Genomic DNA, 55,368 nt, shown 5'->3' with positions numbered 1-55,368 from the left:
ACGCCGACGGCAGTGCCTGGCAGATCCAGTCGGCGCAGCTGCGGCCCTCTTTGGACTGAACCGCTGCAACGGCATGCACGCTCGATTCAGCCTGCAAAGCTACTCTGTAGCCACCCCGCCCTTTCCGGTCACCGCCATGCGCCTGCGTCCCCTGATGACCCGCCTCGCCGCCGCCACCGTCCTGATCGCCGTTGCGATCGGCGCGCAGGCCGCACCTTCGATTTCCGGCCGCGAACTCTCGGTTGGCGCCAGCGACGTGCAGCAGTACCTGGATGGCAGTTTCCCGCGTACCCAGGACGCACTTGGCGGCCTGATCGCGCTGACGATGAGCCATCCGCAACTGAGCCTTCCGGCAGGCGAACGCCTGAACCTGGGCATGGACGTGGCGCTTGCCACCGCCGGCGGCAGTCCGGCCAAGCTCGGTACGGTCAAGCTCAGCAGCGGCCTGCGTTATGACGCCCAGACCCAGGGCTTCCACCTGCAGCAGCCGAGCGTGGACGATTTCACCCCGGCCAATCAGGGCGGCCGCCTCGATTCACGTACCCGGGGGCTGCTCAATGCCTGGCTGAGCGACTATGCGCAGCGTGAACCGATCTACAAGCTTGATCCGGCCGTGGCCGGCATGCTCGGTGCGCTGCAGGTGCAATCGGCACAGGTGAAGAACGGCAAGCTGGTCGTCACCTTCAACCAGAACCTCGGCAACTTGGTACCTGCGGGCCTGCTCGGCAACTGAGCCGAGCTGCAGCACCATGCCCGGCCTCCAGCGGCCGGGCACGGGTGTGACACTGCGGCAGATCGTCAGGCAGCCAGCGCGCGGACGACGGCCTCGCTGAAGGCGGGAATGTCGTCGGGCTTGCGGCTGGTGATCAGATTGCCGTCCACCACCACCTCGGCATCCTGCCAGCGCGCACCGGCGTTGAGCAGATCCTGCTGCAGTGACGGCCACGAGGTGACCTCGCGACCGTTGGCCAGATCACTGTTGATCAACAGCCAGGGGCCGTGGCAGATCGCCGCGACCGGCTTGCCGGCCGCCGCCACGTCGCGGATGAAGTCCACGGCGGCCTGATCCGTGCGAAGCGTGTCCGGATTGATCACGCCACCAGGCAACACCAGCGCGTCGAACCCTGCCGCGTCGGCTTCGCTCAGGGGGATGTCCACCGCCACCGCCTCGCCCCAGTCCTTCTCTTTCCAGCCTTTGATGGTGGCTTCCTTCGCCGGCGATATCACGCTGACCCGGGCGCCTTCCGCTTCAAGCAGGCGCTTGGGTTCAATCAGTTCGGACTGCTCGAAGCCGTGGGTGGCCAGGATGGCGATCTGTCTGCCTTTGAGGCGCTGGGCCATGAGTGCACTCCCGTTGGTGAGGATGAGCACCCAGCGTGCGGCAACGTGCATTGAAGCGGAGTGACCCGCGTGTCGATGGCAGGTGCATGTCCGCGATGCGGCCGGCGATCGGCCGGCCGTACCCGGTGCCGGTCAGCGCTTGGGCTGCAGCATGGTGCCGGTGCACTTGGGGGAACCGCAGCGGCACTCCCAGATCTTCTTCAGCTTGGCCGTATGGCGCTCGGCCAGAACGATGCCGTAGTTGTAGGTCAGCTCCTCACCGGCGGCGATATCGCGCAGCGCTTCGATGAACACCTTGTCACCACGGCTGTCGCCGTCCGCATCTTCCTCGATCACCGCCTCGCAGTTGGGGTCGCAGCTGTGGTTGATCCAGCGCGCATCGTTGCCCTTGTAATTGGCATCGATCACCCAGTCGTCGTTGAGGGTGAACAGGAAGGTGTGGCCGCTTTCGACGTCACCGCTGTCATCGGCATCGACGTCGCCATGGCTGCGCAGCAGGCCCTTGTACTGGATCACGCGCTCGCCCTGCTTGATCGGGGCCACGGCGAACACACCGTTGCCATGGATGGCGGACTTGCGGGCTTGGATCTTCTTCGGCATCGGCACGGGCTGTTTGCAGCGAAAGGAACCCGGATTCTCGCCCATTCCGGGCAATTGCGAAAATCGTCCCGATGCTCCAGCATGTCGCCCCGATCGTGACTGCGGGTGAACGGCCCCGGCCAGGGTCTCCCAGCGCCGGCTGAATGCCCGGGTTGGATGCCGGCGAAGAAAAGCGTACAATTTCAGTCCACTTTAAGAACCGCTCGCATCCCCCATGTTGCGCGTCACCAAACTCACCGATTACGCCACCGTCGTGCTGACCGTGCTCGCCGCCCGTCCGGGCGAAGTGCTCAGCGCCACCGAGCTGGCCGAATTCACCGGCCTGGAGCCGCCCACCGTCAGCAAGGTCCTCAAGCCGCTGGCACAGGCCGGCCTGGTCGAGGGCCTGCGCGGCGTCCGCGGCGGCTATCGGCTGACCCGCCCCGCCGTGGAGGTCTCGCTGTTCGAAGTGGTGGAAGCAATGGAAGGGCCGCTGGCCCTGACCGAGTGCAGCCACGACCACCACCAGTGCGGCATGGCGCCCAAGTGCGGCGCGCGCAGCAGCTGGCGGCTGATCAACGACGTGGTCTCCGAGGCCCTGCGCGATGTCAGCCTGGCGCAGATCCTGCCCCCTCTTCCCCTTGTCGATGACGAACAGCGCCGCACCATCGCTGTCGACGTCGTCTCCTGATCCGTAGGCAGCCCCCATGGCCACCGAAACCATCGAAACCGTCGCCCACGACGACACCCCCAACCGCGAGATCCATGAGCAGCTTGGCCGCAAGTACTCGGCCGGCTTCATCACGGACATCGAATCGGACTCGCTGCCCCCGGGCCTGGACGAGGACACCATCCGTGCGCTGTCCGCAAAGAAGGACGAGCCGGAATGGATGACGCAGTGGCGCCTGGACGCCTACCGCCACTTCCTGACGATGCCGATGCCGAACTGGGCCAAGCTGCAGATCGCCCCGATCGACCTGCAGGCGCTCAGCTATTACTCGGCACCGAAGGGCCCGAAGTACGCCTCGCTGGATGACGTGCCCAAGGAACTGCTCGATACCTACGACAAGCTGGGCGTGCCGCTGCACGAGCGCGCCAAGCTGGCCGGCGTGGCGGTGGACGCGGTGTTCGACTCGGTCTCGGTCGGCACCACGTTCCGCAAGGAACTGGCCGAGAAGGGCATCATCTTCTGTTCGATGTCCGAAGCCATCAAGGAACATCCGGAACTGGTGCGCCAGTACCTGGGCACCGTGGTGCCGGTCGGTGACAACTACTTCGCCGCGCTCAACTCGGCGGTGTTCTCCGATGGCAGCTTCGTGTTCATTCCCAGGGGCGTGCGCTGCCCGATGGAGCTGAGCACCTACTTCCGCATCAACGCCGGCCACACCGGCCAGTTCGAGCGCACCCTGATCGTGTGCGAGGACAAGGCCTACGTGTCCTACCTGGAAGGCTGCACCGCGCCGATGCGCGACGAGAACCAGCTGCACGCCGCAGTGGTCGAGCTGGTGGCGCTGGAAGATGCGGAGATCAAGTACTCCACGGTGCAGAACTGGTATCCGGGCGACGAGAACGGCGTCGGTGGCATCTACAACTTCGTCACCAAGCGCGCCGAGTGCCGCGGTGCACGCAGCAAGGTCACCTGGACCCAGGTCGAGACCGGCTCGGCGATCACCTGGAAGTATCCGTCCTGCGTGCTGCTGGGCGATGACTCGGTCGGCGAATTCCACTCCGTCGCGCTGACCCACCATCGCCAGCAGGCCGACACCGGCACCAAGATGATCCACGTCGGCAAGCGCACCAAGAGCAAGATCGTCAGCAAGGGCATCAGCGCCGGTCGCGGCCAGAACACCTACCGCGGTCTGGTCAAGGTCGACCGCAATGCCGAGGGCGCACGCAACTACACCCAGTGCGATTCGCTGCTGATCGGCAAGCAGTGCGGCGCCCACACCTTCCCCTACATCGAGGTGAAGAACCCGGGCGCCACCGTCGAGCACGAGGCCACCACCTCCAAGATTTCCGATGACCAGCTGTTCTACTGCCGCGCCCGTGGCATCAGCCAGGAAGACGCGGTGTCGATGATCGTCGACGGCTTCTGCAAGCAGGTGTTCCGCGAGCTGCCGATGGAATTCGCAGTGGAAGCCAAGAAGCTGCTGGAAGTCTCGCTGGAAGGTTCGGTGGGCTGAGCCCTGCCCTCGCAACGCATTCTTTTTATCGGCGGGCTGCGGTCCGCCTCACGGAAATCCCCACCATGCTGAAGATCGAAAACCTCCACGCCCGCATCGGCGACAAGGAAATCCTCAAGGGCCTCTCGCTGGACGTCCAGCCCGGCCAGGTGCACGCCATCATGGGCCCGAACGGCGCCGGCAAGTCCACCCTGGGCAACGTCCTGGCGGGCCGCGACGGCTATGAAGTGACCGAGGGCAGCGTCCGGTTCGACGGGGTCGATCTGCTCGACCAGGACCCGGAAGCGCGCGCCGCTGCCGGCCTGTTCCTGGCGTTCCAGTACCCGGTGGAAATCCCCGGCGTGAACAATACCTACTTCCTGCGCGCGGCACTGAACGCGCAGCGCAAGGCACGCGGCGAGGACGAACTCGATTCCATGCAGTTCCTCAAGCTGGTACGGCAGAAGCTGGCCGTGCTGCACCTGAAGGACGAACTGCTGCACCGTGGCGTCAACGAAGGCTTCTCCGGTGGCGAGAAGAAGCGCAACGAGATCTTCCAGCTGGCCGTGCTGGAACCGAAGCTGGCGATCCTCGACGAAACCGATTCGGGCCTGGACATCGATGCGCTGAAGAGCGTGGCCGACGGCGTCAATGCGCTGCGCGCCGCCGACCGTTCGTTCCTGGTCATCACCCACTACCAGCGCCTGCTGGACTACATCAAGCCGGACGTGGTGCATGTGCTGGCCGACGGCCGCATCGTCAAGAGCGGTGGCCCGGAACTGGCGCTGGAACTGGAAGCGCACGGTTATGACTTCCTGAAGGACCGGGTCGTGCCCGAGGCGGCGGTCTGATGAGCGCCCTGCTTGATTCCATGGCCCAGGCCTTCTGCGGCAGCGATGCGCGCCGCGAAGTGCTGGATGCGGCCCTGCGTGATGGCCTGCCGGCCGCCCGCAACGAAGCCTGGAAGTACACCTCGCTGCGCCAGCTGGAGCGCCGTGCCTTCGCCGCCGCGCCGCTGTCGCCGCCGGTGCTGGATGTGGCCGTGCTGGAAGACATCCCCGCGCCGCGCCTGGTGTTCGTCAACGGCCGCCTCAGCGACGCACTGAGCGACACCCACGGCCTGCCGGCCGGCGTGCAGCTGGAACCGCTGTCCTCGGCGCTGGCCGCCGGTGAGGATGCCGCGCGTTTCCTCGGCCGCCGCTACGAGCGCAGCGACGAAGTGTTCGCCCGCCTGAATGCCGCCCTGGCCGATGAAGGCGCGGTGCTGCGCGTGGACGACGGCGTGCAGGTCGAGGCACCGCTGCACCTGGTGTTCGCCAGCGTCGCCGGTGACACCGATCTGGCCTGGCACCACCGCCACCTGATCGAACTGCGTGCCGGCGCCAGCCTGGGCGTGGTCGAACACCGCTTCAGCGTCGGTGACTCCGCCCACCTGGACAACACCGTGCTGCACGTCCACGTTGCGCGCGATGCCGTGCTCAAGCATGCGCGCGTGCAGGCCGGCAGTGCACGCCAGACCAGCATCCTGCGCACCGACGCGGTGCTGGCCCGTGACGCGCAGTATCACCGCGTAGACCTGGAACTGGGCGCCGCGCTCAGCCGCCATGAACTGAACGTACGGCTGGAAGGCGACAACGCGCAGCTGACCGCCAATGGCGTGCTGCTCGGCAATGGCCGCCGCCACGTCGATACCCGCCTGGGCATCGACCACATCGCCCGCGATACCCGTAGCGAGCTGCTGTGGCGCGGCGTGGCCGCCAACCGCAGCCGCGTGGTGTTCCATGGTGGCATCCAGATCCGCGAAGGCGCCGACGGCACCGACGCGAACCTGTCCAACAAGAACCTGCTGCTGTCGGCCGACGCCGAGATCGACACCCAGCCGGTGCTGGTGATCGATGCCGACGAAGTGAAAGCTGCACACGGTGCGACCGTCGGCCAGCTCGACGCGAACGCGCTGTTCTACCTGCGCTCGCGTGGCCTGCCGCAGGCACAGGCGCAGGCACTGCTGAGTGCCGCGTTCTGCCATGAGCCGCTGAAGGTACTGCCGGACGCGCTGCGCGAGCAGCTGGCACGCCGCCTGGACAAGGCCCTGACCGAGGCGGGTGTGGCATGAATCTCTCCACCCCGCGCCCGATCGAAGAACGCGCCAGCGCCCCCGACTGGGATCGCGTGCGTCTCGACTTCCCGCTGCTGATGCGTGAAGTGCATGGCAAGCCGCTGGTCTATTTCGACAACGCCAACACCGGCCAGAAACCGGTGCAGGTGATCGGCGCGGTGGATGAGTTCTATCGCCGCTACAACGCCAACGTCAGCCGCGCGGTGCATGCCCTGGGCAGCGAAGCCACCGATGCCTACGAAGGTGCGCGCAACAAACTGGCGCGCTTCCTCAACGTGCGCCCCAGTGATCTGGTGCTGTGCAGCGGCACCACCTTCGCCATCAACCTGGTGGCGTACTCGTGGGCGCTGCCGCGATTGAAGTCCGGTGATGTGATCCTGGTCTCGCGCATGGAGCACCACGCCAACATCGTGCCGTGGCAGCTGGTCGCGCAGCGTACCGGCGCCACCCTCCGCGTGGCCGAGATCACCCCGGATGGCGCGCTCGACCTGGATGCGCTGCGTGCGGCCATGACCCCCGAGGTCAAGCTGCTGGCGGTCACCCACGTGTCCAATGTGCTCGGCACGGTCAACCCGGTGCGCGAGATCTGCCGTGAGGCGCGCAAGCGCGGCATCATCACTGTGGTGGATGGTTCGCAGGCCGCACCACACCGCAAGGTCGACGTCGCCGCGATCGGCTGCGACTTCTATGCCATCACCGGCCACAAGATGTGCGGACCGACCGGCACCGGCGCCCTGTGGGCACGCCGCGAGCATCTGGATGCGATGCCGCCGTTCCTCGGCGGTGGCGAGATGATCAAGGAAGTCAGCTTCGACGGCACCGTGTTCAACGATGCCCCGCACAAGTTCGAGGCCGGCACTCCGAACATCGCCGGCTTCATCGGCCTGGGCGTGGCCGCCGACTACCTGCAGGACATCGGCCAGGAGCACGTGGAGGCGCGGGAAGCCGAGCTGCTCGCCCACTTCACCGAAGAGCTGCGCCGCGTCGAGGGCCTGCGCATCATCGGTGAAGCGCCGGAGAAGGCGGCCGTGGTCTCGTTCCTGATCGACGGCGCGCATGCACACGACCTGGCCACCCTGCTCGACCTGGAAGGCGTGGCCGTGCGTTCCGGCCAGCACTGCGCACATCCGTTGCTGCAGTACTTCGGTGTCGCGGCCACCTGCCGTGCCTCGCTGGCGTTCTACAACACGCACGAAGAGATCGAGCGGTTCATGACCGCGCTGACCAAGGTACGTAAGCTGCTCGGCTGAGGATTCGCCAGAGCCAAGAAAATACGGGAGCGCCGCAGGGGACTGCGGCGTTTTTTATGCGCGTGGGACGCAAGCCAGCAGAGGTCAAGCTGGGAAATGCTGAGCGATGCCAGGAACGGGCAATCTCATCGTAATGCCGAACTATTGCACCATCAGCGGCCTTGAGACACCGTCTTCTACATGCCAACAAGCATGGATACCCCGGAAGCAATCAAGAAGACGTACATCATCACGACGCCACTCAACACCCACCGTTCACCCTGATGGAGCGCCTGCCCTTTGGAAGTGAGGGCAAGCACTGCGATACCACGCAAGCACCTAAGCCACCAATCAACCTTGATGATTCCGGCTGCAGCAAGTACTTCTGGCCGTTCGCGCTCGATCCTCAGCAACATCCTGTGAGCCACAAATGCGTTTATCCACATGGCACCTAGAATGATGGAAGCCCAAACCGGGTAACTCTCAACAAGGCTTTTCATCGCTCTTCACCTTGGCACTGCACTATAAAAATTCTCCAGACACGCTCCACCGCTCACATCAATCCGCAACTTCCGCTATACGGCAAACCCCTCCACCCACATCCGCCTCAACCTTGACATAGAGATTGTTCGTAAAATACACATCTCCACAGCAAACCACACGGGCATTATTCTCGTAGTACGTTACAACAAGCGAGGAATCAGCAGCGACCTCCGGTTTTGCAGCCCTGCTTTCGCCGACAGGAATTGCTCCCAGGTCAACCGCACCACCGCCGACCTCCAAGCTGATGCCATGGATCACGTCCCTTCCAACATTTTTTACAACAATCACAGGATCCGAAAACCAATCACAACCTTGCAGCCCAGTGAAATGACCACAGCTGCCAGGCATGAGCGGATTCGACGCACAGTGATGTACAGCCGTCGGTAGCAACATGACCCCAACCGTGCTGCAGCAGCAGTTGGAGTGAATCAGCGAGCTGCCGAAGGCCAAGCAGAAGATGGTGAGCGAGGTTCCGAACTCGCCGTCGGCGCATGCTGGGCGATAATCCACCCGATCTCCGCAATGACGACAAGGCCCGCAATGTGTGGCCTGGTATTCCATAGGCTGTCAAGGGCCAATCTTGGATCACTTTCCGACTTTCGATTTATGGAGCATCTCTCGACGGATAGTCAAACACCAATGCAAATTCTCCCTCAGAATCGCTTTGAGGCAACTCAAACCTGAACTTCTTCAATGTTTCTCTAGCAGCAACATCGATCGCCCTATTTCTAGAGCTCTTGTCAATGCTGACATTGATCGGCTCCCCACGCTTATCAATCTGGAATCGAATTCTGACACAGGCGGCTTCGTATTCAGACCCCACTGGATCTCTCGGCACCCTAAATGACTCCCTGTGCAAAACGAGCGCTTCAGTCTTCTGAACCACTTGCGCCCAGCCACCGGACCTGCAATCACATCCCACGCCGGTCGCAACAAGCATTAGGAAAGCCGTGGTAATAGGAAACATCTTACTGCCCTCCAAGCAATGGCTCTGGCACGGAAATTCCAGAGTAATGCGTTCTTAGCGGCAATCCCAAATGCCGCCTGTATGGATTCTCTAAAAATCGCACCGCATTGAACTCATCGGCATTGGCATCAGAGGTGGCTGGGCTATAGCCAAAGACCGCTCCAGCTATTGGCGTATGACCAATCTCATGTGCAAGAAGCACATCTAATCCAGCACCAGAGAACTCTCCTCCAAATCTATTGGACGCCAAAAATTGGCGCCACTCAAGACTATAAGTAACGATATTAGTACCCGCATACCCACCCGAGAATACTGGAGGGTATCCGGAGCTTGGGAGGATTTGCTCCATGTCAATCTTCTGACCACTCAGCACCGCATGCCTGCCAATCGCCCCTCCCACAGATGACCCCAGGAACTTACTCAAAGCAGAACGAGTTTCCTTTGGAAATTCGGACGGAGTTGCTTGCCCACCCAATGACGACACAGACGAATGTGTAAAGACCTTATCAACATTTCTCGCGTCCAAGCTTCTTGCAGATGAAGCCTTTGTTGTGAACTCACCTGTGCTCGCACATGTCCCATCACCATTTTTGATCCTCGATCCCGTGCATCGACCATCTGGATCATAGAAGCGATACGGATTGCTATTTGCGTACCGATAGCGGTTGAACATCGCAGCGGGGCTCTTGTAAACCGTGACCGGATCCACACTAAGAAATAGCCCAATCTGCGGATCGTAGTAGCGCTGCTGCATATAGCTCAGCCCCGTACCTGAGTCTGTCACATGCCCCGTATACCCCGGCCCATCCTTCAACGGCCGATTGACCACCGCCCCGTACGGCTCATACACCGTACGCTCGATGATATTTCCGCTGGCATCGGTGATCGCCACTGGTGAACCGAGCGCATCTGTGTGGATGTACTCGACTACTTCCTGAGCTGCCGCTGGCGCTGCGCCGACCACCAGTGCACCCGACACGAGCGCCACGCGGATCAACATCGCAGAGAATCCGTTCATGTCTTACTCCCAAAGTACGCCGCGGGTGACCGGGAAGCTTGCCGACCAATCTGAACAACCGCCGGCATTGCACGCCCGCACCCGGTAGCTGCTGGCGCAGTACGTACCATTCCTTGACTGCACATAGGTCTTGGGACCTGCATACAGAGTCTTGCCGCCGGACGCCGGCTCCAGCTGGTACTCCGTCGCGCCGGCCGAGGCGACCCAACCCACCGTGCATTGGATCTGATAAGGCGCCGTCTTGCTGCTCAGCCATTGAGCCTCAAAGAGATAGGTTGCCCCCGGTGGCAGCACCACGGACACGGTCGCCACTCCGGAGTTCAGGCTGCACCCTGCGAAGTTGCAGGCACGTACGCGATATGCGTAGCTGCCATTTCCGCGACTTGCACCAAAGCTGTTTCCGACGCCGTTATGCACCACCGTCCAGCCACCTCCGTTGGCGCTTTCCTCCAGTACGAAGCTCTCGCTGTTGGGGGGTACCGACCAGCTCAGGCTGTACTGCGGCACGTTCACCAGGCCCGGCGCACTGATTACCGGCTCGATCGCCGGCGCCCCGATCACCGCAACCGTCGCGGTGGCCGACCATGGCCCGCAGCCCGCGCCGTTGCAGGCAGCAACCCGATAGCCATAGCTGCCCACGCCGCGCGCAGCGGTGGCATAGGAGCTGGCGTTGCCGTCGAACAGCGTGACCCATCCCCCACCATTGCTGCTTTCCTGCAGGGTGTAGCGTGTGGCACCGGCCACTCCATTCCAGCCAATGCCGATACTGCCCGGTGCAGATCGCGCCGGCGCGGAGACGCTTGGCGCAGCGGCAGGTGGATACACCACTGCCACCGACGCCGTGGCGCTGTATCCGGTGCATCCCACCGGATTACATGCGCGGATCCGGTAGCTGTAACTTCCCGCGGCCTTACCACTGAATGCCTTGGACTGACCGGCTGCGTTATGAACCTGACCCCATGCACCTCCGTTGGCGCTTTCCTGCAACTCATAGCGCTCGGCGCCAGACGCTGCGGACCACCCCACGTTGTAAGTGCCATTGAAGGCTGTGGCGGGCACCGTCAGTGCGGGCACCGTGGACGGTGCCAGCGCCACAGCCACTGACGCGACGTTACTCCATCCGCCGCACACCGCACGGCAGCCGCGCACTCGGAACTGATAGGTGCCGGTAACCAGGCCAGTGCTGGTGAACGACTGCGCCGCGCCATCGAAGACCGTACTCCAGGTGCCGGTCAGCGCACGCTGCAGTTCGTAGCGGTTGGCCCCACCTGCCGGACTCCAAGTCAGGTTCACGCTGCCTTGGGTGATGTAGCCTGGTGCACTCAGCGCGGGCACGCCCGGCGCCGCCGCACCATGCACCTGCGCCACCAGGCTGCCTGACAGGTACAGGTAGTCGGTCTGTTTGCCTGTGCGTTCGTTGCGCTGGAAACGCAGCACGCCGCCGTTGTCGTAGAACGAGTAGATCGCGCCGGCCCCTTCCGCCGATGCTTTCACGCGTCGACCGTGGGCATCGTATTCGTAGCTTTCCGCCGTGCCGACCGCGCGCAGGCGGTTGCCGAAGTCGAAGGTGAACGGCTGGCCATTGCGGATGGAGAGGTTGCCCTGCACGTCGTAGCCCAGGCCGGTCACCGTGGCACCACTGCCGGTCTCGACCACATTCACCAGCCGGTTGGTCGGATCAAAGTAGTGCGTGCGATCCCTGCTGCCCACCTTGGCCCGGCGCAGATTGTCCAGCGCGTCGTACTCATACAGAGCATTGCCGAATCCCGGTGCCATCACGGTGCGCAGCCGGTCCAGGCCGTCATAGGTCATGTCACGGTTCCCCGGCGCCCCCGGCAGGCCGTCGGAGATGGCCATGACATTGCCGCCAGCATCATAGTCGTAGCTGTCGTCGAGCACGGCAGCGGCGGCCGTGGCGTCACGGCTGCGGTCGGGCAGGCCGCGCGCGTTCTGGGTCATCGTATGCACGACCCCGTTGCCGTAGACGAACCGTGCCAACGCACCATTGGCGAAATAGGTGGCTTCCTTCGCATAGCCACCCACTGTTGTCGCTCTGCCCAGGGCATCGGGTGCATAGCTGACGACCCGCCCGCCGGGATAGGTGTTGCTGGCCAGGGTGCCGTTGGCATCGTAGCCATAGGCGAGGTTCAGCGTGCCCAGGTCCGGGTGCTGCAGGGTTTCGCCAGTGAGCAGGCGGCGCCGGTTGTACTGGTATCGGTTGATGACGACCGGTCGTGCCGCATCGTTCTGGGTACTGATTTCCGCCGGCAGGCCATCGGGCGTGTAGGACCATGATTGACTGCCGCGTCCATCCGGGAAAGTCAGCATCGATAGGCGATTGGCGGCGTCATAGCTGCGCTTCACCGCGCGACCACTGGCCAGTGCTTCGCTCCGGTTGCAGCCAGCGGTGCTGGTCAGCCCGGTACCGGCCGCCGACCACAGGACATTGCCTGCCGCATCATAGTCCTGCACGGTGGCGCCGGTTTCCGGCTCGATCGTCTTGCACAGTTGCTGATAGGCGTCATAGACATAGCGGCGTGTCAGCGACTGGCTGCCGTCCGCGCCGCGTCGGGTAATGGCCAGCGGCTTGCCGAGGACGTCACGCTGGATCTCGGTCACCACGCCTTCCGGATGCTGCAGTGTCAGCGGCATCTCATAGGTTGGCTGGTCATACGCCAGGTGCCGCGTGGTCGTGGACTGGCCGCGCGGGTTGGTCGCCTTCACGGAAAGATTGCCCACGTACTCGGTACGGGTCGCCAGTGTGCCCAGCTCCGAGGATTGACTCACGAGCACCGGCCGGCCCAGCGCATCGTACTGCGTGGTGGTGCCGTCCAATGCCGCGCCGATGCTGGAAAACTGCCGGGTCGGATAGGAGGCGAACACCGTCCTGCCGCTGCTGTCGTAGCGGGTCACCACGGCACTGTCGCGCACGTTGTTGGCATTCTCGGTCACAAGCACCGGCCTGAACATGGCATCCAGGTAGGTATCGATACGCCTGCCGCCCTGTGTGCGCGAATGCTTCCAGGCACCGGCCGGCACGCCGAACTGCGCGCTTCCCAGGCGCTGCAGGTCCATCGTTACGCCATTCCAGTTCACCGTATCGCCGGTGGGGAACTGCTGGCTGCGCAGACGCCCCATGCTGTCGTAGCTGAAGCTGGTGGTTGCGCCGGTCTCGTCGGTCAGCGAGGTGATCCAACCGTTGTCGTCGACGGCAACAGTGCGCACCGCGCCATTTGGCGCCTCGGGTGTGGCCGGCATCCGCAGTTGCTGCGGAACACCGCGCTTCCACCCCGACAGATGGCTGGTATTGCCGCGGCCATCGGATACCGACGCCACGGTGCCGTCGGCCGCATAGGTCACCTGCTGTGCCAGACGACCGAATGCGTAGGCGCGCAAAGGCAACGCTTTGGCCGTGTCGAACTCGGTGCGGGACTGTTCAATGCCATTGAGGACACTACGCGCGGACTGACCGTTCACCCATAGCGCGGGATTGTCGTAGTAGGCCGTGGTGCTGGTGCGACTCTGTCCGGCGGAATTTGCTTCAACGACGGTGACTTCACGTGCAAATGCATCAAAGGTCTGCACGGTCCGGCTGAACTGCACACCGTCCTGCTCCACAACAGCGGACTGGACAGGGCGGTTGTAGTGCGCCTTGAGGTCATTCGCACCGTACTTGAAGTCCTTGCCGGCTTCCTTCGGGAAGGGCGCCGCGTCCAGCTGGGCATCCGGATAGTAGTTGTTGCGGTCAACGCGCACGACCGAACTACTCGATCGCGTCGTCGTCGACAGTAGAAGACCATCGTTATAGGCGACTTCCTTGCCGAATTCGTACACGCGTACGACGCCATCCGGCAGCGTCTCGGTGGTGATCTTCGGCTCTGCCTGGCCTGCAGGGATTACCGGACCGCCCAGATCCTGTGCATAAGCCCCGTTGAGATTGGTGTACTGATAGGTCCACTGCGCTGTGGGAATGCCCGGACCACTGATGGTCTTGGCCACCAGCGACATCGCATCACGGTAGATCGGTGTGTAGTTCCAGCCTTCTGCGATGAGATGATTGTCGCCAGAGGTCTGGCAATCCAGAGTGACGTTCTTGCGCCCATGGCGGAATGGGCGAAACAGGAACGTTCCCAGTGCACCCGACGGATGCTGGACGATCATGGTGATTTCGCTGGGCACGATCTTGTTCACACGCGAACAGGTCGCCGGGTATTCCATGTAGTCCCAGATGTTCTGCCCGGTGTACTCGGCGTACTTGTGCGTAACCGATAGCGGCGGCAGGCTGTAGATCCACTGGGTTCCATCGGGCAGCGTCACCGTCCGCAGGATGTCGGCATCCGTATAACCGTAAGTCCAGGTGCGCCCGGCGGCAGTCGCAGAGGCGATCAACCCGTTCGATTGGTACGCAAGGCTGATTTCGCGACCATCGCTTGCGGTGATGCGCTGGAGTCGGGTACCGGACCATTCATAGCGCACCCAGTTTCCGAAACGATCAACAATCTGCGATGGATACAGGTGAACTCGCTTGCGGCCCAACTGGGCGTTGCTTTCCGGTCCGAACGGCTGCAGGGTCGCAGAGCCGTTGGGGCGAGCCACCATCCAGTCAAAATAGTATTTGGTCCCATCCGGTGCATGTCCCAGGAATCCTTCGCCGGGCTGTCCGCTTTTCAATGCTGCCAAGCAGGTGAATACCCAACCGCCTTTTGTATTCCATGGCGCGGGCTGTCCAAGCTGCGGCTGGGGTTGCCGCGCATCGCCATTGCCGCCCAGCAGTGGTTCCCCACCACCTCCGGGCAGCGAAAGCCGCACGCCATCCCAGTAAGTGTGTGGATTGAAGTTGACCTTCTGAGTGTTCCGGCGATTCCAGACCTCCAGAGTTGGCGGAGCACCGACGGTGGTACAGCGCGCGGCCGGCATCCAGTGCCCTTGAGCTGCAGTCTCGGGGAGATCGCCATAGACACCTGACAGCGACGGAACATCCAGATCCCAGTCGCCAAGAGGACTTTCACTGCTGCCGTCGCTGGCTGATCGGCTGCGACTGAGAGCGACCGGGAGTCCGCTGTTGCCCGGCAGCGAGATATCGGTAGCCTTGAAGCTGATCGAGCCGTCATAGAGATTGACCTGCTCGCCGAAGATCTCGCCCTTCAGCGGCTCGACGAGATCACCGTACTTCAGGCGCTTGTCGTACTCCTGCCGCCAGGTCGGGACGATCTGCGCCAGGCCCACTGAAGGAAGCCCGATCGCGGCCAGCAGCAGAAGAAGCGTCGAAAGGCCGGCCGGGCCAGACTGGCGCGGGCGGAGCGTGGCACGAAACCGCATGGGATCCTCCTTGGATCGTCCGTTCCTTGAATGCGTGCACGTACGCGACGGTCGCAACGCTGGCCGTGCCACGCGTTATTCATGAACATGGAATGAAGGCGACGTCAAGACTCCGTTCACGACCGTGCTTCCCTCGGCGGTCGAGTCCCCGGCGCGCATCGCCAGTGCAGAAGGGCGTGCGGCCTGGCCCACACCCCACCTAGAATGGCGCCATGAGCACCCTGACCTTCCGCGCCGCCACGTCGGCCGATATCCCTGCCCTGATCTCGCTGGTGACTTCCGCCTACCGAGGTGACGCCAGCCGGGTCGGCTGGACCACCGAAGCCGACCTGCTGGACGGCGCCCGCATCGATGCCGAAGGCATCCAGACCGACCTCGACCGTCCCCGCTCGACCATTCTGCTGGCGGAGCGCGAGGGCCGCCTCGTGGCCTGCGCCCACGTCGCCGATGTAGACGGCAAAGGCTACTTCGGCATGTTTTCGGTCGACCCGGCCCAGCAGGGGGGCGGCGTCGGCAAGCAGCTGATGGATACGGCCGAAGCCCACGCCGCGCGCGAATGGGGCGTGCCGGTGATGCAGATGACCGTGATCGACGTGCGCGACGAACTGATCGCCTTCTACGAGCGCCGTGGCTACCGCCGCACCGGCATCAAGAAGCCGTTCCCCTACGGCGACGAGCGCTTCGGTATCCCGAAGCGCGACGATCTGCGCTTCGAGATCCTGGAAAAGCCGCTGGCGGGAGCCACCGCATGAGCGACGCGTGGACCTTCGTCTGCGCCGGCAGCGACCTGCTGCCGGGTGAAATGAAGAGCGTGTTCGACGAGGTTACCGGTACGCCGATCGTGGTGTTCAACCTCGACGGCGAGCTGTATGCCCTGGAAGACCAGTGCACGCACGAGGAATTCGAGTTGTCCTCCGGCGAGTTCAACACCACCGAAGGCAGCGTCGAGTGCGTGCTGCACGGTGCCCGCTTCGACGTGCGTGATGGCCGTGCCCTGTGTGCCCCCGCGTACAGCCCGGTCCCCAAGTTCCCGGTCAAGCGCGAGCACGACGCCATCTGGACTCGCGACGACCGGGACTGACCGGCAGCGATACCCGCCCCGCCCGGGAAGGCCCTGCAGGCGCCCGCAGGGCCGCGAGGGGCCAGGTACAGACCTCCCGCAACACCGAAGATGCGAATCATTATCGTTGATGTTATCCTACGTAACATCTTCGTAACGACTCCGCCCTACGCGCCATGGCTTCGTCCGCGCCCACCGCCACGCTGTGCCAGCTCGCCCGCCAAGGGTGGCCGCTGCTCGTAGCCGTGTTGCTGACGCTGGTGCTGGGCTGGTCTGCATTGCACGAAGGGCGCGGCGGCGATCCTGCCGCGCAGGGCTGGCAGGCACACGCGGATGATCTCCTGCAGGCCATCCCGCTGCCGGAAACGCCGGCCGACGAATGCCCGCAGCATGCCGCACCGGCACCGGAGCCGCCGCTGGACGGCGAAGGCACCACGCCCTGCACCGGCCTGGCGCCAATGCGCGCCGCGCTGGTCGCGCATATCCCGTTGTGGCGCTCCGACGCCCTGCGCTGGCAGCTGCACGATCCCGCACTGCGGTTGAATCCCGGCCACGCTCCGCCCGCACCGCACGCCAGCTGAGGCGCCCTGCGGCTCTTGCCGTGCGCCTGATTGCGTTTCCTGCCAGCCGAGCATCGGCTCGGCTCTACAGAAGAAGCCCTCCATGTGTCGTCGCGCTGCCTGCACTTCGGCCTTCACCCTTTCCTGATCCAAGCCACCGCCACCCAGACCATGACCCACATCACGTCCCGCAAACACGCCCCGCGCGTTTCCCTGCTCGCCACCGCCACCCTGGCCGCGGGCTTCGCGCCGCTGGCTGCGCAGGCTGCCGACAGCGCCGACGCCGGCTCCCGCAACGCCACCGAACTGGACAAGGTGCAGGTGCGCGGCAGCTGGTTCAATCCGTCCTCGCCGAAGTTCACCGCCGAACTGGTGGACACCCCGAAGTCGGTGTCGATCGTGTCGGAGAAGCTGATCGCCGAAACCGGTGCGACCAACCTGCAGGATGCGCTGCGCATGGTGCCGGGCATCACCTTCGGCGCCGGCGAAGGCGGCAACCCGACCGGCGACCGCCCCTTCATCCGCGGCTTCGATTCGCAGAGCAACGTCTTCGTCGACGGGCTGCGCGACGTTGGCTCGCAGACGCGCGAAATCTTCGACCTGGAACAGGTGGAAGTGGTCAAGGGCCCGAGCTCGGCCTACGGCGGCCGCGACTCCGGTGGTGGCAGCCTGAACCTGGTGAGCAAGACGCCGAAGCTGAAGAACGAGACCAATGCCAGCATGGGCATCGGTACCGACAGCTACGCGCGCGGCACCGTGGACGCCAACTACGTGCTGGGTGATGGCATCGCCGCCCGCCTGAACCTGATGAAGCACGAGTCGGACATCGCCGGCCGTGACACCGCCAACGTCAGCCGCTGGGGCATCGCGCCGTCGATCGCGTTCGGCCTGAACGGCCCGGCGCAGCTGATCGCCAGCCACTACCACATGCAGAGCGACGACCTGCCGGACGCCGGTGGTTTCCCGTACGGCAACCCGAGCGGTGCGCCGGCGTCGAAGTGGGTCGACGGCCGCCCGATGGTGCCGGACCGCAACAACTACTACGGCCTGGTTGATCGTGATTTCCAGCGCACCCGCGCCGACATCAGCACCATGGACGCCAGCTACGACTTCGGCGGCCACAAGCTGCGCAACATCGCGCGCCTGGGCAACACCAGCAACGACTACCTGTGGACCCAGCCGGACGACAGCCAGGGCAACCCGAACAATTACGGCACCTTGTGGCGCCGTACCAACAGCCGTGCCGTCGACGTCAAGAGCTTTGCCGACCAGCTGGGCCTGACCGGCGCCTTCCAGACCGGCGTACTCAAGCACAGCTACAGCGCCGGCGTGGAGTACAGCGACGAGAAGATGACCCGCGGCAGCTACCTGATGAGCCCGGGCACCAGCAACCCGCTCACCGGCAACAGCAAGTGCCCGACCACCGGCGCGGCCACCGGCTACAACTGCACCGATTTCGCCAATCCGAACCCGCGCGACCCGTGGGCGGCCACGCATTCGGTGTACCGCAGCGATAAGGCGCTGGACATCGAGCAGCGTACCAAGACCACCTCGGCCTACGTGTTCGACACCATCGAGCTCAATGAGCAGTGGATGGTCAACCTGGGCCTGCGCTACGACGATTTCCGCACCACCCTGACCACTCCGGTGGCCGGTGCGGCGCCGACCCGCGTGCGCAACAGCAACGACTTCCTGAACTACCAGGCCGGCGTGGTGTTCAAGCCGGCCACCAACGGCAGCATCTACCTGTCGTGGGGCACCTCCTCGACCCCGCCGGGCATGGACGGTGGTGACGGTTCGGACAGCCTGAGTGCCGCTGTGGCCGACCTCAAGCCGCAGGATACGAAGAACCTCGAACTGGGCACCAAGTGGGATCTGTTCGACCAGCGCCTGAACCTCACCGCGGCGATCTTCCACACCGTGATGGACAACGCGCGCGTGACCGTCGACAACGGCACCAGCCAGAACGCCGGCAAGAAGGAAATCAACGGCTTCGAGCTGGGCTTCACCGGCCAGCTGACCGATGCCTGGAGCCTGTATGGCGGCTACACCTACCTGGACTCGGAACTGAAGGACAACGGTTTCGTCTGTGGCGCACCGGTGGGCCGTACCTGCCCGTCCAACATCTACGTGCCCTCGCCGTACAACGGCAACGTGTTCCCGAACACCGCCAAGCACAGTGCCAACCTGTGGACCACCTACCGCTTCCCGATCGGCCTGACCGTCGGCGCCGGTGCGTTCTATTCGGACAAGCAGTACGGTGATGTTGCCAACACCAAGTGGATCGCCAGCTACACCCGCTTCGACGCGATGGCCAGCTACGCGCTCCAGGACAACGTCAGCCTGCAGCTCAACGTGCAGAACCTGACCGACAAGACCTACTTCACCAAGGCCTATGCCTCGCATTACGCGAGCATCGCCCCGGGTCGCTCGGCCACCCTGGCACTGAACGTGAAGTTCTGATGTAACTTCGTTCCCCCACGGCGGCAGGGTCTCCTGCCGCCGTTTTTGTTTCCAGCGATACTTCCCCCCCATGACGCCCCGTCCCCCCATCGACAGCGACGCTCTGGCCGACCTGCTGCAGCACGACCCGCAGGCTGCCTTCGCACGCGTGCGCGACGCCGCGCAGGCCGGACAGGTCGATGCACAACTGCTGCTCGCGCAGATGCACATGGAAGGCAAAGGCACCGCACAGGACGCTTCGGCCGGGCGGCTCTGGTACGAAACCGCCGCCAACAACGGCGCGCCGATGGCGATGAACATGCTTGGCCGCTGCCATGAACTGGGCCAGGGCACCGCGCCCGACCCGGTGCTGGCCGCGGTGTGGTACCGGCGCGCGGCCGACACCGGACTGGACTGGGGCCTGTACAACCTGGCCAACCTGCTGGCCACCGGCCGCGGTGTGCGGCAGGACCGCGTGCAGGCGCTGGCGCTGTATACCCGTGCCGCGCATCTGGGTCATGCCAAATCGATGAACCTGTTGGCCCGCCACCTCGAAGACGGCCTGGAGATCGAGCGCGATCCGCAGGCTGCGCTGGACTGGTACCGGCGCGCCGCTGAAGCCGGTGATTTCCGCGGCCAGGCCAACTATGCCTCGATCCTGCTGCAGGCCGGTCAGGTCGAGCAGGCCGTGCATTGGCTGCGGCTTGCACTGGCCCACGGCAGCCCGGCGTTCATGGCGCATATCCTGCCGGAGCTGGCCGCGTCGCCGCATCCGCAGGTGCGCGCTCTGGTCCCACCGCCACCCCTTTGAGGAGTTCCGCATGCTGCTGCACATCCCCGACATCCTCAGCGCCGACCAGGTGGCCGACTTCCGTCATCGCCTGGACGCCGCCGACTGGACCGATGGCCGCGAGACCGTCGGCCATCTGGGCGCGCAGGCCAAGCACAACCAGCAGCTTCCCGAGGCCTCGCCGCTGCGCCGCGAGCTGGGCGAGATCATCCTCGTCGCTCTGGCCCGGCACCCGCTGTTCTTCAGCGCCGCGCTGCCTCTGAAATACCTCCCCCCACGCTTCAACCGCTACCGCGGCGGCGGCACCTACGGCTTCCACGTCGATGGCGCAGTGATGAACCTGGGCAACGGCGAGCAGCTGCGCTCGGACATCTCCTGCACCCTGTTCCTGTCGGCGCCGGACGAGTACGACGGCGGCGAGCTGATCATCAGCGACACCTACGGCGAGCACGAGGTGAAGCTGCCAGCCGGCGACCTGATCGTCTATCCCTCCAGCAGCCTGCACCAGGTCAATCCTGTTACCCGGGGCGCGCGCGTGGCGTCGTTCTTCTGGGTGCAGAGCATGATCCGCGACGATGTACAGCGTCGCCTGCTGTGGGAAATGGACACGTCCATCGAGCGCCTGCGGCAGACCGGAGGCGACGATGATGCGGTGCTGCAGCTGACCGGCGTCTATCACAACCTGCTGCGACGCTGGAGCGAGGTCTGAGCCACTCCAGTCCGCGCCCCAACATTTTAGCAATCATTCTCATTTGCATTCGCTAACAGCTCTCATTACAATCACGCCCCGTTGATGCTGGCCGCTGCCGGCAAACCATCTGGGGACCCCCGCTTGCTGCGCCCGCTCCGCCCTCGCCCACTCATCCATCGCAAGATGGGCACCGCCATGCGCGGCCAGCGTCCCGCGCTGGCCAGCCTGCTGGCATGGGTGGCGATGCTGGCGTTGCTGCTGGGCACCCTGCCACTGCTGCCGCACCCGGCCACAGCGATGACCTTGCAGATGCCGCTGGAAGAACGTGGCGGCGAAGGCCCGTTGCAGGAAGAAGCCCCGGCCAAGCTGCGCCGCTGTGCCTCCGCCCCGGTAAAAGCGGCCGAGAAGGCGCCGCCGCTGCTGCTGGCCAGCCAGTGGCTGCGTACCGAACTTGAACTCGTACCCGCCACGCCGGCCATGCCCGGTGTGCGCCCGGACTGGCCGCTGGCCGCTCCGGACACGCCCTGGGCCGACGCGCCCGGGCGTCGCCAGCAACGCGGCCAGGCGCCGCCGCTCGCCTGATCCACGGCCCGACGTGACTGCCTGCGCGGTCGCGTCCACACGCCGCTGACTGCTTCTTCCCTGCCGCCCCTGACCGGGCTTTCCCTGCCTGCCGTGCGCGCTCCGCACCCGGCATCGCGCTGCCTTACATCCTTCGAGGTATCTGCCATGGCCCAGCGCCATCGTGTCCGTTCGTCCCTGTCCCGCCCCCTGCTGACCAGCGCCGTGCTGGCGGCGATGGCGGCCCCTGCTTTCGCCCATGCAGAGATCGCCGGAGCGCCGCAGACCCTGGACAAGGTGGTCGTCACCGCCTCCGGCTTCGAACAGAAGATCACCGATGCCCCGGCCAGCATCAGCGTGGTCAGCCGCGAGGAACTGAGCAAGCGCCCCTACACCAGCCTGGTCGATGCGCTGCGCGATGTGGAAGGCATCGACGTCGGCCTGGAAGCCACCGACAAGAATGGCCGCGCCACCGTCTCCATGCGTGGCCTGCCCTCGGAATACACCCTGGTACTGATCGACGGCCGCCGCCAGAGCAACGTCGGCCAGCTGTATCCCAACAACTTCGGTGGCGGACAGTTCTCCTACCTGCCGCCGCTGGATGCGATCGAGCGCATCGAAGTGGTGCGCGGCCCGATGTCCACGCTGTACGGCTCGGATGCGATGGGCGGTGTCATCAACATCATCACCCGCCGCAACCAGGACAGCTGGCACGGCGCGCTGACCCAGGGCTTCACCGTGCAGCAGGACGACCAGTTCGGCGATGCCCGCAGCACCGATGTGTACCTGAGTGGTCCGTTGCTGAAGGAGCGCCTGGGCCTGTCCGTGCGCGGCAGCTACTACGATGCGAAGGCGTCCAATCCGGAATGGGATGCGCTGCCGTTGCCCGATGGCACCCTGTGGGAACGCAGCATCGGCTTCGGAGGTGGCGGCAAATCGGTGGCCAACACCAACTGGAACACGGGCGTGCGCCTGAACGTCCACATCAATGACGACCACGAACTGTGGCTGGACTACGACGTGTCGCGGCAGAAGTACGACAACAGCGAGGGCCAGACCGGCACGCTCGACAGCCTGGCCAGCCTGTGGCGCGTCGGCAATGCGGTCATCCCCGATCCGGATGGCGGCGGCACCATCACCCGCCGCGGGGTGCAGCCGCGCGTGGGCTACACCGCCTACCAGCGCTATGAGCGTGACCAGGTATCGCTGACCCATCAGGGCCGCTACAGCTTCGGCACCTGGCAGACCTCGCTGACCCACAGCAAGAGCAGCAACCTCGGCCGTTCGCTGCCACTGACCCTGGACGAGCGCGCCAACCTGCAGACGCTGTGGAATGACGTCTGCCGCCGCACCGGCGCCGCCAACAACTGTGCGGCCGGTCGTGGCAATGCGCTGTCGGCCCTCGACCCGAGCGAGATGGCGCGCCTGCAGGCGTTCCTGCCACGTCCGCTGCGCACGATGGAGCTTGAGGGTTACGTGCTCGACACGATGCTCGACCTCGATTTCGGCGCACACAAACTGACCGTTGGCGGACAGTACAACGACACCGACATGGTCGACGGCGTGTTCGGCATGGATGGCGCCGGCTACCGCAGCAACACCCGGCAGAAGCACCGCATGTGGGCCCTGTTCGCGGAGGACAACTGGGCACTGACCGATACCCTCACGGCGACCTTCGGCCTGCGCTACGACGACCACAACGTGTTCGGCAGCCATGTCAGCCCGCGCGGCTACCTGGTGTGGAATGCGAGCGACGCATGGACCTTCAAGGGCGGTGTCAGCACCGGCTACAAGACACCGCGCCCGGACCAGCTGTTCCCGGGCATCACCGGCTTCGGTGGGCAGGGCGTGCTGCCGCTGGTGGGTTCGCCGAACCTCAAGCCGGAAACCAGCACCAACTACGAGCTGGCTGCCTACTACGAAGGCCAGCGCTGGGGCTTCAACGTCACCGGCTTCTTCAACCGGTTCGAAGACAAGATCGCCAGCGGCGGCACCTTCCCGAACTGCGAGGTGGCTCCGGCCGGCAGCGGCTACTGCGTGGACATCGGGCCGGGCTGGGCCTCGCTGGGCTACAGCACCTTCACCCAGAGCGTGAACATCGACAAGGCCGAAACCCGTGGCGCCGAACTGGCCGCGCACGTCGATCTGCTGGAAACCCTGCAGCTGCGGGGCAACTACACCTGGACCCGCAGCGAACAGACCAGTGGCCCGCAGAAGGGACTGCCGATCAGTGGCACCATGCCGGCCCGGCATATGGCCAACGCCAGCCTCAACTGGCAGGTCAGCGACGCGGTCAGTCTGTCGCTGATCGGCGAAGGCCGCTACGACCGCTACCGCGATACGATCCTCGATGCGGCCGGCAACAGCCACGACCGCGTCTACGAGGACTACACGATCTTCCACCTCGGCGGCAGCTGGAAGGCCAACGCATGGCTGACCGTCAACGCACGCGTCAACAACCTGCTCGACAAGGACTTCGTCTCGCAGTCGTGCCTGCTGATCAGCCAGAGCGAGTTCAGCTGCGTGGACGATTACGCGACCAAGGACCAGCGCCGCAGCTACTGGATCTCGCTCAACGCGAAGTTCTGAGGCGACCCTGCCCGGTGCCGGCCTTGGCCGGTACCGGGATACAGAACGATACGCAATTGCGAGCTATTCTCATCAATGATGTAATGCGCAGTCCGCATCCGTCCTGAATCCCCGTCGTGAGCCGTTCCGTTCCCTCCAACGTGCAGCAGCAACAGAGCCGCGGCTTCTGGCTGCGGACGCTGCACCAGTGGCACTGGATCAGCTCGGCGGTGTGCCTGATCGGCATGCTGCTGTTCGCGGTGACCGGGTTGACCCTCAACCATGCAGCGAAGATCGAGGCCAAGCCCGAGGTGCAGAACCAGCAGCTGCAACTGCCGGCCGATCTGCTCGGCCAGCTCGGCACGCGCGAGGACGGCCACGCGCCGATCCCCCGCCCGGCCCGGCAATGGCTGGATACGCAGCTGGGCATCGCCATCGGCGGTCGCCCGGCCGAGTGGTCGGCCGAGGAGATCTACTTGTCGTTGCCGCGACCCGGCGGCGACGCCTGGCTCAGCATCGATCGCGAAACCGGCGCGGTGGAATACGAATCAACCTCCCGCGGCGTGGTGTCCTACCTCAACGACCTGCACAAGGGGCGCAACGCGGGCCCGGCGTGGGGCTGGTTCCTGGACCTGTTCGCCGTGGCCTGCCTGGTGTTCTGCATCACCGGCCTGTTCCTGCTGCACCTGCATGCACGGCAGCGGCGCATGACCTGGCCGCTGGTCGGCCTCGGCCTGATGATCCCGCTGTTGATCGCCCTGCTGCTGATCCACTGAACCATCGAATCCCCTTCACCGGAGCCGCCCCATGCGCGTCACCCTGACCATCGCCCTCAGCGGCCTGCTGGCCACCTCGCCGGCCTATGCCGCCACGCTCGACATCAACGTCGAGGTGCCCAAGCTCAATGTCGCCGAGTATCACCGTCCCTACGTAGCGGTGTGGCTGGAAGGCGCCGACCAGAAAGTCGCGGCCAACCTGTCGGTCTGGTACCAGCAGACCAGCAACAACGAAGGCCATGGCACCAAGTGGCTGCCCGACCTGCGCCAGTGGTGGCGCAAGAGCGGCCGCACCCTGCAGGTGCCGGTGGACGGCGTGACCGGCCCAACCCGCCCGGCCGGCAAGCACGCGCTGTCGTTCAACGACAAGCAGCCGGCGCTGAAGCAGCTGGCCCCGGGCAACTACACCCTGGTGGTGGAAGCGGTGCGCGAAGTCGGTGGCCGCGAACTGCTGAAGATCCCCTTCACCTGGCCGGCCACCGCCGCACAGAACGGCAAGGCGCAGGGCGCCACCGAACTGGGCCAGGTCACCCTCGCCATCAAACCGTAACCGCCTGAACCGGGGGCAGAGCCCTTTCCGTTGGAAAGGGGTCCGACCCCGGGGTCGGATCCCCTCCACAGGAAGGGCTCTGACCCCACCCATCCAACGTCCCTGGAGTCTTCCGCATGAAGCGCACGCTCGTCCTCGCCGCCGCTCTGGCCGCTGCCCTTCCCTTTTCCGCACTCGCCCACAAGGCCTGGCTGCTGCCTTCGCAGACCGTGATCGCCGGCAATGCGCCGTGGATCACTGTTGATGGTGCGGTCTCCAACGACCTGTTCTACTTCAACCACGTGCCGCTGCGCCTGGAATCGCTGGTGATCACCGCGCCGGACGGCAGCACCGTGCAGCCGCAGAACGCCTCGACCGGCAAGTACCGCAGCGTGTTCGATCTGGAGCTGAAGCAGCAGGGCACTTACCGCATCGCTTCGGTCAATGACGGCCTGTTCGCCACCTACGAACAGAACGGCGAGCGCAAGCGCTGGCGCGGTACCGCCGCCACCTTCGGCGAACTGCCCAAGGACGCGGAGAAGCTGGAAGTGAGCCAGTCGGTCGGCCGCGTGGAGACGTTCGTGACCAATGGCGCGCCGAACGATACCGCACTGAAGCCGACCAACCGCGGCATCGAGCTGGTTGCGGTCGGTCACCCGAACGACCTGTTCGCCGGCGAGGAAGCCACCTTCCGCGTGCTGGTCGACGGCAAGCCGACGGCTGGCCTTGCCTTCGAGATCGTGCGCGGCGCCACCCGCTACCGCAACGCGCAGGACGAACTGAAGGTGACCAGCGACGCCAAGGGCGAAATCAAGGTGACCTGGCCGGAAGCCGGCATGTACTGGCTGGAAACCGGCACTGAAGACAACAAGACCTCGGTGAAGCAGGCCGCCAAGCGTCGCCTGAGCTACGTGGCCACGCTGGAAGTGCTGCCGCAGTAATGGGGACCGCGATGCCGGGCACGCCCCGGCATCGCAGCCGCCACGCCCCGTCATGACCGATTCCCTGCTCGACATCGCCCGCCTCGGCGGCACCACCATGGGCACCACCTGGAGCGTGTCGCTGGTCGCGCCGCGCCAGCGCGACCTGCACCCGCTGCACGCCGGCATCCAGGCGCGCCTGGATGATGTGGTCGCGCAGATGAGTACGTGGGACGCCGGCTCGGACCTCAGCCGCTACAACAGCGCCGATGCAGGCCAGTGGTGCACCCTGCCTGCCGAAACCCGTCACGTCCTGTCCTGCGCGCAGTCCATCGCCGCCGCCAGCGACGGTGCGTTCGATCCCACCATCGGCCCGCTGGTGGCACTGTGGGGTTTCGGTGCACATGCCGGCGAACGCCGCCAACCCGATGCCGCCGCCGTGCAGGCCACGCGCGAGCGCTGCGGTTGGCAGCGGTTGCAATGGCGCGGCGATGCGCTGCTGCAACCCGGCGGACTGGAACTGGATCTCTCTGCGATCGCCAAGGGGTTCGGCGTCGATCACGTGGCCGCGTGGCTGCGCGATCAGGGCATCGCTGCTGCACTGATCGAGGTCGGTGGCGAACTGGCCGGCTACGGCCGCAAGCCCGATGGCCAACGGTGGCGCGTGCTGGTGGAATCGGCGCCGGAAGAAGACGCGCACGCCAAAACACCACCGCGGGTGCTGGCGCTGGACGGCAAGGCGGTCGCTACCTCCGGCGATCGCTGGCATCACTATCAGGCCGATGGCGAGGCCTACAGCCACAGCCTCGACCCGCGCACCGGCAGGCCGGTACGCCAGGTTGCAGCGGCGGTGACGGTGGTCGCCGACGACGCGATGCATGCTGATGCCTGGGCCACCGCACTCACCGTACTCGGCCGCGAGCACGGCATGGCGCTGGCCGAACGCGAAGGACTGGCCGCACGCTACCTGCATCGCGCAGCGGATGGCCCGCACGAGTTTCTCAGCAGCGCCTTCCAGCGCCTGCTCGACGAGCGGGACGCATGAGCGCACGGCCGTCGCGCGCGCTGCTCGGCAACGCGCTTGTACTGATCCTGCTGGCGCTGATCGGCTGGGCGCTGCTGCGACTGCATCTCGGCGAAGCCTGGTGGCAGGGCGCACCGCCGGCGCGGCAATCGCAGATCGCCATCATCGCCACCGCGCTCTATGCGCTGGTCTGCACCGCACTGTGGTGGCGTGGGCGACCGCGCGACGATGCTGCCTCTGGCGACGTCGCGCCGATCCTGCTGGTCTGGTCCAGCCAGACCGGCTTCGCCCGCGAACTGGCCGAACGCAGTGCCGAGGCATTGCGGGGTGCCGGCGTGCCGGTGCGTGTGCGCGGTCTGCATGAGGTCGACGCCACGTTGCTGGCCGGCAGCCAGCGTGCACTGTTCATCGCCAGTACCACCGGCGAAGGCGACCCGCCCGATCATGCAGTGCCCTTCCTGCGCCATGTGATGGCCCTGCCGTCATCGCTGCAGCATCTTTCGTACGGCGTTCTCGCCCTGGGTGATCGCAGCTACGGTCACTTCTGCGCCTTCGGTCACCAGCTCGACGACTGGCTGCGCCAGCGCGGCGCACATGCCCTGTTCGACGCCATCGAGGTCGACAACGCAGATCCCGCTGCACTGCGGCACTGGCAGCAACTGCTCGGACAACTTGCCGGTGGCGCCAGCGAACTGCCCGACTGGAGCCCGGCCGAATATCAGCCGTGGACGCTGCTGCAACGCCGGCACCTCAATCCCGGCAGCCAGGGCGGACCGGTGTACTGGCTGCGCCTGCAGGCGCCTGCCATCGACGGCGTGCGCTGGCAGGCCGGCGACATTGCCGAGATCGGCCCGCAGCACGCGCGGCACAGCGCGCGGGCCTGGCTGGAATCACAGGGTTTCGATCCGCAGACGGTGCTCGAGGACGGCCAGACGCTGCTGGCCCGTGTCGAACGCTCGCACCTGCCCTCACTGGTGCCACCGGGTGATCTGCCCGCCCTGCTGGCGGCCCTGCAGCCGCTGCCGCATCGTGAGTACTCCATCGCTTCGGTGATGGAGGATGGTGCGGTGGAACTGCTGGTGCGCCGGCAGCTGCGTGCCGATGGCACGCCCGGCATCGGCAGTGCCTGGCTGTGCGACCACGCCGTCATCGGCGAGCCGGTACAACTGCGCCTGCGCCGCAACGACAACTTCCACGGTGCCGCCGTTGCGGCGCCGCTGCTGCTGATCGGCAATGGCACGGGCATCGCCGGCCTGCGTGCACACCTGCATGAGCGCGCGGCCGTCGGCGCGCACCGCACCTGGCTGCTGTTCGGCGAGCGCTCGGCCGCGCACGACTTCCATTTCGGCGACGAACTGCGGGCGATGCTGGCGGCCGGCACGCTGCAGCGTCTGGATACGGTGTTCAGCCGTGACGGCGGCAGCCACCGTTACGTGCAGGACCGCCTGCTGGAGGAGGCGGCAACGCTGCGGCAATGGGTCGATGAAGGTGCCACGATCCTGGTCTGCGGCAGCCTGCAGGGCATGGCGCCAGCCGTGGATGCGGTCATCGAGCAGGTGCTGGGTACCGACGGCAAGGAGGCCCTGCTGGTGGCCGGCCGTTACCGCCGTGATGTGTATTAGCCCAGGCAGCGCCCAGCGCATGCGCGGATGATGCCCATCGGCGCATGCGAATCATCAGCCCGCGGCGCTCACCCGTATCGCCAGCAGCTCGCCACTGCCCTGCAGCGCATGCCGCTGGCGCTCGCCGGCCGCCAGCCATGCAGTGTCGCCTGCCTGCATCGGCGGCAAGCCACTGTCCTCGGCAAAGCCGGCCTCACCCGCCAGCAGGTGCAGCGCCCAGGCCACGCCTGGCTCGCAGAAGAAGAACATCGGCCCCACCAGCGGCCGGTGCAGCAGCTCGGCGTGCAACTGCCCGCGCTTCCACATCAGGTTGAAATCATGGGTGGTGCCATCGACCAGTTCGCCGTGCAGTGCCTCCTCGCCGGCAAAGCGCACGCGACCATGCGGCGGCAGCACCTCCGCCACCCGGCCATCGGCGAAGCGCAGGCGCACACCGTTGCCCTGCAGCAGTACCAGTTCGCGCTCCACGCCTGGAAATGCGGAGAACGCGGCATCCTGCTCGATCTCCGCCACGGACAGGCGCAGGGCCCAGTCGTCCCCGTGCGCCGGCAGCCGCAGGATTTCGCGGGTCCAGCCCAGGCCATTGCGCCAGCGTTCGCGGCGGTAATCCAGGCGGGCAATCACCTGGCTCGGAGTCTTCAGCAGCGCATCGATATCCATGCCTGCATTGCACCACGCCACGTGCAATCGCGCATCAGCGCGTGGCGACCGTACCCTGCGCGCCGCACTGGCCACCCAGCAGCTGCGAATGCTTCAGCCAGTCCTGGTCGGGGTAATAGGCGAACACCATCGTGCCACCACGCAACGCGTCGATCAGCGGCCTGGCCACCGACAGCCGCACCGCCGGACACCCCAGGCTGCGGCCCAGCCGACCCTGCAGCTGGGCGGTCGCCGGATTCACGTAGGGGGCGCCATGAATGACGATCGCACGCTCGCGCGCGCGGTCGTTGAAGCCCGGTTCCAGCCCGGCCAGCCGCAATGAGTAGCCGTTGCCGCCCATGTAGGTTTCCTGCGCGGTGAACACACCGAGGCTGGACATGTAACTGCCGTCGCGATTGGAAAAATGCTCGGTCCGGTTCTCACCACTGTTGCGGCCGTGCGCCACCCATTCCTCGAACAACAGCCGCTGGTGCGCCAGGTCGAACACCCACAGGCGCGGCTCGGTGGAGGGCCGCGAATAGTCGATCACGCTCAGGCGTTCGCCGCTGATGCCCAGCTCCGGTCGCAACAGGGCGCAGCGCATGGCCTGCGCCGCCAGCTGCAGCACATGGCGATCGGCCTTCGGCGCGGTGCGTGCCAGCAGGGCGGCCAGATCCTCGGCACGGGTCGCGATGGCGGGCGTCTGCGCCAACGCGGGTGCGCTGGCCGAGGTTGCCAGCAGGCCAAGCGTGGCCAGCCGGCACAGGCGGGATGCAGTCATGGACGGGACACAGGACTCAGTTGCCTGTGAGAGTGGACCCTGCCGGCTCGGATTCCAAGACCGGCTGCAGGCCGGATTCAGCCGGGCTTGGGCGCACGGCGGGCAGCGAGGTCACCAGCAGCGTCGTGCCCGGCACCAGCACCTGGTACAGCTGGCGGGCGAAATCGGCCGGCAGCGCCAGTGGCAGCGACGGCGTGGCCAACAGGTCCGGGGTCGCCTGCGCACGGTCCTGGCCCAGCAACGGATAGGCCGTCCATTGATGCAGGCGCTGCTTCGCATCGAGCGGGCTGGGAACATCGCTGTAGCCCTGCCCCATCACGAACAGCGTGGTGCCCTGGAAGGCTGGCAGCGCGTCGGCTTTCAGCGGCGATTCGCCAATCATCACGCCGTCGCGCAGGACGTACAGCCGCTGGTCGTGCAGGCTGACCAGGATGCCGACCTGCCCGGCCGGCGCCGCGCTGTCGTTCCACCAGGCCGCCGCCACACTGCCGTCGCCGGTCTCGGGCAGGGCCTCGCCGCGCGCGTTGACCGGCGCCAGTACGGCGGGATAGGCCAACGTCATCGGCGCGCTCTTGGCATCGGCCACCACCACCGTATCGCCGCGCCGGGTCTCGCTGAACAGCTTCTGCGCGAACGCCTGCGGCAGCCGTACGCAGCCATGCGAGGCCGGATGCCCCGGCAGGCTGCCGCCATGCAGGGCGATGCCGTCCCAGGTCAGCCGCTGCATGTACGGCATCGGTGCGCTGTTATAGAGGTTGGAGCGGTGGTCCTTGTCCTTCTGCAGGATCGTGAACACCCCGGTCGGCGTCTCGTGTCCCGCCTTGCCCGAACTGATCGTGGTCAGCCCGATGGCGATCCCGTTGCGATACACGTAGGCGCGCTGCTCGTCCAGACTGACGACCAGCACGATCGGGCCGGCCGGGGAAATCTCCGGATGCCAGAGGAATTCGCCCGGCTTGAGATCGGTAGGCCCGCGTTCGGCGGCCACCGGCCCGGACGGGTCGGTCGAGTGCGAAGACGGCGGCCCGGCCTGCACGGTCAGCGGCAGTGCCAGGACAAGGGAGAGCATCAGGGACGGACGGTGCAGACGCATCCAGCGGAGGTTCCATTCCATGCGAAGCGGTCACCGTACACCATCGCGCCGTAGCGAACGCGCCAAAATAGAATGCCCGGCGACACAACCCTGTGTCGTACCGGGCAATCGTCACGTCCTTGTCGGCCTGCTGCCTCCCCCGCGCGTCCTGCGAAGTGGGGGTGGCGTTGCATCCTGCACGCGGCCGCGTCTGTCCTGCTTGTATCTCAGCCCCTTCCACAGGTCTGTGATGCCACCATCCTGGTGATTGGTGCCGCATCCTGCGACGGTCGGTGAACACAGCCTCCCTGGCGGTGCCCGGTGGACCGGCCTCCTGCGGGTCCCGACGATTCCTGTTGTCAACGCCTTGGTACAGTCCGCACCGGTACCGATCCGGGTACCGGATCCGCGGGCAACAGCCTGTCGCCTACGGTGATCCGCTGTCGATTCCGTTCGACGATCACTGTCCCTATCCCCTTCACCTGCGTCAGATCCTCGACGCGCTTGAAGGGCCCGTGTCTGCGCCGGTGCTCGACGATCGCCGCAGCCTTCCTGGCTCCGACCATCGTCAATCCCTGCTGCAGCGCCTGGACATCGGCCCGGTTGATGTCGATCGGTTCGGCGGCATGCGCCCCTGCGATCCCCATTGCCAGTACCAGTGCCCTCAACACGACTAACCAAGGCACGACGTATAACTCCTTGTGGTTCTGGCCGCCCCGACCGGCAATCCCGTCGGTAGGAACAGTGTCCGTCACCACATACACACAGACTATCGGTTTCGTGGATTTCTAAAAGCCAGCCAAATACCCGACGTGATGTAGGAAAAACCCTACCCCCGGCGCAGGCGTAGAATGGCTGGATCAGCCATGCAACCGGAGTTTCAGATGGACAGCGCCAAGCTCGGCCAATTCGTGAATGACAAGTGGGACAGCGAAATCGTCCCGCAGTTGGTCGACTACATCCGCATTCCCAACAAGTCGCCGATGTTCGACGCCAATTGGGTGCAGAACGGCTACATGGAACAGGCGGTCACCCTGATGGAGACCTGGGCCAAGGCACAGGAGCTGCCGGGCCTGAAGGTCGAAGTGGTCCGCCTGGAAGGCCGTACCCCGCTGATTCTTCTGGAAATTCCCGCCACCGGCAGTGAAACCGGCGACGACACCATCCTGCTCTACGGGCACCTGGACAAGCAGCCGGAAATGACCGGCTGGGACGACGACCTGGGCCCGTGGACCCCGGTCCTGCGCGGCGACAAGCTCTATGGCCGCGGCGGCGCCGACGATGGCTACGCGATCTTCGGTTCGCTGGCCGCCGTGCTGGCCCTGCAGGCCCAGGGCCTGCCGCACGCGCGCTGCGTGGTCCTGATTGAAGCCTGTGAAGAGTCCGGCAGTTACGACCTGCCCGCCTACGTGGACCATCTGGCCGACCGCATCGGCAAGCCGTCGCTGGTGGTCTGCCTGGATTCGGGCTGCGCCAACTACGACCAGCTCTGGTGCACCACGTCGCTGCGCGGTCTCACCGGGGGCAACTTCACCGTCAAGGTGCTCAACGAAGGCGTGCATTCCGGCGATGCCTCCGGCGTGGTGCCGTCCAGCTTCCGCCTGCTGCGCCAGCTGCTGTCGCGCATCGAGGACCAGGACACCGGCCGCATCCTGATCGACGGCATGAACGTGGAAATCCCGGCCGAGCGCCAGGAACAGGCCAAGCGTGCCGCCGAAGTGGTCGATACGGCCATCTTCGAGAAGTTCCCGCTGGTCGATGGCCTGCGCCCGATGAACGAAGACCTCACCGAGCTGGTGCTCAACCGCACCTGGCGCCCGGCGTTGTCGGTCACCGGAATCGGCGGCATGCCGCCGCTGGAATCGGCCGGCAACGTGCTGCGCCCGCAGACCTCGGTGAAGCTGTCGCTGCGCCTGCCGCCCACCGCCGATGGCAAGACCTGCGGTGAGCTGCTGAAAGAAGCGCTGCTGCGCGATCCGCCGAACGGCGCGCAGGTCACCCTGGATCTGGAAAAGGCCTCCACCGGCTGGAATGCCCCGGCCATGGCGCCGTGGCTGACCAAGGCCATCGACGAAGCCAGCCAGACCTTCTTCGGCAAGCCGGCGATGTACATGGGCGAAGGCGGCTCGATTCCGTTCATGGGCATGCTGGGCGAGAAGTTCCCCGGTGCCCAGTTCATGATCACCGGCGTGCTTGGCCCGCACTCGAACGCGCACGGCCCGAACGAGTTCCTGCACATTCCGATGGGCAAGAAGGTCACCGCCTGCGTGTCCAAGGTGATCAGCGAGCATTACGCCGCCAGCCTGCGTGGCGAGACCAGTGGTTCGCCGGTGGCCGCCGACAGCGGCACGCGGCATGGCGACCACGGCTGCTGCTGATCCGGCACACCGTGACGGACGCAGCCCGGCCTTGCTAGGCTGCGTTCTTCTCAAGCGGAACGCACACGCATGAATGGTCTGTTCGGCAGCAGCAGCTGGCTGTACATCCTGCTGGTCGGGTTCTTCGTCGGCCTGCTCGGGCGCTTCTTCATGCCGGGCAACAACCGCATGGGCTGCCTGCTGACCATCGTGCTGGGCATCCTCGGTGCCCTGCTGGCCGGCTGGTTTGGTCAGTACATGGGCTGGTACGCCCCAGGCGAACCGGCTGGATTCCTCGGTGCCGTGGTCGGCGCGGTGGCCGTGCTGGCGATCCTGCGCCTGTTCAGCGGTCGCCGCTGAAACGGCCCCACCTTTCCCTCCTGTCCCCGACGTCGGCGCGCCCCGCGCGCCCGGATATGCCCGCATGACCGAACCCGCCTCCGATCCCCAGCGCAGCGCGCAGCGACTGCAGTGGGCCCGTATCCAGCTTGGCGATGCACAGGCCGTGGTTGAACGTGCGTCGGTCGATGCGGGCATGCGCAGCTACTGGCGCGTCACCGGTACACGCGGCAGCCACATCGTGATGGATGCTCCGCCGGGACTGGAAGACCCCCGCCCCTGGCTGCGCATGCGCGGCCTGCTGCACGACCATGGCCTGCGTGTGCCGGCCCTGCTTGCGCAGGATCTGGACGCCGGCTTCCTGCTGCTGGAGGATCTCGGCGGTCCGACCCTGGCGAGAATCCTCGACGAGCGCAACGCCGACGAATGGTTCGGCCGCGCCATCGATCAGCTGCTGCGCCTGCAGGCGATCCCGGTGCCGGCCGACTTCGGCCAGTTCGGCGAAGCCCTGCTGCAGCGTGATGCCGGCCTGTTCGACGAATGGTTCCTGCAGCGCCATCTCAACCTGCAGCTGGACTGCGGCGAAATCGAGGGCCTGCAGCTGGTCCATCGCCGGTTGATGGACAACGCACTGGGCCAGGCCCAGCTGATGACCCACCGCGACTACATGCCCCGCAATCTGATGCCCGTTGCCGACGGTCCGGCCGTGCTGGATTTCCAGGACCTGGTGCGGGGCCCGATCGCCTACGATGCCGTGAGCCTGTTCAAGGACGCGTTCCTGAGCTGGCCGCTGCAGCGCGTGGACGAGTGGCTCGCGCAGTACCACGCGCGCGCGCACGCTGCGGGCCTGCCGGTGCCCGACCGTGCGACCTTCCTGCGTGACGCGGACTGGATGGGCATCCAGCGCCACGTGAAGATCCTGGGCCTGTTCTGCCGCCTGCGTTACCGCGACAACAAGGGTCATTACCTGGACGATGCGCCGCGCTTCATCACCTATCTGGACGAAGTACTGCCGCGCTACCGCGAGCTGGCCCCCCTGCGGCAGCTGCTGGACACACGCATCAAGCCGGCGCTGGCCGAGCTCGGCACACCGATGCGCATGGCCCGATGAAGGCGCTGATCTTCGCCGCCGGTCTGGGCGAGCGTATGCGCCCGCTGACCCTGCACACACCCAAGCCGCTGCTCGCAGTGGCCGGCAAGCCGCTGATCGTCTGGCACCTGGAGCGCCTGGCCGCCTGCGGCGTGCGCGATATCGTGGTCAATACCGCGTGGCTGGCGGAACAATTCCCGGCGATGCTCGGCGATGGCAGCCGATGGGGTGTGCGCCTGCACTTCATGCATGAAGGCGATACCCCGCTGGAGACCGGCGGAGGCATTCTCAATGCTCTGCCGGCACTGGGTGAGGATCCGTTCCTGGTGGTCAACGGCGACATCTGGACCGATTTCGATTTCGCCACACTACCGCGCGAGCCGCGGGGCCAGGCGCATCTGGTGCTGGTCGACAACCCCACGCAGCATCCGCACGGTGATTACCGGCTGGACACGCAGGGCCTGCTGCACCACGACCGCGAAGGGCCGTGCCTGACCTATGCCGGCATCGGCGTATACCGCCCTTCAATCGTGGCCGACTGGCGCACGGTGATTGGCGATGCGCCGGGCAGCGAGCGGCTGCCGCCGAAGTTCTCGGTGGTGCCGCTGCAGAAGCACTTCATGGCGCAGGGGTTGATGACGGGGCAGCACCATCGCGGGCGCTGGACCGACGTCGGCACGGTGGATCGCCTGCGTGCGCTGGATGTCGAGTTGGCGGCGAACGGCTGAGCCCCTCGTGGTTGGACGCGTAGAGCGGATCGCGTGTTTGGCCGGGCGGGTGGGCCATACAGGGGACGCTGCAAGTACGTCCCTGTAAGCTCGATGGCGCCATCCATGGCGCCAACGCCCCTGCATGGCCCACCCGCCCGGCCTCTGGCAGTTTCCGTGCGCGTCCAGCCACGGAAGAAAGAAAGAAAAGCAGAAGCGGAGCACGACCGAGGCTACATGGACGTACTTGCGCCGCCCCCCGCAACCTGAGCCACCCCGCCTCCCCTCAGGAAGCCCGCGTTTGACGTTGACGTTGCTCTGGCTTCGGCGGGTGCAGGGCGGCAGCCCTGCAAAACAAACCCCAACCTCAGTAGCGAGGGCGGCCTTCTTCCAGCACCTGGCGCAGGAACGGCACGGTGATCCGACGCTTGGCCGCCAGCGATTCGCGGTCGAGCCAGTCCAGCAACGTGATCAGTCCGCCCAGCTCGCGCCCGGTGTGCGACAGCAGCCACTCGATCGCGGCCTCGTCGATGGCCAGCCCCCGTCGCAGCGCGCGCTCGCGCAGCACCGCCGCGCGTCCTTCCTCGTCCAGCGGCTGCAGCAGCACCCGCACGCACTGGCCCAGCCGCGAGCGCAGGTCCGGCAGCACCAGTCCGAGTTCGCCCGGCGCCTTCTGCGCCGTGTAGAGCACGGTCACGCCGGCAGCGCGCGCACGGTTATGGAAATCGAACAGGGCAATCTCGTCCTCACGGTTGCCGGCAATCTCGTCCAGTCCGTCCAGCGCGACCAGCTCGCGCGCCTCCAGCCCCTCCAGCGCTGCACGCACACGGCCGGCCGCACTGGCCAGCGGCACATAGGTTGGCAGCCGCCCGGCCTGCTCGGCGCTGGAACACATCGCCAGCGCCTGATGCGTCTTGCCCGTGCCTGCCGCGCCTTCCAGGTAGACCCAGTCGTGGCTGGCACCGACCGCGATCGCGCGCAGCTGCGCCAGCGCACCATCCGGTGCGCCGATGAAGGTCTCCAGGCGCTGGTCCCGCGGGTAGTGCAGGGCCAGCGGCAGTTGCGGCACACCCATCACTTCAGGTCGGGGCCCTTGTCGTTCGTGTCGAGGATGATGTGGGGCGGCTCGACCACACCGTCAAGCACGATCGCCGATTTCTCACCCGCGTAAAGATCGCTCTGCCGATAGCGCTGGTGCGCATAGCGCAGCAGCACGTTGGACACGGCAGCCACCGGCAGCGCCAGCAGCATGCCGAGGAAGCCGAACAGCTGGCCGCCTGCCATCACCGCGAAGATCACTGCCACCGGATGCAGGCCGATCTTGTCGCCGACGATGCGCGGCGTCAGTACATAACTCTCCAGCAACTGGCCGACCGTGAACACCACGCCGACCAGTATCAGCAGTTTCAGGTCGAAGCCCTGCGCCTGCACCAGCGCGGCGATGATCGCCATCAGGATGCCGGTGGTCGCGCCCAGGTACGGAATGAAGCTGATCAGGCCCGCGATCATGCCGATCAGCAGCCCCAGCTTCAGCCCCACCAGCGACAGGCCGCCGGCATAGATCACGCCCAGTGCCAGCATCACCAGGAACTGGCCGCGGATGAAGGCCCCCAGCACCTCGTTGGATTCGCGCGCCAGCGCCGTGATGGTGCCGATGTGGTTGCGCGGAATGACCGAGGCGACCCGCTCCACCAGCTTGTCCCAGTCGCGCAGGAAGTAGAACGCCAGGATCGGAAGCAGCAGGATGTTGACCACCCAGGTCACCATCGTGAAGCCCGAGCGCGAGACATATCCCATGAAGGTCTTGGCGAAGCCGCCCGCCTGCTGCCAATGGCTGCGCACCCATTCGATCAGGCGATCCGGGTCCAGCCACTGCATCACCTCCAGGCCGGTCTTCTGCTCGAACCACGGAATGCCGGTCTGCATCAGCCAGGCCTGCGCCTGCGGCACGGCCGCCACCAGGGTGGTGATCTGCTTTTCGATCATCGGCACCAGCACCAGCAGCGCGGCGACGATCACCAGCACCATGGCCACGAACACCAGCACCACGCCGGTCATGCGCGAGCGCCCGGTGGCCTCGATGCGGTCCACTAGCGGATCACCCAGCCAGGCCAGCGCCAGCGCCAGCACGAACGGCGTCAGGATCGGCGCCAGCAGCCACACGATCCAGCCGATCAGGCCGGCAAGCAGGATGTATTTGACCCGGCGCAGGAACTGCGCGATTTCAGCTTCCGGCGTCAGGGTCATCGCAGTCGGTACTCGTTGCTGACCGGCGCCTGCACCGGCACGCCGGTGGTGTCATCGATCGGTGTCGGAAGGGCAGGCAGCGGGGCGTTCGGAACCAGCACGCCGCTGTCACCCAGCATGCGGTTGAAGCCGGCCAGGCCGGTGGTCATTTCCACGGTCAGCTCCAGTCGGCCCGCGCTGGCGTGCAGCGGAGTGACATTGCGCACCACCGGCACGTCGCGCAGGCCTGCGGCCAGTCGCAGGTAGTCATCGGCACTGTTGATGCCGGTGACCACCACCCGGTAGCTGCCCGCCTGGCCGGTGGCCACACCCGCCTTGGCATAACGCTTGACCAGCGCGTCGGCCGCGCCGTCGGCGCCCGCGGCCATCGCGCGCATGGCGTTGGCGTCCTTGCTGGTCCATCTGTTCAGTTCACGGCCATCGTCGACGAACACCCAGTCCGCCTGCCAGCCGCCATTGGCACGGTAGAGCTTGCCGATCAGCTGCATCGGCGGCGAGTAGCGCGAAGAGGCGCGGGCCACGGCGGCGCTGTCCTGCCGCCAGATGGCACCGGCCAGCGCCTGTTCGGCAGCGCCCCCACTGGGCAGGCCCAGCTTGTAGCCGCGCTCGATGGCGCGGTTCAGCAGCGGGCGCGCGGCATTGGCCTGCTGCACGCTGACCAGGCGCGGGCCGCTGCCGTCGTCGACGGCCAGCCACAGCACCGGCTTCGGTCGGGGCTGCGGCCACAGCGGCAGGCCCAGCGCGGCGACCAGCGAATCGACGTCCTCCTCGCGGAAACGGGCCACCAGCAGGGTGCGGAAACTGGGCGCACCGCTGGCGCTGACGCTCTGGTCCTGCTTGTAGTCGTAGCTGGCCACGTAATCCTTGGCATTGCGCAGGGCCTGCACCACGCCGGGCCGGGACATCACGCTGCGGTCGCCCGACAGCTTGCCCAGCACTACGCTCAGGGCACGTGCCAGCCCGCCATTGCGGTCGGCCTCGGCCTGGCTGTTGACCGGCACTTCGGCCTCGTAGGCCCCACTGGCGGTGGCGACATCCCCCTCGGTGCGCAGGCCGCTCTGGGCCATCGTGGCCACCGGCAGGCTCAACGCAAGAAGCAGGGTGAGAATCAGGCTGCGGCGCATCAGGACATCCATTGGCTCGACGTATCCGGGGGGAATTGTTGCCCGAATACGGCCTGTGCGCCAATGCGGCCTGTTAAAATCGCCCGTTCAACCCCTGCCAGCGCCGACGCCCGTGACCAACACCCCGTCTTCCGCCCCCTCCCCCCTCACCTACCGTGACGCGGGCGTCGACATCGACGCCGGCAACGAGCTGGTCGAGCGGATCAAGCCCCTGGTCAAGCGCAGCTTCCGTCCGGAAGTGATGGGCGGCCTGGGCGGTTTCGGCGCCCTGTTCGACCTGTCCAACAAGTACCGCGAACCGGTGCTGGTGTCGGGTACCGACGGTGTCGGCACCAAGCTGAAGCTGGCCCACCAGCTGAACCGCCACGATACGATCGGCATCGATCTGGTCGCGATGTGCGTGAACGACGTGCTGGTGCAGGGCGCCGAGCCGCTGTTCTTCCTGGACTACTTCGCCACCGGCAAGCTGGACGTGGATACCGCCGCGGCGGTCGTGGGCGGCATCGCCAACGGCTGCACCGAGGCCGGCTGCGCACTGATCGGCGGCGAGACCGCTGAAATGCCCGACATGTATGCCCCGGGCGAGTACGATCTGGCCGGCTTCACCGTGGCCGCGGTGGAAAAGAGCGAACTGAAGGATGGCGCCAGCGTGGCGGCCGGCGATGTGCTGATCGGCATCGCCTCGTCCGGCCCGCACTCCAACGGCTACTCGCTGGTCCGCCGCATCTACGACCGCGCCGGGCGTCCGGCCGATCTTGAGCTGGAAGGCGGCGTGAAGCTGGTCGACGCGCTGATGGCACCGACCCGGTTGTACGTCAAGCCGATCCTGTCGCTGCTGAAGTCGCACGGCGATGCCATCCATGGCATGGCCCACATCACCGGTGGCGGACTGACCGAGAACATCATCCGGGTGGTCCCGGACGGCCTCGGCCTGGACATCCAGGCGGCCTCGTGGACGCTGCCGCCGGTGTTCCAGTGGCTTCAGAAGGAAGGCGCGGTCGCCGACAGCGAAATGTGGCGCACCTTCAACTGCGGCATCGGCTTCGTGCTGATCGTCGCGCCGGACCAGGTCGAGGCGGTGTCCGCCGCGGTCACGGCCCAGGGCCTGGATCACTGGACCATCGGCCAGGTCGTCACCACCGAAGGCGCCGAGCGCGTCCGCATCGCCTGACCCCTGCAGAGGAGCCCGCATGGACGCAATGCCCCCATCCCCCTCGAACCCGGTGCCGCCGCCGCTGCTGACGGCACCCGTATTCGGCCCGCAGGACGCCAGCCATCTGCGGGCGCTGTCCATCGGCCACTACGTGGTTGGTGCGCTCATCGCACTGTTCTCGCTGATCTTCATCATCCACATCGTGCTGGGCGTGAGCGCCCTGACCGGGGCATTGCCGCTGAGCTCGGAGGGGCAGCCCTCATCGCCCGCCGAGCAGCGGATGTTCGGCTGGATGTTCACCATCATCGGCAGCGTGATCGTGGTGGGCGGCGTCACCCTGGGCGCCTTCGTCGCCTACGCCGGGCGCTGCCTGGCGCAGCGCCGCCGTTACGTGCTGTGCCTGGTGGTCGCGGGCCTGTCCTGCCTGTTCACCCCGGTGGGCACGGTGCTGGGGGTGTTCACCCTGATCGCCCTGCTCCGCCCCCAGGTGAAAGCCGTGTTCGACACTCCGTCGGCAAGCGTTTGAGCCGCCTGGGTTGCCGGTAATGAACGCACCCCGCCGCATCGCCGTGCTCGCCTCCGGGCGCGGCAGCAACCTGCAGGCCATCCTGGATGCCATCGCGTCGGGCCGCCTGCCGGCCGAGGTGGTGGGCGTGTTCTCCGACCGACCCGATGCCGCGGCCCTGCAGCGGGTCGATCCTTCCCGGCGCTGGGCGCATGCACCGAAGGAATTCAGCGATCGTGCCGCCTACGAGCTGGCCCTGGGCGACGCGGTTGCCGCCTCCGCCCCGGACTGGATCGTCTGCGCCGGCTACATGCGCATTCTCGGCGCTGGCTTCGTGCAGCGCTTCAACGGTCGCCTGGTCAACATCCACCCGTCGCTGCTGCCGCTGTACAAGGGCCTGCATACGCACGCCCGGGCGCTGGAAGCCGGCGATGCCGAGCATGGCGCAAGCGTGCATCTGGTGGTGCCGGAGCTGGACGCGGGTACGGTGCTGGCGCAGGCGCGCGTGCCGGTGCTGGCAGGCGACGATGCACAGACCCTTGCCGAGCGCGTGCTGGCGGTGGAACACCCGCTGCTGATCGCCAGCCTGCAGCTGCTGTGCGATGGCCGGCTGGCTGAACGGGAAGGACAGGCGATCTTCGACGGTCACCCCCTGTTTAGGCCGCTGGCCCTAGATTCCGCCGGAAACCTGAACCGATAACGTTCTGCACACGCCCCGCTGACTGCGGGGCTGGCATCCTGCCCCACTCCTGCGGCCCCTGTCCCCCATGAAGACCACGACGCTGCTGTGCACGCCCCTGCTGTTGTCGCTTGCCGTGTTGCCTGGCGTGGGCTGGGGCCAGGCACAGCCCTCTGCCGACCCGGCAGCTCCGTCGCAGGCCCCGGCCGCACCGGCCGTGCCCATGCTGCCCGCGCTGGCCTGGGAACCGCCGCCGCTGCAACCGTTCACCGCTACCTACCAGGCCTTCTACAAGGGCAAGGAAGCCGGCGATGCCACCATGCAGGTCACCCATACCGGCGGCAACCAGTGGCGGGTGGACATGCAGGTGGTGGGCCGCCGCGGCTTTGCCAGCGTGCTCGGCCTGAACATCGAGCAGAGCACGGTGTTCGAGGAGCGCGGCGGCGTCTATGCGCCGCTGAGCCAGAGCACGGTGCGCAAGGGCCTGTTCCTGGGCAAGAAGGCCGTCGGCACCTATAACTGGCAGGCCGGCACCGCGCAGTGGACCGGCGATGTGAAAAAGGATCGCGCGCAGCCCATTCCGCTGCAGGCCGGCGATCAGAGCGCCCTGCTGATCAACCTGGCGATCATGCGTGATGCCCGCCCGGGCGTGGCCATGCACTACCGCTACGTCGACATGGGCAAGGTGCGCCAGCACGACTACCAGGCCGCGCCGCAGACCGAGAACGTCGAGGTCGGCGACCTGTCCTACAACGCGCTGCGGGTATACCGCAGCAACGGCGGCAACAACGAAACCATTCTCTGGATCGCCAACGGCGTCCCCACCCCGGTGCGCATCCTGCAACGCGAAGATGGCGAAGACCGCGTCGATCTCCGCCTGATCGAATACCAAGGAGTCTGAGCATGAACACCCTGTCCCGCCCCCTGACGTGGATCGCCGCTGCCACCCTGTCGATGGCCAGCCTGCCGGCGATGGCCCTGGAGCCGTTCAAGGCCGACTATCTGGCCAGCTACATGGGCATGCAGGCCAACGGCACCATGACGCTGGCCAGTGAAGGCAGCAACAAGTGGCGCTACAGCCTGCAGGTGAAAAACCAGCTGGCCGACCTGAGCCAGAGCACCGTGTTCGAGGAAGTGCGCGGCCAGCTGCGTCCGCTCAGCAGCCAGGACCGCTCGGCGCTGCTGGTGAAGAAGCGCAACGTGCAGGCCAACTACAACTGGACCAGCAACCAGGCCACCTGGACCGGCGACATCAAGCCGGACCGCGCCGGACCGATCGCCCTGAAGGCCGGCGACATGGATGCGCTGCTGATCAATCTGGCCATCGCCCGCGACCTGGCAGCCGGCAAGCCGTTGACCTACCGCATGGTCGACGAGGGCCGGATCAAGAACATGACCTACCGCGTGATCGGCAAGGAATCGATCACCGTGGGCGGCAAGAGCTACGAGGCGACCAAGGTGTCGCGTGCCGACGGCAACAAGGAGCTGATCGCCTGGATCGTGCCGGAGTTTCCGGTGCCGGCGCGCATGCTGCAGCGGGAAAGCGGCCGCGACGCGCTGGACCTGACCATCCGATCAATGAACTGAGTGCCGGGGTCGGATCCCATCCACTCGGGGATGGGCTCTGACCCCGGGCCCCGCACAAGGAAAACGCCCGCTTGCGCGGGCGTTTTTCATTTCTTCTCTTCGGCCGGTTTGAACTCGGTGCGGCAGTCCACCCGGATCTGCTCACCGCTTCCGCGCCAGACGAACGTGCGGCAATGGCGGTTGCCTTCCTGGCTGTCGTTCACCGACACGGCATAGAACGACTGGATGATCTCGTCACGCGATACCGTGCCGTCACCGTTCCAGTCCATGTCCTTCTGCTCGATGCCGCGGGTGATGGCGATATCGGCGTACCAGGCATACCCCAGCCACGCCAGCACGATCAGCACCAGCGCCAGCAGCGCCTTGCGACGCGGGCTGAATTTTCCGCGAAGGATCATGGCACGCGCCGGATGGTGGCACCGAGCGAAGACAGCTTCTCTTCGATGTTCTCGTAGCCGCGATCGAGGTGGTAGATGCGATCGATGGTGGTATCGCCGCTGGCCATCAGGCCGGCCAGGATCAGCGATGCCGATGCACGCAGGTCGGTGGCCATGACCGGCGCGCCGCTCAGATGCTCGCTGCCACGCACGATCGCGGTATGGCCTTCGACCTGGATGTCCGCGCCCAGGCGCAGCAGCTCGTTGACGTGCATGAAACGGTTCTCGAAGATCGTTTCGTTGATCACGCCGACGCCGTCGGCCACGCAGTTGAGCGCCATGAACTGCGCCTGCATGTCGGTCGGGAATGCCGGATATGGCGCGGTGGTCAGGTTGACCGCCTTCGGCCGCTTGCCCTGCATGTCCAGGGTGATGCTGTCCTCGGTGGTCTCGATCCGGGCGCCCGCCTCGACCAGCTTGGACAGCACCGCGTCCATGGTGTTCGGACGTGCACGGTTGACCGTGACCTTGCCGCCGGTCATCGCGGCGGCCACCAGGAAGGTGCCGGTCTCGATGCGGTCGGGCAGCACTTCATGACGGCCACCGGAGAGGCGCTCCACGCCTTCGATCACCAGGCGGGCGGTGCCGAGGCCTTCGATCTTCGCGCCCAGCGCGATCAGGCAGTGGGCCAGATCGGTCACTTCCGGCTCCATCGCGCAGTTGTCGAGGATGGTGGTGCCTTCGGCCAGCACCGCGCCCATCAGCACGTTCTCGGTGCCGGTCACGCTCACCATGTCGAAGGTGAAGTGGCCACCCTTCAAGCGCTTGGCCGACGCCTTGATGAATCCGTTCTCGACCACGATGTCGGCACCGAGCGCCTGCAGGCCCTTGATGTGCTGGTCGACCGGACGCGAGCCGATGGCACAGCCACCGGGCAGCGACACTTCGGCCGCACCGAAACGGGCCAGCAGCGGACCCAGCACCAGGATCGACGCACGCATGGTCTTGACCAGTTCGTACGGCGCCACATGCTGGTTCACCGCACGCGGGTCGACCACGATCGCGCTGCCGCGCGACAGCGTGCCCTGGTCGATGGTGACCTTGGCGCCCAGCTCGCCCAGCAGCTTCACCGTGGTGACCACATCGTGCAGGTGGGGCACGTTGGTGATCTCCACCGGCTCATCGGCCAGCAGGGTCGCGCAGAGGATGGGGAGGACGGCGTTCTTGGCGCCGGAGATGCTCACTTCACCGTGCAGCGCAGCGCCGCCGGTCACAACGATCTTGGCCATGGGGTTCGGGATCTTCTGCGGTTCAGCCGGCTTCGGCCGGGGTCACGGTTTTCAGCGCCAGCGCGTGGATGGCGCCGCCCATCAGGTCGCCCAGCGTGGCATAGACCATGCGGTGGCGGGCCAGCGGCATCTTGCCGGCAAAGGCGTCGCAGACCACGGTCGCTTCGAAATGCACGCCATCGTCGCCCCGCACATCGGCGCGGGCGCCAGGCAGGCCGGTTTCGATCAGGTTGCGGATGGTGTCGGCGTCCAACGGGCTTTCCTAATAAAATGAACCCTCATTCTACTTCCGCTGCGTGGCGTCCGCATGGCCGAGTCCCTCCCGCCCCCCCGTTCCGTCGAGCCGGCCGCCCTGGTGGCCAGCGGCCGCCGCGTGTTCGAGATCGAGCAGCAGGCACTGCAGGCGGTCGCCGAGCGCCTGGGCGAGCCGTTCCAGAAGGCCTGCCAGGTGATCCTGGGCAGCCGCGGGCGGGTGGTCGCCACCGGCATGGGCAAGTCAGGCCATGTGGCGCGCAAGATCGCCGCAACCCTGGCGTCCACCGGTACCCCGGCGTTCTACGTGCACCCGGGCGAGGCCGGCCATGGCGACCTGGGCATGATCACCGAAGCCGACGTGGTGCTGGCCCTGTCCTATTCGGGCGAATCGGACGAAGTGCTGATGCTGCTGCCGGTGCTCAAGCGCCAGGGCAACGTGTTGATCTCCATGACCGGCCGCCCGCAGTCCAGCCTGGCGACCGCCGCCGACGTCCACCTGGACGTCAGCGTGCCGGCCGAGGCCTGCCCGCTGGCACTGGCTCCGACCTCGAGCACCACCGCCTCGCTGGCGATGGGCGACGCGCTGGCGGTGGCCCTGCTGGACGCGCGCGGCTTCACCGCTGACGATTTCGCCCGCTCGCATCCGGCCGGCAGCCTTGGCCGTCGCCTGCTGCTGCATATCACCGACGTCATGCATACCGGCGCCGATCTGCCCAAGGTCGATGCCGGCGCCAGCCTCAGCGAGGCCCTGGTGGAGATGAGCCGCAAGCGCCTGGGCATGACCGCCGTGGTCGATGCCGAGGGCGTGCTGATCGGCCTGTTCACCGACGGTGACCTGCGCCGGGCACTGGACAGTGCGCTGGACGTGCGCACGGCAAAGATCGCCGATGTGATGACGCGCAACCCCCGCACCATCGGAGCCGACCAGCTGGCGGTGGAGGCCGCCCGCCAGATGGAAACCCAGCAGATCAACGGCCTGATCGTGGTCGATGACCAGGGCCGCGCCGTCGGCGCCCTGAACATTCATGACCTGTTGCGGGCCCGGGTGGTTTAACCGACAGTCCGTAGACCCCATTCAGTCTGTAACCCCACACCTGCCCTGATCGAGTCCAACGTCCTGATGCCCTGGTCCCCCCTGCCCGCCTTCCCTGCCCACCTGCATGCCGCTGCGGCGCGGATCCGCATGGCCTGCTTCGACGTGGACGGCACCCTCACCGACGGTCGGCTGTACTACGACCAGGACGGCAACGAGAGCAAGGCGTATTTCGTGCAGGACGGCCTGGGCCTGAAACTGCTGCAGCAGCACGGCATCCACCCCGTGCTGATCACCGCGCGCAACAGCCAGTCCGCGCTCAGGCGCGGTGCCGATCTCGGCATTGATACCCACATCGCCGTGGGCGACAAGCTGGCCAGCGTGCAGGCCCTGTGTGCCCAGCGGGGCATCGGTCTGGAACAGGTCGCCTTCCTCGGCGATGACCTGCCGGATCTGGCGCCCCTGGGTGCGGTCGGTCTGGCCGTGGCGCCGGCCAATGCCCATCCGTGGATCGCCGAACGCGTGCACTGGCAGACCCGTTCCGAAGGCGGGCGCGGCGCGGCGCGTGAGCTGTGCGACGTTCTGCTGGCCGCGCAGGGTCATGTCGCGTCGGTCCTGGCGAGGTATGGCGCATGAACGCACCGACCGTGAACTGGCGCACCGTGCTCGGCATCGGCCTGCTGCTGGCGGCCCTGCTCAGCAGCTGGGCCGCGCTGCGCAACCGCGACAAGGGCCCGGCCCAGAGCGGCCAGGAAGTCGGCGTGGATTACATCCTGCACGACTTCCAGATCGTCGCCCTGGACGAGCAGGGCAAGGAATCGACCACCCTGCGCGCGCCGCGGCTGGAGCGGCAGCGCGGCGACCAGACCATCAACATCGCCACGCCACTGTTCGAGATGCCCGACAAGGACGGCAGGCACTGGACACTGCGCGCGGAGACCGGCTGGCTGAGCGCCAAGGGTGACGAACTGAAGCTGCGCGGCAAGGTGGCGGGTGACAGTCCGGCTGCCCCCGGCGTCGTGCCGACCACCTTCCGCACCGATCACCTGGACGTGTTCCCCAAGGAGAGCCGGGCCCGGACCGACGCCCTGGTGACCATGACCCGCCCCGGCATGGAGCAGTCCGGCGTCGGGTTCGAGGTGGATTCGAAGAACAACACGTATCATTTCCTCAGCCAGTCCAAGGGTCGCTACACGCCCAGACGCTGATTCCGCCGCCCGGCCCGCGACGTCCCTGGACAGGCGCGGCGCCGGCAGCCCCCACCCGCTGCTGCCCTCCTGACCGGGCAGCCACCACCGGCAGAACGGACCCCGATGAAGATCCCCTTTGCAGCCATGCTCGCACTCAGTCTTCTTGTCCCCGCCCTCGCGCAGGCGAAGTCGACCGACCGCAACGAGCCCATGAACATCGATGCCGGTGCACAGAACGGCATGCTCACCGGCGACGGCAAAACCGTGCTGTCGCAGGGCGTGATCATCACCCAGGGCACGCTGGACCTGCGCTCGTCCGAAGCGGAGATTTATCTCAAGGACGGCGAGCCGGTGCGTGTGGTGTTCACCGGCAAGCAGGCGAAGTTGAAGCAGCAGCTCGATGACGGCACCTGGATGGATGCGCTCGCCGACCGCATCGACTACGACATCAAGACCGAGATCATCACCCTCACCGGCAACTACAAGGTCACCAGCGCGCGCGGCACCAACGCCGGCCAGCGCATGGTCTACAACACCCGTACCGGCGAGATGAACTCCGGCGGCGACGGCAGCCGCGTGCGCACCGTGATCCCGCCCAAGAACAAGACGCCTGCCGCCACCACCACGCCGGCGCAGCCGGCCGGGAGCCGGAAGTAATGCTCGTCGCCAAGGGCCTGCGCAAGCGCTACAAGCAACGTGAGGTCGTCAAGGACTTCGGTCTCACCCTCGAAGCGGGCGAAGTGGTCGGCCTGCTCGGCCCCAACGGTGCCGGCAAGACCACCTGCTTCTACATGATCGTCGGCCTGGTCGCCGCCGATGCCGGCAGCATCGTGCTCGATGGCAAGGACATCACCGGCGACCCGATGTACACCCGTGCCAAGCAGGGCGTGGGCTACCTGCCGCAGGAGCCCTCGGTGTTCCGCAAGCTGACCGTGGCCGACAACATCCGCCTGGTGCTGGAACTGCGCGAGGATCTGGACTCGGCCGGCCGCGAGCGCGAGTTGAGCAGCCTGCTGGACGAACTGCAGCTGGGCCATGTGTCCGAACAGCTTGGCGCCAGCCTGTCCGGCGGCGAGCGCCGCCGCTGCGAGATCGCCCGCGCGCTGGCGGCGCAACCCCGGCTGATCCTGCTCGACGAACCGTTTGCCGGTGTCGATCCGATCTCGGTTGGCGAGATCCAGCGCATCGTCACCCACCTCAAGCAGCGCGGCATCGGTGTGCTGATCACCGACCACAACGTGCGCGAGACCTTGGGAATCTGCGACCGCGCGTATATCCTCGCCGAGGGCACCGTACTGGCCCAGGGTTCGCCGGAATCGATCCTGGACAATGCCGACGTACGTCGCGTCTACCTTGGGGACTCGTTCAAGCTGTGACCGCAGCTGCCGGGTTCCATTCCCCCTCTTCGGCACAGGCATGAAGACTCGGCTGCAGACATCGTTGGGACAGCAGCTGGTGCTCACGCCCCAGCTGCAGCAGGCGATCAAGCTGCTGCAGATGTCCAGCACCGAGCTGGAACTGGAGATCGCCCAGGCGGTGGAGAGCAATCCGCTGCTGGACTGGGCCGAAGGCAACGAGAGCGATGCCGCTGCCGGCGACGATGGCAACGGCGATGACGCCCCGCCCGAACGCACCGACGCCGGCCAGGAGGACGACTGGGCATCGGCCGAACCGGACTGGAGCACCGCCGGCAGCGGCGGCAGCTTCGACGACGATGACGACAGCGGCAGCGCCGCCGAACGCGTGGCCGAAACCGAGACCCTGGCCGACCACCTACTGTGGCAGCTGCACCTGTCGCATCTGTCCGCACGCGACCGCAGCATCGGGGCTGCCCTGATCGACGCCCTGGACGACGATGGCTACCTGCGCGAACCGCTGTCCACCATCGCCGAGACCCTGCTGCCGGCGATCCACGCCGGCGAGAACGAGATCCTCACCGTACTGCACCAGATCCAGCGCTTCGATCCGGTCGGAGTAGCGGCACGCAGCCTGGGCGAATGCCTGCAGCTGCAACTGGACGTACTGGCGGCCGACACACCGGGCCTCGGCCTGGCACGACAGGTCGCTGCCGGGCCGCTGGAGCGGCTGCCGCGCAGCGGCGTGGCCGGGCTGGCGCACGAACTCCGGCAGCCCCTGGCCGACGTCGAGACCGCCGTGGCCCTGCTGCGGTCGCTGGACCCGCGCCCGGGCACCCAGATCGCGCCGCTGTCGCAGGACACCTACGTGGTGCCGGACGTAGTCGTCTGGCGGCAGAACGGCGTGTGGCGCGCCGCGCTGGCCGGCCATGCCGGGCCGAAGGTGGTCATCCACCGCGGTTACGAACAGATGATCCGCCGCTGCGGTGAGGCCGACGCCGGCTACCTGCGCGCCCAGCTGCAGGAGGCGCGCTGGCTGCTGAAAGGCCTGCAGCAGCGTGGCGAGACCCTGCTGCGGGTGGTGCGCTGCCTGATCCTGCAGCAGTCCGGCTTCCTGGAGTTCGGCGAACAGGCACTGCGCCCGCTCACCCTGCGTGAGATCGCCGCCGAACTGGGCCTGCACGAATCCACCATTTCGCGGGCGATCGCCCGCAAGCATGTCCGGACCCCACGCGGCACCCTGCCGCTGCGCGCGTTCTTCGCATCGGGCATCGATACCGAAGGCGGCGGTGAGGCATCCAGCACGGCCATCCAGGCGATGATCCGGCGCCTGATCGATGACGAAAACCCGCGCAAGCCCCTTTCTGACGCCAAGCTGGCTGACCTGCTCAAATCGTCGGGAATTCCAGTGGCGCGACGCACCGTGGCGAAGTATCGTGAAGCCATGAACATTTCCGCCTCGCACGAAAGGGTCAGAATCGCTTGACGCACCGCCGCGCCCGGCGGAGAGGTTCATTGGCACATCCGAACACAGGAGAAACCCGATGCGCATCGAAACGTTTGGCAAAGACGTCGAAGTCACCCCGGCCCTGCAGTCCTATGTAGAGGAGAAGCTGGCCCGGATCGGAAAGCACTTCGACCAGCACTGCGAAGCGCGGGTGACCCTCAAGCTGCAGAAGACCGAACACCATGTCGACGCCAGCCTCAACATTCCCGGCCAGACCCTGCACGCCGAGGCCGGCGGCCAGACCATGTATGCCGCGATCGACCTGCTTGCGGACAAGCTTGACCGCCTGGTGATCAAGCACAAGGAGAAAAAACAGCAGCACGCACCGCTGCCGGTGGGTGACAATGGCGGCTGATCGCCACCGTTCCCCGCAGACATGCCCCTGACTGACCTCCTGGCGGCCGTGCAGACCCAGCTCTGCACGGCCACCGACCGCGACAGCGTCCTCAAGGCCGCGGCCGGGTTGCTGGCCTGCCGCCAGGCCAATGCCGAACAGATCTATCTGAACCTGTGCCAGCGCGAGGCGCTGGGCAGCACCGCGATCGGTTGCGGCATCGCCATCCCGCATGGCCGCGCGCCGACCCTGGACCGCCCACGCGGCGCCCTGCTGCGACTGGAGGCCCCCGTCGACTTCGGGGGCGACGAGCCGGTCGACCTGGTGTTCGCGATGGCCGTTCCGGCCCACTACACCCATCAGCACCTGATGCTGCTGTCCGAACTGGCCGAACTGTTCTCCGCCCCCGCCATCCGCGAGGCGCTGCGCGCCGCCGGCGACGCGCGGGCACTGCGTCAGGCCCTGGATCTCACGCCCCCGGCGAGTGCCGCATGAATACCAGCATCACCGCACGCGAACTGTTCGAACAGCAGCGCGAACGCCTGGGCCTGCGCTGGGTGGCGGGAAAATCCGGCGAGAAGCGCGAGCTCGAGGCCGGCAACACCGTCTCCCGCCGGCCCTCGCTGGCGGGCTACCTCAATGCGATCTACCCCAACAAGGTGCAGATCCTGGGCACCGAGGAACTGTCCTGGCTGGACGCGCTGGAACCGCGCCAGCGCTGGGAGACGATCGAAAAGCTCATGCAGTCGCACCCGCTGGCGCTGGTGATTACCCGCAACCAGCCCTGTCCGGAAGACCTGCGCGCGGCCGCCGACGAGTCGGGCACGCCGCTGTGGGTATCTCCCAAGCGCGGCCACGAACTGCTCAATCATCTTTCCTACCACCTGGCACGCACGCTGGCGCCGCGCGTGATCCTGCACGGCGTGTTCATGGAGATCTACTCCATCGGCGTGCTGATCACCGGCGAAGCCGGGTCGGGCAAGAGCGAGCTGGCGCTGGAACTGCTCAGCCGTGGCCACCGCCTGGTGGCAGATGATGCACCTGAATTCACCCAGATCGCGCCGGACGTGCTCGACGGCACCTGCCCGGAACTGCTGCAGGACCTGCTGGAAGTACGCGGCCTGGGCGTGCTGAACGTGCGCGAGATGTTCGGCGACACGGCTGTAAAGAAGAACAAGTACCTTCGGCTGATCGTCCACCTGACCAAGCCGATGACCGAGCCCACTCCGCATGGCTACGAACGCCTGACCGGCGATTCCGGTACCCGCCATGTGCTGGACCTGGACGTGCCGCTGATCACGCTGCCGGTGATGCCCGGCCGCAACCTGGCCGTGCTGACCGAGGCGGCCACCCGCCTGCATATCCTGCGGACCAAGGGCATCGACCCGGCCGCGATGTTCATCGCGCGCCACAGCAACCTGCTGGAACGGCGAACACCCTGATTTCCCTGGCCTTCGAAGAGTCTGTCCATGAGCACCGCTGCCCCCACCGCCCCGACCCTGATCATCGTCAGCGGCCTGTCCGGCTCGGGTAAATCCGTCGCCCTGAAGACGTTCGAGGACCAGGACTACTACTGCTCGGACAACCTGCCGATCCAGCTGCTGCCGGACTTCGTGCGCAGCCTGCTGGCCCACCATGACGGCGCCGCGCCGCGCCGGCTGGCGGTCGGCATCGACGTGCGCGGCCAGGCCGACCTGAGCCAGCTGGCCAACTGGCGGCAACTGGCCACCGATGCTGGCGTGGAAACCAAGGTGCTGTTCTTTGAAGCCAGCGACGAGGCGGTGCTCAAGCGCTATGCCGACACCCGTCGCCGCCATCCACTCAGCCAGCTCGGTCTGTCGTTGCCGGAAGCGATCGCCCGCGAGCGCGAACTGATCGCACCGCTGCGCCAGGAGGCCGACGCGATCATCGACACCAGCGCGCTCAACGTGCACCAGCTGCGCCGCCGGATCATCACCGAGTTCACGCTGGACCATGCAACCCGCCTGTCGCTGCTGTTCGAATCGTTCGCCTACAAGCGTGGCGTGCCGGCCGAAGCGGATTTCGTCTTCGATGCGCGGGTGCTGCCCAATCCGCACTGGGACCCCGAGCTGCGTGCGCTCAGTGGCCGCGAGCCGGGCGTGCGCGACTACCTGGAAGCCCAGCCGGACGTGCAGTGCTACCTCGCACAGCTGATGGGTTTTCTCGACACCTGGCTGCCGAAGCTGGGCGACGGCACCCGCAGCTACGTGACCGTGGCCTTCGGCTGCACCGGTGGCAAGCACCGCTCGGTCTATCTGGCCGAACGGATGGCCCGGCATGCCCGCGAAATGGGCTGGGAAGACGTGGCCACCTATCACCGCGAGCAGGATTGAGAGGCCCGGCCGGGGTGCGCCCGACCGCCCCGCGGAGGGGCGGGATGGGCCGGCAGGCGGGGGACGCTGAATACGGGACACAGTGCCCCTCATCTGCGGCTATCGCCAATTCACCTTGACCTGTTAACGTGCAGTAATGACCTGTGGCATTCTCCTCGTAACACATCCCGGGGTCGGCGCCGCCCTGCTTGACGTGGCGACCCGGCTCCTGCGGCAGCTGCCGTTGAAGACCGAAGCTTTCGAAGTACCGTTCGACGCAGACCTGGATGCTCTGCTCCCCCTCGCCTCGGCCGCGCTGCGGCGGGTTGATGGTGGAGAAGGCGTGCTGATCCTGACCGACCTGTACGGCGCCAGCCCCGCCAACCTTGCCGGGCAGCTGGCCCGGCTGGGAACCCCGGTTCGCCGGGTGTCGGCGCTGAGCCTGCCGATGTTGCTGCGGGTGATGAATTATCCGGAACAGGCACTGGATCAACTGCCCGCCACCGCTGCGGCGGGTACCCGTAATGGAGCGATAGTCGACGATGCTTGAACGAGAACTCACCGTCAGCAACCGCCTGGGCCTGCATGCCCGGGCCACCGCCAAGCTGGTGCAGACCCTGGCACCGTTCCGGTGCAACGTGACCATGGCTGCCAAGGGCCGCGAGATCAACGCCAAGAGCATCATGGGCGTGATGCTGCTCGCTGCCGGCCAGGGCACCCCGGTCACCGTGCGCATCAGTGGCGAAGACGAAGCCGCCGCGATGGACGCGGTGGTCGACCTGTTCGAACGCCGCTTCGACGAGGACAGCTGATCGTGCCGCGCGCCCGCGCCGGCCAGCTCCCTTCCGGCCAACGGCCGGTCCAGCTGCTGGCTGGTCATGGCGCTGCGCGGGGTTCGGCGATGGGGCGTGCACGCGTGCGCCTGCCGCATGCGCTGGACGTTGCCGAACAGCGCGTGGCACCGCAGCAGATCGAAACCGAGCTGACGCGCCTGCATCACGCCGTGGACGCCGCGCGCGCGGAGATGCATGAGCTTCGGCAGCGCCTGCACGGCGCACTGAACCAGGAAGTGGGCGAATTCCTCGATCTGCACGCGCTGCTGCTGGACGACCCGGAGCTGCTGTTCGGCCTGGATGAGCTGATCCGCAGCGGCCCGTACAGCGCCGGATACGCCCTGCGCCTGCAGCGCGACCGCCTGGCCAAGGTCTTCGATGGCATGGACGATGCCTACCTGAAGAGCCGCATGGACGATCTGGATCATGTGATCGGCCGCATTCACGCCTTCCTGCAGCCGGAGCGTGCGCCGGTGATGAAGGGGCTGGCCGGCGAGATCCTGGTCTGCGACAACATCGCGCCGTCCGAGCTGGCACAGCTGCAGGCACAGGGCGTCGTAGGCATCGTCACCGCCGCCGGCAGCGCGCTGTCGCACAGCGCCATCCTCGCCCGCAGTCTGCACCTGCCACTGATCGTCAACGTTCCGCAGCTGCTCAGCCGCGTTGCCGATGGCGACGTGCTGATCGTCGATGGCGCCGACGGCAGCATCACCGTCAACCCGCAGGCCGACAACCTGCGTGACTATCGCGCACGGCTGAAGGAACACGCCCGCGAGCAGCGGGAGCTCGGACGCCTGCGCAGCAAACCCAGCCGTACCCGCGACCAGGTCGACATCGCCCTGCTGGCCAACGCCGAATCGCTGGAGGACGTAACCCAGGCCCACGCCCTCGGCGCGCAGGGACTGGGCCTGTACCGTACGGAATTCCTGTTCCTGCAGCGCAACGAGCTGCCGGACGAGGAAGAACAGTTCCGGACCTACCGCGACGCCGCGCTGGGCATGAGCGGGCGGCCGGTGACCATCCGCACCCTCGATCTGGGTGCGGACAAAGCGGATCGTACCGGCCTGACCCTGAGCAACGAAGAGAACCCGGCGCTTGGCCTGCGGGGCGTGCGCCTGTCGCTGGCACGGCCGAAAGTGGCCGACACCCAGCTGCGGGCGATTCTGCGTGCCTCGGCCTATGGCAAGCTGCGGGTGCTGGTGCCCATGATCAGCACGCGAGAAGAGCTGCTGGCCGTGCGCCGGCGCATGCTCAAGCTGTCCGAACAACTGCGCGCGGAAGGGCACATGGTGGCCGACCACGTGCCGCTGGGGGCGATGATCGAAGTACCCGCCGCTGCTCTGGCGCTGGAGAGCTTCATCGACCTGGTCGACTTCCTGTCGATCGGCACCAATGACCTGGTGCAGTACCTGCTCGCGGCCGACCGCAACAACGAGGCGCTGGGCGAACTCTACTCGCCGCTGCACCCGGCGGTGCTGCGCCTGCTGCAGATGGTGATCGAGACCGGCGCACGCCATCGTGTGCCGGTGGCGGTGTGCGGCGAGATCGCGGGGGACGCGCGCATGGCGCCGCTGCTGCTGGCACTGGGCCTGACCGAGTTCAGCCTGCATCCGGGCACGCTGCTGGAAGTCCGCCGCGCGATCCGCGAGGCCGACCTGGCATCCCTGCGCGCCCGCGCTCCGAAGCTGCTGGCCGCGCGCGACCGTCGCGGCATCGAGCGCTGGCTGGCACTGGTGGCCGATACGCCCTGACGGCCGCGCTGCGC

58 protein-coding genes (1 of these 58 only partly in view) are annotated in these 55,368 nt (G+C 66.4%); 42 read left to right on the top strand and 16 right to left on the bottom strand.

All coding sequences use genetic code 11. The features are described from left to right. Positions 1–59: the final stretch of a hypothetical protein gene (locus N7367_RS11885; protein WP_279942448.1), read on the top strand. Its footprint begins 481 nt before the window's first position; 59 of the gene's 540 nt are visible here — the last part of the coding sequence; its start codon lies beyond the left edge, outside the window; it ends in the stop codon at positions 57–59. Between the two features lie 77 nt (positions 60–136). Continuing rightward, positions 137–733 carry a DUF1439 domain-containing protein gene (locus N7367_RS11880; protein ID WP_279942447.1) on the top strand — a complete coding sequence of 199 codons (597 nt, stop codon included), beginning with the start codon at positions 137–139 and terminating at the stop codon, positions 731–733. A 65-nt stretch (positions 734–798) separates the two neighbouring features. Here N7367_RS11880 and N7367_RS11875 read toward each other — a convergent pair whose 3' ends face one another. Both N7367_RS11875 and N7367_RS11870 read right to left on the bottom strand, forming a co-directional pair. Beyond that, complete coding sequence (locus N7367_RS11875; RefSeq protein ID WP_111186009.1) at positions 799–1,341, bottom strand: type 1 glutamine amidotransferase domain-containing protein; 543 nt, start codon at positions 1,339–1,341, stop codon at positions 799–801. A 132-nt stretch (positions 1,342–1,473) separates the two neighbouring features. Continuing rightward, positions 1,474–1,941, bottom strand: coding sequence for an SET domain-containing protein-lysine N-methyltransferase (locus N7367_RS11870; protein WP_053516698.1), 468 nt, complete (start codon positions 1,939–1,941; stop codon positions 1,474–1,476). 214 nt (positions 1,942–2,155) lie between these two features. On the opposite strand from N7367_RS11870, the gene N7367_RS11865 reads away from it, so the two are divergent. The 5 genes from N7367_RS11865 (at position 2,156) to N7367_RS11845 (ending at position 7,448) form a co-directional block, all read left to right on the top strand. Then, complete coding sequence (locus N7367_RS11865; protein WP_053516656.1) at positions 2,156–2,611, top strand: SUF system Fe-S cluster assembly regulator; 456 nt, start codon at positions 2,156–2,158, stop codon at positions 2,609–2,611. Between the two features lie 16 nt (positions 2,612–2,627). Continuing rightward, a complete protein-coding gene (gene sufB, locus N7367_RS11860; protein WP_053516655.1) occupies positions 2,628–4,103 on the top strand; it encodes a Fe-S cluster assembly protein SufB in 1,476 nt (491 codons plus the stop codon). A gap of 65 nt (positions 4,104–4,168) precedes the next feature. After that, positions 4,169–4,933 carry a Fe-S cluster assembly ATPase SufC gene (gene sufC / locus N7367_RS11855; protein WP_053516654.1) on the top strand — a complete coding sequence of 255 codons (765 nt, stop codon included), beginning with the start codon at positions 4,169–4,171 and terminating at the stop codon, positions 4,931–4,933. Beyond that, positions 4,933–6,195 (top strand): Fe-S cluster assembly protein SufD, encoded by a 1,263-nt coding sequence (sufD, locus tag N7367_RS11850; protein ID WP_279942446.1) that lies wholly within the window; start codon positions 4,933–4,935, stop codon positions 6,193–6,195. The genes sufC and sufD overlap by 1 nt, the downstream gene beginning before the upstream one ends. Further along, positions 6,192–7,448 (top strand): cysteine desulfurase, encoded by a 1,257-nt coding sequence (locus N7367_RS11845; RefSeq protein WP_111186006.1) that lies wholly within the window; start codon positions 6,192–6,194, stop codon positions 7,446–7,448. Before sufD ends, N7367_RS11845 begins: the two co-directional genes overlap by 4 nt. Positions 7,449–7,624: 176 nt before the next feature. Here the strand turns inward: N7367_RS11845 and N7367_RS11840 are convergent, their stop codons facing one another. The 4 genes from N7367_RS11840 to N7367_RS11825 form a co-directional block, all read right to left on the bottom strand. After that, positions 7,625–7,927, bottom strand: coding sequence for a hypothetical protein (locus N7367_RS11840; RefSeq protein WP_279942445.1), 303 nt, complete (start codon positions 7,925–7,927; stop codon positions 7,625–7,627). A 58-nt stretch (positions 7,928–7,985) separates the two neighbouring features. Continuing rightward, entirely contained in the window at positions 7,986–8,480 is a 495-nt protein-coding gene (locus tag N7367_RS11835) for a hypothetical protein (protein WP_279942444.1), read from the bottom strand. A gap of 458 nt (positions 8,481–8,938) precedes the next feature. Next, a complete protein-coding gene (locus N7367_RS11830) occupies positions 8,939–9,955 on the bottom strand; it encodes an RHS repeat-associated core domain-containing protein (protein ID WP_279942443.1) in 1,017 nt (338 codons plus the stop codon). Positions 9,956–9,958: 3 nt separating this feature from the next. After that, a complete protein-coding gene (locus N7367_RS11825) occupies positions 9,959–15,274 on the bottom strand; it encodes a wall-associated protein (protein WP_279942442.1) in 5,316 nt (1,771 codons plus the stop codon). Positions 15,275–15,486: 212 nt separating this feature from the next. Here N7367_RS11825 and N7367_RS11820 point away from each other — a divergent pair, with 212 nt between their 5' ends. The 13 genes from N7367_RS11820 (at position 15,487) to N7367_RS11760 (ending at position 28,817) form a co-directional block, all read left to right on the top strand. Next, on the top strand, positions 15,487–16,026 hold the full coding sequence (locus tag N7367_RS11820) for a GNAT family N-acetyltransferase (RefSeq protein ID WP_279942441.1): 540 nt from the start codon (positions 15,487–15,489) through the stop codon (positions 16,024–16,026). Continuing rightward, a complete protein-coding gene (locus tag N7367_RS11815) occupies positions 16,023–16,355 on the top strand; it encodes a non-heme iron oxygenase ferredoxin subunit (protein WP_053516647.1) in 333 nt (110 codons plus the stop codon). Before N7367_RS11820 ends, N7367_RS11815 begins: the two co-directional genes overlap by 4 nt. Before the next feature lie 155 nt (positions 16,356–16,510). Then, positions 16,511–16,915, top strand: a complete 405-nt coding sequence (locus N7367_RS11810) for a hypothetical protein (RefSeq protein WP_279942440.1) — start codon at positions 16,511–16,513, stop codon at positions 16,913–16,915. A gap of 150 nt (positions 16,916–17,065) precedes the next feature. After that, positions 17,066–19,357: a TonB-dependent receptor gene (locus N7367_RS11805; protein ID WP_279942439.1), complete on the top strand. Its 2,292-nt coding sequence runs from the start codon at positions 17,066–17,068 to the stop codon at positions 19,355–19,357. A 70-nt stretch (positions 19,358–19,427) separates the two neighbouring features. After that, the gene (locus N7367_RS11800) at positions 19,428–20,147 is read left to right on the top strand and encodes a tetratricopeptide repeat protein (protein ID WP_279942438.1); all 720 of its coding nucleotides are present in this window, start codon (positions 19,428–19,430) and stop codon (positions 20,145–20,147) included. Positions 20,148–20,157: 10 nt separating this feature from the next. After that, positions 20,158–20,835, top strand: coding sequence for a Fe2+-dependent dioxygenase (locus N7367_RS11795; RefSeq protein ID WP_279942437.1), 678 nt, complete (start codon positions 20,158–20,160; stop codon positions 20,833–20,835). A 165-nt stretch (positions 20,836–21,000) separates the two neighbouring features. Next, entirely contained in the window at positions 21,001–21,399 is a 399-nt protein-coding gene (locus N7367_RS11790; RefSeq protein WP_053516642.1) for a hypothetical protein, read from the top strand. A gap of 147 nt (positions 21,400–21,546) precedes the next feature. After that, positions 21,547–23,967: a TonB-dependent receptor gene (locus N7367_RS11785; RefSeq protein ID WP_279942436.1), complete on the top strand. Its 2,421-nt coding sequence runs from the start codon at positions 21,547–21,549 to the stop codon at positions 23,965–23,967. A gap of 116 nt (positions 23,968–24,083) precedes the next feature. After that, positions 24,084–24,722: a PepSY-associated TM helix domain-containing protein gene (locus N7367_RS11780; RefSeq protein ID WP_065182423.1), complete on the top strand. Its 639-nt coding sequence runs from the start codon at positions 24,084–24,086 to the stop codon at positions 24,720–24,722. Positions 24,723–24,753: 31 nt separating this feature from the next. Continuing rightward, the gene (locus tag N7367_RS11775; RefSeq protein ID WP_065174546.1) at positions 24,754–25,272 is read left to right on the top strand and encodes a DUF2271 domain-containing protein; all 519 of its coding nucleotides are present in this window, start codon (positions 24,754–24,756) and stop codon (positions 25,270–25,272) included. Between the two features lie 116 nt (positions 25,273–25,388). Next, positions 25,389–26,192: a DUF4198 domain-containing protein gene (locus N7367_RS11770; protein ID WP_111185997.1), complete on the top strand. Its 804-nt coding sequence runs from the start codon at positions 25,389–25,391 to the stop codon at positions 26,190–26,192. Positions 26,193–26,244: 52 nt separating this feature from the next. Further along, the gene (locus N7367_RS11765; RefSeq protein WP_065182425.1) at positions 26,245–27,216 is read left to right on the top strand and encodes an FAD:protein FMN transferase; all 972 of its coding nucleotides are present in this window, start codon (positions 26,245–26,247) and stop codon (positions 27,214–27,216) included. Next, positions 27,213–28,817, top strand: a complete 1,605-nt coding sequence (locus tag N7367_RS11760; RefSeq protein ID WP_279942435.1) for a sulfite reductase subunit alpha — start codon at positions 27,213–27,215, stop codon at positions 28,815–28,817. Before N7367_RS11765 ends, N7367_RS11760 begins: the two co-directional genes overlap by 4 nt. A 54-nt stretch (positions 28,818–28,871) precedes the next feature. Here the strand turns inward: N7367_RS11760 and N7367_RS11755 are convergent, their stop codons facing one another. The 4 genes from N7367_RS11755 to N7367_RS11740 all read right to left on the bottom strand — a co-directional run bounded on the left by N7367_RS11755 (position 28,872) and on the right by N7367_RS11740 (position 31,956). Then, a complete protein-coding gene (locus N7367_RS11755; RefSeq protein WP_279942434.1) occupies positions 28,872–29,477 on the bottom strand; it encodes a HutD family protein in 606 nt (201 codons plus the stop codon). 34 nt (positions 29,478–29,511) lie between these two features. Beyond that, positions 29,512–30,237 carry a murein L,D-transpeptidase catalytic domain family protein gene (locus tag N7367_RS11750; protein ID WP_053516633.1) on the bottom strand — a complete coding sequence of 242 codons (726 nt, stop codon included), beginning with the start codon at positions 30,235–30,237 and terminating at the stop codon, positions 29,512–29,514. 16 nt (positions 30,238–30,253) lie between these two features. After that, on the bottom strand, positions 30,254–31,330 hold the full coding sequence (locus N7367_RS11745; RefSeq protein ID WP_111185995.1) for a L,D-transpeptidase: 1,077 nt from the start codon (positions 31,328–31,330) through the stop codon (positions 30,254–30,256). A 338-nt stretch (positions 31,331–31,668) separates the two neighbouring features. After that, the gene (locus N7367_RS11740) at positions 31,669–31,956 is read right to left on the bottom strand and encodes a helix-hairpin-helix domain-containing protein (RefSeq protein ID WP_227255415.1); all 288 of its coding nucleotides are present in this window, start codon (positions 31,954–31,956) and stop codon (positions 31,669–31,671) included. A 237-nt stretch (positions 31,957–32,193) separates the two neighbouring features. On the opposite strand from N7367_RS11740, the gene N7367_RS11735 reads away from it, so the two are divergent. From N7367_RS11735 to murU, 4 genes are all read left to right on the top strand, one after another. Continuing rightward, positions 32,194–33,687 carry a M20 family metallopeptidase gene (locus N7367_RS11735; protein ID WP_053516630.1) on the top strand — a complete coding sequence of 498 codons (1,494 nt, stop codon included), beginning with the start codon at positions 32,194–32,196 and terminating at the stop codon, positions 33,685–33,687. Positions 33,688–33,756: 69 nt separating this feature from the next. Then, on the top strand, positions 33,757–34,026 hold the full coding sequence (locus N7367_RS11730) for a GlsB/YeaQ/YmgE family stress response membrane protein (RefSeq protein ID WP_053516629.1): 270 nt from the start codon (positions 33,757–33,759) through the stop codon (positions 34,024–34,026). 64 nt (positions 34,027–34,090) lie between these two features. Beyond that, on the top strand, positions 34,091–35,116 hold the full coding sequence (locus N7367_RS11725) for a phosphotransferase (RefSeq protein WP_262219177.1): 1,026 nt from the start codon (positions 34,091–34,093) through the stop codon (positions 35,114–35,116). Next, positions 35,113–35,823 (top strand): N-acetylmuramate alpha-1-phosphate uridylyltransferase MurU, encoded by a 711-nt coding sequence (murU, locus tag N7367_RS11720; protein WP_053516627.1) that lies wholly within the window; start codon positions 35,113–35,115, stop codon positions 35,821–35,823. The genes N7367_RS11725 and murU overlap by 4 nt, the downstream gene beginning before the upstream one ends. A gap of 346 nt (positions 35,824–36,169) precedes the next feature. On the opposite strand, the gene hda is transcribed toward murU, so the two are convergent. From hda to N7367_RS11705, 3 genes are read right to left on the bottom strand one after another with little or no spacing between them, the layout of a single operon-like run. Then, positions 36,170–36,877, bottom strand: coding sequence for a DnaA regulatory inactivator Hda (gene hda, locus N7367_RS11715; RefSeq protein ID WP_053519433.1), 708 nt, complete (start codon positions 36,875–36,877; stop codon positions 36,170–36,172). After that, positions 36,877–38,049, bottom strand: a complete 1,173-nt coding sequence (locus tag N7367_RS11710; protein WP_065174539.1) for an AI-2E family transporter — start codon at positions 38,047–38,049, stop codon at positions 36,877–36,879. Before N7367_RS11710 ends, hda begins: the two co-directional genes overlap by 1 nt. Continuing rightward, complete coding sequence (locus N7367_RS11705; RefSeq protein WP_279942433.1) at positions 38,046–39,173, bottom strand: DUF2066 domain-containing protein; 1,128 nt, start codon at positions 39,171–39,173, stop codon at positions 38,046–38,048. The genes N7367_RS11710 and N7367_RS11705 overlap by 4 nt, the downstream gene beginning before the upstream one ends. 112 nt (positions 39,174–39,285) lie before the next feature. Here N7367_RS11705 and purM point away from each other — a divergent pair, with 112 nt between their 5' ends. From purM to N7367_RS11680, 5 genes are all read left to right on the top strand, one after another. Continuing rightward, positions 39,286–40,344 carry a phosphoribosylformylglycinamidine cyclo-ligase gene (purM, locus tag N7367_RS11700; protein ID WP_053519430.1) on the top strand — a complete coding sequence of 353 codons (1,059 nt, stop codon included), beginning with the start codon at positions 39,286–39,288 and terminating at the stop codon, positions 40,342–40,344. Positions 40,345–40,363: 19 nt separating this feature from the next. After that, positions 40,364–40,852 carry a hypothetical protein gene (locus N7367_RS11695; RefSeq protein WP_053519429.1) on the top strand — a complete coding sequence of 163 codons (489 nt, stop codon included), beginning with the start codon at positions 40,364–40,366 and terminating at the stop codon, positions 40,850–40,852. A 19-nt stretch (positions 40,853–40,871) separates the two neighbouring features. Next, positions 40,872–41,531, top strand: coding sequence for a phosphoribosylglycinamide formyltransferase (gene purN, locus N7367_RS11690; protein WP_074900488.1), 660 nt, complete (start codon positions 40,872–40,874; stop codon positions 41,529–41,531). Positions 41,532–41,598: 67 nt separating this feature from the next. Then, positions 41,599–42,411, top strand: a complete 813-nt coding sequence (locus N7367_RS11685; RefSeq protein ID WP_065174536.1) for a DUF3108 domain-containing protein — start codon at positions 41,599–41,601, stop codon at positions 42,409–42,411. A gap of 2 nt (positions 42,412–42,413) precedes the next feature. Further along, positions 42,414–43,097 carry a DUF3108 domain-containing protein gene (locus tag N7367_RS11680; RefSeq protein WP_053519426.1) on the top strand — a complete coding sequence of 228 codons (684 nt, stop codon included), beginning with the start codon at positions 42,414–42,416 and terminating at the stop codon, positions 43,095–43,097. Between the two features lie 86 nt (positions 43,098–43,183). On the opposite strand, the gene N7367_RS11675 is transcribed toward N7367_RS11680, so the two are convergent. Genes N7367_RS11675 through N7367_RS11665 form a run of 3 tightly spaced genes read right to left on the bottom strand, consistent with a single transcriptional unit; the run spans position 43,184 to position 45,016 of the window. Next, positions 43,184–43,495 carry a hypothetical protein gene (locus N7367_RS11675; RefSeq protein ID WP_053519425.1) on the bottom strand — a complete coding sequence of 104 codons (312 nt, stop codon included), beginning with the start codon at positions 43,493–43,495 and terminating at the stop codon, positions 43,184–43,186. Continuing rightward, complete coding sequence (gene murA, locus N7367_RS11670) at positions 43,492–44,763, bottom strand: UDP-N-acetylglucosamine 1-carboxyvinyltransferase (RefSeq protein ID WP_053519424.1); 1,272 nt, start codon at positions 44,761–44,763, stop codon at positions 43,492–43,494. The genes N7367_RS11675 and murA overlap by 4 nt, the downstream gene beginning before the upstream one ends. Positions 44,764–44,785: 22 nt before the next feature. Then, complete coding sequence (locus N7367_RS11665; RefSeq protein WP_053519423.1) at positions 44,786–45,016, bottom strand: BolA family protein; 231 nt, start codon at positions 45,014–45,016, stop codon at positions 44,786–44,788. 54 nt (positions 45,017–45,070) lie between these two features. Between N7367_RS11665 and N7367_RS11660 the strand changes: the two genes are divergently transcribed. From N7367_RS11660 to ptsP, 13 genes are all read left to right on the top strand, one after another. Then, positions 45,071–46,072, top strand: coding sequence for a KpsF/GutQ family sugar-phosphate isomerase (locus N7367_RS11660; protein WP_065174535.1), 1,002 nt, complete (start codon positions 45,071–45,073; stop codon positions 46,070–46,072). A 66-nt stretch (positions 46,073–46,138) separates the two neighbouring features. Further along, on the top strand, positions 46,139–46,687 hold the full coding sequence (locus tag N7367_RS11655) for an HAD hydrolase family protein (RefSeq protein ID WP_053519421.1): 549 nt from the start codon (positions 46,139–46,141) through the stop codon (positions 46,685–46,687). Then, the gene (lptC, locus tag N7367_RS11650) at positions 46,684–47,259 is read left to right on the top strand and encodes an LPS export ABC transporter periplasmic protein LptC (RefSeq protein ID WP_053519420.1); all 576 of its coding nucleotides are present in this window, start codon (positions 46,684–46,686) and stop codon (positions 47,257–47,259) included. The genes N7367_RS11655 and lptC overlap by 4 nt, the downstream gene beginning before the upstream one ends. A 105-nt stretch (positions 47,260–47,364) precedes the next feature. After that, positions 47,365–47,898, top strand: coding sequence for a lipopolysaccharide transport periplasmic protein LptA (gene lptA / locus N7367_RS11645; protein WP_065174534.1), 534 nt, complete (start codon positions 47,365–47,367; stop codon positions 47,896–47,898). Then, on the top strand, positions 47,898–48,617 hold the full coding sequence (gene lptB, locus N7367_RS11640; RefSeq protein ID WP_065174533.1) for an LPS export ABC transporter ATP-binding protein: 720 nt from the start codon (positions 47,898–47,900) through the stop codon (positions 48,615–48,617). Before lptA ends, lptB begins: the two co-directional genes overlap by 1 nt. A 40-nt stretch (positions 48,618–48,657) precedes the next feature. Continuing rightward, positions 48,658–50,082 carry an RNA polymerase factor sigma-54 gene (locus N7367_RS11635; RefSeq protein ID WP_279942432.1) on the top strand — a complete coding sequence of 475 codons (1,425 nt, stop codon included), beginning with the start codon at positions 48,658–48,660 and terminating at the stop codon, positions 50,080–50,082. A gap of 58 nt (positions 50,083–50,140) precedes the next feature. Next, positions 50,141–50,458, top strand: a complete 318-nt coding sequence (gene raiA, locus N7367_RS11630; protein ID WP_005415556.1) for a ribosome-associated translation inhibitor RaiA — start codon at positions 50,141–50,143, stop codon at positions 50,456–50,458. Positions 50,459–50,479: 21 nt separating this feature from the next. Continuing rightward, on the top strand, positions 50,480–50,932 hold the full coding sequence (locus tag N7367_RS11625) for a PTS sugar transporter subunit IIA (RefSeq protein ID WP_074900474.1): 453 nt from the start codon (positions 50,480–50,482) through the stop codon (positions 50,930–50,932). After that, on the top strand, positions 50,929–51,879 hold the full coding sequence (hprK, locus tag N7367_RS11620; RefSeq protein ID WP_053519415.1) for an HPr(Ser) kinase/phosphatase: 951 nt from the start codon (positions 50,929–50,931) through the stop codon (positions 51,877–51,879). Before N7367_RS11625 ends, hprK begins: the two co-directional genes overlap by 4 nt. A gap of 27 nt (positions 51,880–51,906) precedes the next feature. Then, positions 51,907–52,791, top strand: coding sequence for an RNase adapter RapZ (gene rapZ / locus N7367_RS11615; protein ID WP_053519414.1), 885 nt, complete (start codon positions 51,907–51,909; stop codon positions 52,789–52,791). A 136-nt stretch (positions 52,792–52,927) separates the two neighbouring features. Beyond that, positions 52,928–53,320 carry a PTS fructose IIA subunit family protein gene (locus N7367_RS11610; RefSeq protein WP_065174531.1) on the top strand — a complete coding sequence of 131 codons (393 nt, stop codon included), beginning with the start codon at positions 52,928–52,930 and terminating at the stop codon, positions 53,318–53,320. Next, the gene (locus N7367_RS11605) at positions 53,313–53,582 is read left to right on the top strand and encodes an HPr family phosphocarrier protein (protein WP_053519412.1); all 270 of its coding nucleotides are present in this window, start codon (positions 53,313–53,315) and stop codon (positions 53,580–53,582) included. The genes N7367_RS11610 and N7367_RS11605 overlap by 8 nt, the downstream gene beginning before the upstream one ends. 2 nt (positions 53,583–53,584) lie before the next feature. After that, positions 53,585–55,354 carry a phosphoenolpyruvate--protein phosphotransferase gene (ptsP, locus tag N7367_RS11600; RefSeq protein ID WP_065174530.1) on the top strand — a complete coding sequence of 590 codons (1,770 nt, stop codon included), beginning with the start codon at positions 53,585–53,587 and terminating at the stop codon, positions 55,352–55,354. Positions 55,355–55,368 lie beyond the last annotated feature (14 nt).

Source organism: Stenotrophomonas sp. GD04145 (genome assembly GCF_029835135.1).
In the GTDB taxonomy this organism is placed as follows: Bacteria; Pseudomonadota; Gammaproteobacteria; order Xanthomonadales; family Xanthomonadaceae; genus Stenotrophomonas; species Stenotrophomonas maltophilia_P.
The sequence above is the reverse complement of the archived record's forward strand: the minus strand, read 5'-3'. Positions and strand labels throughout refer to the sequence as shown.

Bases quoted from the DNA above. Each gene is read 5' to 3' on its own strand.
- N7367_RS11795 (WP_279942437.1), top strand. From the start codon at position 20,158: ATGCTGCTGCACATCCCCGACATCCTCAGCGCCGACCAGGTGGCCGAC.
- N7367_RS11625 (WP_074900474.1), top strand. From the start codon at position 50,480: ATGCCCCTGACTGACCTCCTGGCGGCCGTGCAGACCCAGCTCTGCACG.
- N7367_RS11800 (WP_279942438.1), top strand. From the start codon at position 19,428: ATGACGCCCCGTCCCCCCATCGACAGCGACGCTCTGGCCGACCTGCTG.
- N7367_RS11785 (WP_279942436.1), top strand. From the start codon at position 21,547: ATGGCCCAGCGCCATCGTGTCCGTTCGTCCCTGTCCCGCCCCCTGCTG.
- N7367_RS11675 (WP_053519425.1), bottom strand. From the start codon at position 43,495: ATGATCCTTCGCGGAAAATTCAGCCCGCGTCGCAAGGCGCTGCTGGCG.
- murA (WP_053519424.1), bottom strand. From the start codon at position 44,763: ATGGCCAAGATCGTTGTGACCGGCGGCGCTGCGCTGCACGGTGAAGTG.
- N7367_RS11680 (WP_053519426.1), top strand. From the start codon at position 42,414: ATGAACACCCTGTCCCGCCCCCTGACGTGGATCGCCGCTGCCACCCTG.
- N7367_RS11810 (WP_279942440.1), top strand. From the start codon at position 16,511: ATGGCTTCGTCCGCGCCCACCGCCACGCTGTGCCAGCTCGCCCGCCAA.
- N7367_RS11825 (WP_279942442.1), bottom strand. From the start codon at position 15,274: ATGCGGTTTCGTGCCACGCTCCGCCCGCGCCAGTCTGGCCCGGCCGGC.
- rapZ (WP_053519414.1), top strand. From the start codon at position 51,907: ATGAGCACCGCTGCCCCCACCGCCCCGACCCTGATCATCGTCAGCGGC.
- N7367_RS11735 (WP_053516630.1), top strand. From the start codon at position 32,194: ATGGACAGCGCCAAGCTCGGCCAATTCGTGAATGACAAGTGGGACAGC.
- N7367_RS11750 (WP_053516633.1), bottom strand. From the start codon at position 30,237: ATGACTGCATCCCGCCTGTGCCGGCTGGCCACGCTTGGCCTGCTGGCA.
- raiA (WP_005415556.1), top strand. From the start codon at position 50,141: ATGCGCATCGAAACGTTTGGCAAAGACGTCGAAGTCACCCCGGCCCTG.
- lptB (WP_065174533.1), top strand. From the start codon at position 47,898: ATGCTCGTCGCCAAGGGCCTGCGCAAGCGCTACAAGCAACGTGAGGTC.
- N7367_RS11710 (WP_065174539.1), bottom strand. From the start codon at position 38,049: ATGACCCTGACGCCGGAAGCTGAAATCGCGCAGTTCCTGCGCCGGGTC.
- N7367_RS11815 (WP_053516647.1), top strand. From the start codon at position 16,023: ATGAGCGACGCGTGGACCTTCGTCTGCGCCGGCAGCGACCTGCTGCCG.
- N7367_RS11840 (WP_279942445.1), bottom strand. From the start codon at position 7,927: ATGAAAAGCCTTGTTGAGAGTTACCCGGTTTGGGCTTCCATCATTCTA.
- hprK (WP_053519415.1), top strand. From the start codon at position 50,929: ATGAATACCAGCATCACCGCACGCGAACTGTTCGAACAGCAGCGCGAA.
- murU (WP_053516627.1), top strand. From the start codon at position 35,113: ATGAAGGCGCTGATCTTCGCCGCCGGTCTGGGCGAGCGTATGCGCCCG.
- N7367_RS11730 (WP_053516629.1), top strand. From the start codon at position 33,757: ATGAATGGTCTGTTCGGCAGCAGCAGCTGGCTGTACATCCTGCTGGTC.
- N7367_RS11765 (WP_065182425.1), top strand. From the start codon at position 26,245: ATGACCGATTCCCTGCTCGACATCGCCCGCCTCGGCGGCACCACCATG.
- N7367_RS11725 (WP_262219177.1), top strand. From the start codon at position 34,091: ATGACCGAACCCGCCTCCGATCCCCAGCGCAGCGCGCAGCGACTGCAG.
- sufC (WP_053516654.1), top strand. From the start codon at position 4,169: ATGCTGAAGATCGAAAACCTCCACGCCCGCATCGGCGACAAGGAAATC.
- N7367_RS11820 (WP_279942441.1), top strand. From the start codon at position 15,487: ATGAGCACCCTGACCTTCCGCGCCGCCACGTCGGCCGATATCCCTGCC.
- N7367_RS11790 (WP_053516642.1), top strand. From the start codon at position 21,001: ATGGGCACCGCCATGCGCGGCCAGCGTCCCGCGCTGGCCAGCCTGCTG.
- N7367_RS11830 (WP_279942443.1), bottom strand. From the start codon at position 9,955: ATGAACGGATTCTCTGCGATGTTGATCCGCGTGGCGCTCGTGTCGGGT.
- N7367_RS11760 (WP_279942435.1), top strand. From the start codon at position 27,213: ATGAGCGCACGGCCGTCGCGCGCGCTGCTCGGCAACGCGCTTGTACTG.
- N7367_RS11865 (WP_053516656.1), top strand. From the start codon at position 2,156: ATGTTGCGCGTCACCAAACTCACCGATTACGCCACCGTCGTGCTGACC.
- N7367_RS11655 (WP_053519421.1), top strand. From the start codon at position 46,139: ATGCCCTGGTCCCCCCTGCCCGCCTTCCCTGCCCACCTGCATGCCGCT.
- sufB (WP_053516655.1), top strand. From the start codon at position 2,628: ATGGCCACCGAAACCATCGAAACCGTCGCCCACGACGACACCCCCAAC.
- N7367_RS11685 (WP_065174536.1), top strand. From the start codon at position 41,599: ATGAAGACCACGACGCTGCTGTGCACGCCCCTGCTGTTGTCGCTTGCC.
- N7367_RS11775 (WP_065174546.1), top strand. From the start codon at position 24,754: ATGCGCGTCACCCTGACCATCGCCCTCAGCGGCCTGCTGGCCACCTCG.
- N7367_RS11745 (WP_111185995.1), bottom strand. From the start codon at position 31,330: ATGCGTCTGCACCGTCCGTCCCTGATGCTCTCCCTTGTCCTGGCACTG.
- N7367_RS11805 (WP_279942439.1), top strand. From the start codon at position 17,066: ATGACCCACATCACGTCCCGCAAACACGCCCCGCGCGTTTCCCTGCTC.
- lptA (WP_065174534.1), top strand. From the start codon at position 47,365: ATGAAGATCCCCTTTGCAGCCATGCTCGCACTCAGTCTTCTTGTCCCC.
- sufD (WP_279942446.1), top strand. From the start codon at position 4,933: ATGAGCGCCCTGCTTGATTCCATGGCCCAGGCCTTCTGCGGCAGCGAT.
- purN (WP_074900488.1), top strand. From the start codon at position 40,872: ATGAACGCACCCCGCCGCATCGCCGTGCTCGCCTCCGGGCGCGGCAGC.
- N7367_RS11875 (WP_111186009.1), bottom strand. From the start codon at position 1,341: ATGGCCCAGCGCCTCAAAGGCAGACAGATCGCCATCCTGGCCACCCAC.
- N7367_RS11695 (WP_053519429.1), top strand. From the start codon at position 40,364: ATGGACGCAATGCCCCCATCCCCCTCGAACCCGGTGCCGCCGCCGCTG.
- N7367_RS11635 (WP_279942432.1), top strand. From the start codon at position 48,658: ATGAAGACTCGGCTGCAGACATCGTTGGGACAGCAGCTGGTGCTCACG.
- N7367_RS11740 (WP_227255415.1), bottom strand. From the start codon at position 31,956: ATGGGGATCGCAGGGGCGCATGCCGCCGAACCGATCGACATCAACCGG.
- N7367_RS11870 (WP_053516698.1), bottom strand. From the start codon at position 1,941: ATGCCGAAGAAGATCCAAGCCCGCAAGTCCGCCATCCATGGCAACGGT.
- N7367_RS11660 (WP_065174535.1), top strand. From the start codon at position 45,071: ATGGCCGAGTCCCTCCCGCCCCCCCGTTCCGTCGAGCCGGCCGCCCTG.
- hda (WP_053519433.1), bottom strand. From the start codon at position 36,877: ATGGGTGTGCCGCAACTGCCGCTGGCCCTGCACTACCCGCGGGACCAG.
- N7367_RS11770 (WP_111185997.1), top strand. From the start codon at position 25,389: ATGAAGCGCACGCTCGTCCTCGCCGCCGCTCTGGCCGCTGCCCTTCCC.
- N7367_RS11755 (WP_279942434.1), bottom strand. From the start codon at position 29,477: ATGGATATCGATGCGCTGCTGAAGACTCCGAGCCAGGTGATTGCCCGC.
- N7367_RS11845 (WP_111186006.1), top strand. From the start codon at position 6,192: ATGAATCTCTCCACCCCGCGCCCGATCGAAGAACGCGCCAGCGCCCCC.
- N7367_RS11705 (WP_279942433.1), bottom strand. From the start codon at position 39,173: ATGCGCCGCAGCCTGATTCTCACCCTGCTTCTTGCGTTGAGCCTGCCG.
- lptC (WP_053519420.1), top strand. From the start codon at position 46,684: ATGAACGCACCGACCGTGAACTGGCGCACCGTGCTCGGCATCGGCCTG.
- N7367_RS11610 (WP_065174531.1), top strand. From the start codon at position 52,928: ATGACCTGTGGCATTCTCCTCGTAACACATCCCGGGGTCGGCGCCGCC.
- N7367_RS11605 (WP_053519412.1), top strand. From the start codon at position 53,313: ATGCTTGAACGAGAACTCACCGTCAGCAACCGCCTGGGCCTGCATGCC.
- N7367_RS11880 (WP_279942447.1), top strand. From the start codon at position 137: ATGCGCCTGCGTCCCCTGATGACCCGCCTCGCCGCCGCCACCGTCCTG.